The organism is Aliiroseovarius sp. PTFE2010 (assembly GCF_049943335.1).
In the GTDB taxonomy this organism is placed as follows: Bacteria; Pseudomonadota; Alphaproteobacteria; order Rhodobacterales; family Rhodobacteraceae; genus JBNFVY01.
The window spans coordinates 1-57,671 of sequence record NZ_JBNFVY010000005.1 but is presented as its reverse complement, the minus strand read 5'-3'; the positions used below and the strand labels follow the sequence as shown (position 1 = coordinate 57,671).

General features: G+C 58.7%; 49 protein-coding genes and 1 tRNA gene (1 of these 50 running past the window's edge). 15 read left to right on the top strand and 35 right to left on the bottom strand.

Annotated elements, in window-relative coordinates; genetic code table 11:
- On the top strand, positions 1-235 hold the end of the coding sequence (locus ACP2AV_RS09885) for a Y-family DNA polymerase (RefSeq protein WP_426372534.1). Its footprint begins 1,436 nt before the window's first position; 235 of the gene's 1,671 nt are visible here — the last part of the coding sequence; its start codon lies off the left edge, out of view; its stop codon occupies positions 233-235.
- 244 nt (positions 236-479) lie between these two features.
- Positions 480-824: a DUF2794 domain-containing protein gene (locus ACP2AV_RS09880; protein WP_426372533.1), complete on the top strand. Its 345-nt coding sequence runs from the start codon at positions 480-482 to the stop codon at positions 822-824.
- On the opposite strand, the gene ACP2AV_RS09875 is transcribed toward ACP2AV_RS09880, so the two are convergent.
- From ACP2AV_RS09875 to ACP2AV_RS09865, 3 genes are all read right to left on the bottom strand, one after another.
- Positions 821-1,645 carry an NlpC/P60 family protein gene (locus ACP2AV_RS09875; protein WP_426372532.1) on the bottom strand — a complete coding sequence of 275 codons (825 nt, stop codon included), beginning with the start codon at positions 1,643-1,645 and terminating at the stop codon, positions 821-823. The two genes, ACP2AV_RS09880 and ACP2AV_RS09875, sit on opposite strands and share 4 nt — an antisense overlap.
- Positions 1,642-3,024 carry a leucyl aminopeptidase family protein gene (locus tag ACP2AV_RS09870; RefSeq protein WP_426372531.1) on the bottom strand — a complete coding sequence of 461 codons (1,383 nt, stop codon included), beginning with the start codon at positions 3,022-3,024 and terminating at the stop codon, positions 1,642-1,644. Before ACP2AV_RS09870 ends, ACP2AV_RS09875 begins: the two co-directional genes overlap by 4 nt.
- A 72-nt stretch (positions 3,025-3,096) precedes the next feature.
- Positions 3,097-3,471 (bottom strand): hypothetical protein, encoded by a 375-nt coding sequence (locus ACP2AV_RS09865; RefSeq protein ID WP_426372530.1) that lies wholly within the window; start codon positions 3,469-3,471, stop codon positions 3,097-3,099.
- Between the two features lie 163 nt (positions 3,472-3,634).
- Here ACP2AV_RS09865 and ACP2AV_RS09860 point away from each other — a divergent pair, with 163 nt between their 5' ends.
- Positions 3,635-4,285, top strand: a complete 651-nt coding sequence (locus tag ACP2AV_RS09860; protein ID WP_426372529.1) for a carbonic anhydrase — start codon at positions 3,635-3,637, stop codon at positions 4,283-4,285.
- Here the strand turns inward: ACP2AV_RS09860 and ACP2AV_RS09855 are convergent, their stop codons facing one another.
- The 10 genes from ACP2AV_RS09855 to ACP2AV_RS09810 all read right to left on the bottom strand — a co-directional run bounded on the left by ACP2AV_RS09855 (position 4,286) and on the right by ACP2AV_RS09810 (position 15,520).
- On the bottom strand, positions 4,286-4,510 hold the full coding sequence (locus ACP2AV_RS09855) for a hypothetical protein (protein WP_426372528.1): 225 nt from the start codon (positions 4,508-4,510) through the stop codon (positions 4,286-4,288).
- Between the two features lie 511 nt (positions 4,511-5,021).
- Positions 5,022-6,644 (bottom strand): DUF4139 domain-containing protein, encoded by a 1,623-nt coding sequence (locus tag ACP2AV_RS09850; RefSeq protein ID WP_426372527.1) that lies wholly within the window; start codon positions 6,642-6,644, stop codon positions 5,022-5,024.
- Between the two features lie 117 nt (positions 6,645-6,761).
- Positions 6,762-7,784 carry an aspartate-semialdehyde dehydrogenase gene (locus tag ACP2AV_RS09845; RefSeq protein ID WP_426372526.1) on the bottom strand — a complete coding sequence of 341 codons (1,023 nt, stop codon included), beginning with the start codon at positions 7,782-7,784 and terminating at the stop codon, positions 6,762-6,764.
- A 100-nt stretch (positions 7,785-7,884) separates the two neighbouring features.
- A complete protein-coding gene (locus ACP2AV_RS09840; protein ID WP_426372525.1) occupies positions 7,885-8,415 on the bottom strand; it encodes a glycosyltransferase family 29 protein in 531 nt (176 codons plus the stop codon).
- Positions 8,416-8,515: 100 nt separating this feature from the next.
- A complete protein-coding gene (locus tag ACP2AV_RS09835; protein ID WP_426372524.1) occupies positions 8,516-9,685 on the bottom strand; it encodes an MFS transporter in 1,170 nt (389 codons plus the stop codon).
- Positions 9,686-9,740: 55 nt separating this feature from the next.
- On the bottom strand, positions 9,741-9,968 hold the full coding sequence (locus ACP2AV_RS09830) for a formate dehydrogenase subunit delta (protein WP_426372523.1): 228 nt from the start codon (positions 9,966-9,968) through the stop codon (positions 9,741-9,743).
- Positions 9,965-10,699 carry a formate dehydrogenase accessory sulfurtransferase FdhD gene (gene fdhD / locus ACP2AV_RS09825; protein WP_426372522.1) on the bottom strand — a complete coding sequence of 245 codons (735 nt, stop codon included), beginning with the start codon at positions 10,697-10,699 and terminating at the stop codon, positions 9,965-9,967. The genes ACP2AV_RS09830 and fdhD overlap by 4 nt, the downstream gene beginning before the upstream one ends.
- Entirely contained in the window at positions 10,696-13,560 is a 2,865-nt protein-coding gene (gene fdhF / locus ACP2AV_RS09820) for a formate dehydrogenase subunit alpha (RefSeq protein ID WP_426372521.1), read from the bottom strand. Before fdhF ends, fdhD begins: the two co-directional genes overlap by 4 nt.
- On the bottom strand, positions 13,557-15,068 hold the full coding sequence (locus ACP2AV_RS09815) for a formate dehydrogenase beta subunit (protein ID WP_426372520.1): 1,512 nt from the start codon (positions 15,066-15,068) through the stop codon (positions 13,557-13,559). The genes fdhF and ACP2AV_RS09815 overlap by 4 nt, the downstream gene beginning before the upstream one ends.
- Positions 15,065-15,520 carry an NAD(P)H-dependent oxidoreductase subunit E gene (locus ACP2AV_RS09810; protein ID WP_426372519.1) on the bottom strand — a complete coding sequence of 152 codons (456 nt, stop codon included), beginning with the start codon at positions 15,518-15,520 and terminating at the stop codon, positions 15,065-15,067. Before ACP2AV_RS09810 ends, ACP2AV_RS09815 begins: the two co-directional genes overlap by 4 nt.
- Positions 15,521-16,018: 498 nt before the next feature.
- Here ACP2AV_RS09810 and ACP2AV_RS09805 point away from each other — a divergent pair, with 498 nt between their 5' ends.
- Entirely contained in the window at positions 16,019-16,951 is a 933-nt protein-coding gene (locus ACP2AV_RS09805; RefSeq protein ID WP_426372635.1) for a DMT family transporter, read from the top strand.
- Between the two features lie 58 nt (positions 16,952-17,009).
- A tRNA-Pro gene (locus tag ACP2AV_RS09800) sits at positions 17,010-17,086 on the top strand.
- A gap of 215 nt (positions 17,087-17,301) precedes the next feature.
- Here the strand turns inward: ACP2AV_RS09800 and ACP2AV_RS09795 are convergent.
- The 6 genes from ACP2AV_RS09795 to ACP2AV_RS09770 all read right to left on the bottom strand — a co-directional run bounded on the left by ACP2AV_RS09795 (position 17,302) and on the right by ACP2AV_RS09770 (position 27,677).
- Positions 17,302-18,414 (bottom strand): ABC transporter permease, encoded by a 1,113-nt coding sequence (locus tag ACP2AV_RS09795; RefSeq protein WP_426372518.1) that lies wholly within the window; start codon positions 18,412-18,414, stop codon positions 17,302-17,304.
- Positions 18,415-18,417: 3 nt separating this feature from the next.
- Positions 18,418-21,159 carry a ribosome-associated ATPase/putative transporter RbbA gene (gene rbbA / locus ACP2AV_RS09790; protein ID WP_426372517.1) on the bottom strand — a complete coding sequence of 914 codons (2,742 nt, stop codon included), beginning with the start codon at positions 21,157-21,159 and terminating at the stop codon, positions 18,418-18,420.
- On the bottom strand, positions 21,156-22,184 hold the full coding sequence (locus ACP2AV_RS09785; RefSeq protein ID WP_426372516.1) for an HlyD family secretion protein: 1,029 nt from the start codon (positions 22,182-22,184) through the stop codon (positions 21,156-21,158). Before ACP2AV_RS09785 ends, rbbA begins: the two co-directional genes overlap by 4 nt.
- A gap of 389 nt (positions 22,185-22,573) precedes the next feature.
- A complete protein-coding gene (locus ACP2AV_RS09780; protein WP_426372515.1) occupies positions 22,574-24,109 on the bottom strand; it encodes a hypothetical protein in 1,536 nt (511 codons plus the stop codon).
- Positions 24,106-25,713 carry a glycosyltransferase gene (locus tag ACP2AV_RS09775; RefSeq protein WP_426372514.1) on the bottom strand — a complete coding sequence of 536 codons (1,608 nt, stop codon included), beginning with the start codon at positions 25,711-25,713 and terminating at the stop codon, positions 24,106-24,108. The genes ACP2AV_RS09780 and ACP2AV_RS09775 overlap by 4 nt, the downstream gene beginning before the upstream one ends.
- A 176-nt stretch (positions 25,714-25,889) precedes the next feature.
- Positions 25,890-27,677 carry a gamma-glutamyltransferase family protein gene (locus ACP2AV_RS09770; RefSeq protein ID WP_426372513.1) on the bottom strand — a complete coding sequence of 596 codons (1,788 nt, stop codon included), beginning with the start codon at positions 27,675-27,677 and terminating at the stop codon, positions 25,890-25,892.
- Positions 27,678-27,830: 153 nt separating this feature from the next.
- Between ACP2AV_RS09770 and ACP2AV_RS09765 the strand changes: the two genes are divergently transcribed.
- Positions 27,831-28,991: a hypothetical protein gene (locus ACP2AV_RS09765; RefSeq protein ID WP_426372512.1), complete on the top strand. Its 1,161-nt coding sequence runs from the start codon at positions 27,831-27,833 to the stop codon at positions 28,989-28,991.
- A 12-nt stretch (positions 28,992-29,003) separates the two neighbouring features.
- Here ACP2AV_RS09765 and ACP2AV_RS09760 read toward each other — a convergent pair whose 3' ends face one another.
- From ACP2AV_RS09760 to ACP2AV_RS09745, 4 genes are read right to left on the bottom strand one after another with little or no spacing between them, the layout of a single operon-like run.
- Positions 29,004-29,795 (bottom strand): 3-deoxy-manno-octulosonate cytidylyltransferase, encoded by a 792-nt coding sequence (locus ACP2AV_RS09760; RefSeq protein WP_426372511.1) that lies wholly within the window; start codon positions 29,793-29,795, stop codon positions 29,004-29,006.
- Positions 29,792-30,793, bottom strand: coding sequence for a KpsF/GutQ family sugar-phosphate isomerase (locus ACP2AV_RS09755; RefSeq protein ID WP_426372510.1), 1,002 nt, complete (start codon positions 30,791-30,793; stop codon positions 29,792-29,794). Before ACP2AV_RS09755 ends, ACP2AV_RS09760 begins: the two co-directional genes overlap by 4 nt.
- 3 nt (positions 30,794-30,796) lie before the next feature.
- A complete protein-coding gene (locus ACP2AV_RS09750) occupies positions 30,797-31,915 on the bottom strand; it encodes a polysaccharide biosynthesis/export family protein (protein WP_426372509.1) in 1,119 nt (372 codons plus the stop codon).
- Between the two features lie 35 nt (positions 31,916-31,950).
- Positions 31,951-33,102 carry a hypothetical protein gene (locus tag ACP2AV_RS09745; RefSeq protein ID WP_426372508.1) on the bottom strand — a complete coding sequence of 384 codons (1,152 nt, stop codon included), beginning with the start codon at positions 33,100-33,102 and terminating at the stop codon, positions 31,951-31,953.
- A 621-nt stretch (positions 33,103-33,723) separates the two neighbouring features.
- Between ACP2AV_RS09745 and ACP2AV_RS09740 the strand changes: the two genes are divergently transcribed.
- The 8 genes from ACP2AV_RS09740 (at position 33,724) to ACP2AV_RS09705 (ending at position 42,739) form a co-directional block, all read left to right on the top strand.
- On the top strand, positions 33,724-34,995 hold the full coding sequence (locus ACP2AV_RS09740) for a hypothetical protein (protein WP_426372507.1): 1,272 nt from the start codon (positions 33,724-33,726) through the stop codon (positions 34,993-34,995).
- A complete protein-coding gene (locus ACP2AV_RS09735) occupies positions 34,992-35,780 on the top strand; it encodes an ABC transporter permease (protein ID WP_426372506.1) in 789 nt (262 codons plus the stop codon). Before ACP2AV_RS09740 ends, ACP2AV_RS09735 begins: the two co-directional genes overlap by 4 nt.
- A gap of 3 nt (positions 35,781-35,783) precedes the next feature.
- On the top strand, positions 35,784-36,440 hold the full coding sequence (locus ACP2AV_RS09730; protein WP_426372505.1) for an ABC transporter ATP-binding protein: 657 nt from the start codon (positions 35,784-35,786) through the stop codon (positions 36,438-36,440).
- A gap of 646 nt (positions 36,441-37,086) precedes the next feature.
- Positions 37,087-38,832 (top strand): hypothetical protein, encoded by a 1,746-nt coding sequence (locus ACP2AV_RS09725; protein ID WP_426372504.1) that lies wholly within the window; start codon positions 37,087-37,089, stop codon positions 38,830-38,832.
- A gap of 19 nt (positions 38,833-38,851) precedes the next feature.
- Entirely contained in the window at positions 38,852-39,172 is a 321-nt protein-coding gene (locus ACP2AV_RS09720; RefSeq protein ID WP_426372503.1) for a hypothetical protein, read from the top strand.
- A gap of 200 nt (positions 39,173-39,372) precedes the next feature.
- Positions 39,373-40,251, top strand: coding sequence for a hypothetical protein (locus ACP2AV_RS09715; protein ID WP_426372502.1), 879 nt, complete (start codon positions 39,373-39,375; stop codon positions 40,249-40,251).
- A complete protein-coding gene (locus ACP2AV_RS09710; RefSeq protein WP_426372501.1) occupies positions 40,248-42,317 on the top strand; it encodes a glycosyltransferase in 2,070 nt (689 codons plus the stop codon). Before ACP2AV_RS09715 ends, ACP2AV_RS09710 begins: the two co-directional genes overlap by 4 nt.
- On the top strand, positions 42,314-42,739 hold the full coding sequence (locus tag ACP2AV_RS09705) for a hypothetical protein (protein ID WP_426372500.1): 426 nt from the start codon (positions 42,314-42,316) through the stop codon (positions 42,737-42,739). Before ACP2AV_RS09710 ends, ACP2AV_RS09705 begins: the two co-directional genes overlap by 4 nt.
- 15 nt (positions 42,740-42,754) lie before the next feature.
- Here ACP2AV_RS09705 and ACP2AV_RS09700 read toward each other — a convergent pair whose 3' ends face one another.
- From ACP2AV_RS09700 to ACP2AV_RS09675, 6 genes are read right to left on the bottom strand one after another with little or no spacing between them, the layout of a single operon-like run.
- Positions 42,755-43,129 (bottom strand): Na+/H+ antiporter subunit G, encoded by a 375-nt coding sequence (locus ACP2AV_RS09700; protein WP_426372499.1) that lies wholly within the window; start codon positions 43,127-43,129, stop codon positions 42,755-42,757.
- A gap of 19 nt (positions 43,130-43,148) precedes the next feature.
- On the bottom strand, positions 43,149-43,418 hold the full coding sequence (locus ACP2AV_RS09695) for a K+/H+ antiporter subunit F (protein WP_426372498.1): 270 nt from the start codon (positions 43,416-43,418) through the stop codon (positions 43,149-43,151).
- The gene (locus ACP2AV_RS09690) at positions 43,415-43,906 is read right to left on the bottom strand and encodes a Na+/H+ antiporter subunit E (RefSeq protein ID WP_426372497.1); all 492 of its coding nucleotides are present in this window, start codon (positions 43,904-43,906) and stop codon (positions 43,415-43,417) included. The genes ACP2AV_RS09695 and ACP2AV_RS09690 overlap by 4 nt, the downstream gene beginning before the upstream one ends.
- A 1-nt stretch (position 43,907) precedes the next feature.
- Positions 43,908-45,455, bottom strand: coding sequence for a monovalent cation/H+ antiporter subunit D (locus tag ACP2AV_RS09685; RefSeq protein ID WP_426372496.1), 1,548 nt, complete (start codon positions 45,453-45,455; stop codon positions 43,908-43,910).
- Positions 45,452-45,820 (bottom strand): Na+/H+ antiporter subunit C, encoded by a 369-nt coding sequence (locus tag ACP2AV_RS09680; RefSeq protein WP_426372495.1) that lies wholly within the window; start codon positions 45,818-45,820, stop codon positions 45,452-45,454. Before ACP2AV_RS09680 ends, ACP2AV_RS09685 begins: the two co-directional genes overlap by 4 nt.
- Positions 45,821-48,685, bottom strand: coding sequence for a monovalent cation/H+ antiporter subunit A (locus ACP2AV_RS09675; protein WP_426372494.1), 2,865 nt, complete (start codon positions 48,683-48,685; stop codon positions 45,821-45,823).
- 428 nt (positions 48,686-49,113) lie between these two features.
- Here ACP2AV_RS09675 and ACP2AV_RS09670 point away from each other — a divergent pair, with 428 nt between their 5' ends.
- On the top strand, positions 49,114-52,959 hold the full coding sequence (locus ACP2AV_RS09670; protein ID WP_426372493.1) for a hypothetical protein: 3,846 nt from the start codon (positions 49,114-49,116) through the stop codon (positions 52,957-52,959).
- Positions 52,960-53,253: 294 nt separating this feature from the next.
- On the opposite strand, the gene dctP is transcribed toward ACP2AV_RS09670, so the two are convergent.
- From dctP to ACP2AV_RS09640, 6 genes are all read right to left on the bottom strand, one after another.
- Positions 53,254-54,345, bottom strand: coding sequence for a TRAP transporter substrate-binding protein DctP (dctP, locus tag ACP2AV_RS09665; protein ID WP_426372492.1), 1,092 nt, complete (start codon positions 54,343-54,345; stop codon positions 53,254-53,256).
- Positions 54,346-54,362: 17 nt separating this feature from the next.
- A complete protein-coding gene (locus ACP2AV_RS09660; RefSeq protein WP_426372634.1) occupies positions 54,363-55,658 on the bottom strand; it encodes a TRAP transporter large permease in 1,296 nt (431 codons plus the stop codon).
- Between the two features lie 16 nt (positions 55,659-55,674).
- A complete protein-coding gene (locus ACP2AV_RS09655) occupies positions 55,675-56,178 on the bottom strand; it encodes a TRAP transporter small permease subunit (RefSeq protein WP_426372491.1) in 504 nt (167 codons plus the stop codon).
- A gap of 204 nt (positions 56,179-56,382) precedes the next feature.
- Positions 56,383-56,541 carry an integrase core domain-containing protein gene (locus ACP2AV_RS09650; protein ID WP_426372490.1) on the bottom strand — a complete coding sequence of 53 codons (159 nt, stop codon included), beginning with the start codon at positions 56,539-56,541 and terminating at the stop codon, positions 56,383-56,385.
- Between the two features lie 115 nt (positions 56,542-56,656).
- Positions 56,657-57,343 carry an OmpW/AlkL family protein gene (locus ACP2AV_RS09645; RefSeq protein ID WP_426372489.1) on the bottom strand — a complete coding sequence of 229 codons (687 nt, stop codon included), beginning with the start codon at positions 57,341-57,343 and terminating at the stop codon, positions 56,657-56,659.
- A gap of 91 nt (positions 57,344-57,434) precedes the next feature.
- Positions 57,435-57,671 (bottom strand): AMP-binding enzyme (locus tag ACP2AV_RS09640; protein WP_426372488.1); only part of this gene is annotated, 237 nt, incomplete at its 5' end.

Below are 57,671 nucleotides of genomic sequence, written 5' to 3'. Positions count from 1 at the left end.
CGCGACACCCCGCCCACCGATCCGGTTCCGATGGCGGGGGCGGCGACTTTGCACAGTCGAATGTTCCGGACCCGAACGGATCGCACCCGAATGGTGGCTGGACGATCCGAACTGGCGCACCGGCGTGCGCGATTATTGGCAGCTGACCTGCGCCGAAGGCGAACGTCTGTGGCTGTTCTATGCCCATGGGGGAACGATGTCGGCGGGCTGGTTCTGTCACGGATCGTTTTGCTGACCCAAAAAGGAAGAAGACCCGGATGCCGAAGCATCCGAGCCTTGCAAAACCAGTCCCCGGCGTCACGAACTGGGTGGGGGCTGTAAAGACCGCAACACCGGGGGCAGCGCTTTCGTTCGCTGTAGGAACGTTATCGCCGTCAATCGGGGCGGTATGAGGGAGCGATTGGGAAACCGTGCCGGTCATTTCAAGGCAATTTCGCGGCAGGCTTGATTTCGCGCGACGAAGGACGCAAGCTTTTTCCATGACAATCCAGACACCCACCCCGTTCCCCGGTCAATCTGTCCACGAACGCGTGGCTTTCGACCGGCGCGAACTGGGGCAGATCATGGGGCTCTATGGTCGCATGGTTGCCGCTGGCGAATGGCGCGACTATGGCATGTCCTTTCTCAAGGACGCCGCCATATTTTCAGTATTCCGCCGCACCGCCGAGCATCCCATTTACCGCATTGAAAAACGTCCCAAGCTGCGGAAAATGCAAGGGCAATACTGCGTCATCGGCATGGATGGGCAGATCCTGAAACGCGGCCACGATCTGGCAACCGTCCTGCGGGTGTTAGAGCGCAAGCTGATCCGCGCCATCGACTAGATGCGCCGCCGCGCCGTCACGGCCCCGCCGCCTTGCGCCGCGATCCGGTGGATCGCATCATCGATCCCCTCATAGGCCACGGCCATATCATTGGCGTTGGCATGGATCAGGCGTCTCTCGTCGACACAGAGCGCCACATGCCCTTTCCAGAACACCAGATCGCCGCGCTGAAGCGGCGTCTCTGTGGCAATCTCTTCTCCTATTTTCTCTTGCATGTCACTGTCGCCGGGACACGCCTTACCGCATGCCCAAAGCGCCGCCTGCACCAACCCCGAGCAATCGATCCCCCCCATGCTGTTGCCGCCCCACAGATACGGCGTGCCCAGATATAGCGCAGCGACGGCCACCGGATCTTTCATCACCTCGCTGCGCGGGGCAATTTGGTGCCCCGGGATAAACCCACCTTCGCGCGTGCGGACGAACCGGCCCTCAGTGGCAACAACCTTGACTTGCGCACCAAAGCTGAGGGATAGACGCGCGTCGGCTTTTTCAGACGGCGCGGCATAGAGCAAACAGGACCGCGCAATCACGCGATGACTGGGGGCGTCATCAGCCCCGAGATCCCCCCGCCGCACGTAACCGACATACCCATCCCGTGGCGCGATCCCAAAAGCCCATCCATCCCGGGTTTCCAGAACGTCAAACCTTCGCCCCATCAGCATTTGCCTGTCGCGCGCACCGCCCGGTGCGCCGCACAAATCGGTCACCGGCACCGTGACCCGGTGCGGCTCAGGACGCACGTAACGTTCGGCGCAAACGCGGTCCTCCCACCCGGCGGGTGCGACGCGACCATTGCAAGGGGTCAGGCGCCGATCGCTCACAGATTCAGCAGGCCGGGCAAGGCATCGAACAGCGCGCGTGCACCCTGCCCGGTTCCGCCCTTGCTGCGGCCAGGTTTGGCCGTGGGGTTCCAGCCGTAGATGTCGAAATGCATAAAGCGCGGCGTGTCCGTCACAAAGCGCCGCAAGAACAGCGCGGCGGTAATTGCGCCACCAAAGCCACCCTTGGGCGCGTTGTCCAGATCGGCGATCCCCGGTTCGATCATTGTCTCATAGGGGTCATGAAATGGCAGGCGCCAGGTTGGATCGGCAACGCGGGCCGCTGCGGCCTCGACGGTCTGCGCGTCTTCGTCCCGCTGCGAGAAATAGGCCGCAAGGTCGGGACCGACCGCCACGCGCGCCGCGCCAGTGAGTGTCGCCATCGAAATCACCAGGTCCGGCTTGTCTTCATCGGCAAGCGCCAAGGCATCGGCCAACACCAGGCGTCCTTCAGCGTCCGTATTGTTGATTTCGACAGTCAGGCCCTTGCGCGACGTCAGGATGTCCTGGGGGCGAAACGCATTGCCAGAGACCGAATTTTCCACCGCCGGGATCAGCACGCGAAGACGCATCGGCAGATCCATCGCCATGATCATATACGCTAGGCCCAAAACGGTGGCAGCACCACCCATGTCCTTTTTCATCAGCCCCATCGACGCGCCGGGTTTGAGGTTCAGCCCACCCGTATCAAAGCACACACCCTTGCCGACCAATGTCAGGCACGGACCAGCGTTGCCCCACGTCATATCGATCAAACGCGGCGCGCGGGGAGAGGCGCGCCCCACCGCATGAATCATCGGGAAATTCTTCTCCAACAATGCTTCGCCCGAGATGACCGAGACTGCGGCATCGAATGTCTCGGCCAGATCCTTCGCGGCCGCCTCAAGTTCGTCTGGGCCCATATCCGACGCTGGCGTGTTGATCAGGTCCCGCGTCAAATACTCGCCCGTTGCGATCACTTCGATCCGTGCGGCATCTACCCCGTCGGGCGCGATCAGTTGTGCTTTCGGACCAGTCGATTTCGCATACTTGTCAAAATTATAGCCGGCCAAAAGCCAGCCAAGGGCGGCCTGATGCAATTCATCGCCCGTCAAGTCGCATTTCAAAGACCATGTCCCTGCTGGCAAGGCCCCGCGCGCCGCAGCAAGACCGAACCGACCACGCAATCGCGCTTGGTGATCACCCAAACCGCAGATGGCGCCTTGAATGCCGGACCCTCCGGGCAATACCAGCACCTTGCCAATATCTGGCTGAAAACCGTTGGCTTCGATCCACTCACGCGTTGCCGCATCTTGCCCGGTCATCCAGCGGTCAAATTCTTCCTTCGTCACCGCGAAGAGCGGGCGCGCCGTATCATCAGGTTCAGCAAAGGTAAGGGTCATTACAAGCTCCGGCCGAGGAAATTTCCGTCAGCCTAAGCCGTTTGTCAGCGCCCGCAACCGGAATTCACTGCCTCAAATCGTGGCATCCTGCAAATCCCAAACGGCCATGAGCGACCCTTCTCCGATCCTGATCAAACGGCTCACGCATGCCCCGAGTGCCGCGGCATCGCCCTTGTCCGACAGCGCAACTACATCCGCAGCGACCCGCGCGAATGTCTCCATCCCGATCTGTTCGGAAATCGCAATCATTGAACGGGCCGCCCGCTGCATTTCCACAAGTTCCCCGCGCTTGAACAATCGTTCAACGCGCGCCAATCGCGCTGCAAGCTCTTCCATTGCGCGCGCAACGACACCCTCGGCCCCGGAGGGACCCAGTTGCATATACAAATGTTCTAGCCGGTCATGGTCCAGCCGAACTTTTTCTTCGATACGCAGTTTCACCACCATAGCATTGTACCCCAAAATTCTGCCCCCACAGAAAACTCACACTCAATATCGCGCACTTAGTTCAAGAAAAGATTTAACGTCCAGCCAATTGTCTCTCGAAATTCACGAAAATCCTCACTACAACGTCATGGATTTGTTTCCCGAAAACACAAAGGATAGCCGGATGAACTACGCAAAACCTCTGCCGACTTACCTGGCCAAACGGTATGAAGGTTGGAAAGCCACAACCTATTCCGAAAACAAGGCCTGGTATCGCCGTTTGGCTGACGAAGGGCAGCGCCCGCGCGCTATGGTCATTTCGTGCTGCGACTCACGTGTTCACGTCACATCGATTTTCGGGGCCGACCAAGGCGAATTCTTTATTCACCGCAACATCGCGAACCTGGTTCCAACCTATGAACCCGATGGCGATCATCACGGCACCTCGGCCACGGTTGAATACGCAGTCACCGCTCTGAAAGTCGCGCATCTCATTGTGCTGGGCCATTCAAGTTGCGGCGGCGTGCTGGGTTGCCACGACATGTGCAGCGGCAAGGCACCTGCGCTGGAAGAAAAGACGTCGTTCGTGGGGCGGTGGATGGATATCCTCAGACCAGGATACGACAAGGTTGCCGAAATCGAAGACCCTGCGGCCCGCTTGCGCGCCTTGGAACACCAGGCCGTTTTGACGTCGCTGGACAATCTCATGACTTTCCCTTTTGTGCGCGAGGCCGTCGAGCGTGAAACGTTGTCACTGCATGGCCTGTGGACGGACATCGGCGAGGGCGGACTGTATCAATACATCCCCGCAACACAGGAATTCGAGGCGATCTGATCAGGCCGCGTGAGGCGTCTGGATCTGGCGTGTAGACACGAAACGCGGGGCCGAACGGTGCGCCCGGCGACGGGTGTCATCCGTGACGATCTGACGTGCGGCTTCGGAACCGTCTTCAAGACCGGGCACCGGGCCGAACACGTTGGTGACGGATGCGGTGCGCAAGGCATACATACGCAGGGCACGGGTACGGTTGGCGCGGGCTTTTTCGATCATGTTGGTCATTTGTTAGCTCCTTTTTGATAGTCAGGTGTTCAGGCGAAACAATTTCCATGGCAGCGGGCGCATTTCCCACTTTGGATCGCGCTTGGAAAGAACAGTTGGCACATTTCCCGGCGGGATAGGCCCTCTCTGGTCTTTGCCTTGGCACTTCGTCTTGCCGAAGTCTTGACCGGCTTTACCGGCTGCGCTTCGGCAAGAAGCGTGTCGAAATTGAACGAAACTCTGAACATCGAATTTCCTTGCTCTCTCGTTGCTCCCACCAACAATTGAGCACGAGTGCTCAAGGGCGTCTCGGGTGTTAACGAGAGAGTTTTAATCAATATTCCGAACGTTACGAGCCGGCCATATTTGGCCGTCGCAATTTCAAGAACTTAGCGGAAATAGGGAATGAATTAGGCGCGGAGTTACAATTTTCTTAAAGCGTTTTCAGCAGGTTACGGAAATGTCAAACGCACATTGCTGCCACATTGTCGGCACCGCATTGCCTTCAGTGCCCCAGGTTTGCCGCGAATCCTCAACGCAGAATGTACCCCTCGGGCCATTTGATTCTATGTGACAGGGTGACATTCCATGTTTGGTCTGGCGCAACCTGATTCCGCCAGGCCAGAACCCCGCGTTTTCCATCAACATCCTCTTCAGTCGGGGTCGGGTCAGCGCTCCATGTGATCTGCAAGTCTTCCTGTTCGGAATAGGGAACACGGTCCATCAGACGGACATCCCACGCACGGTCGGTGATATTTTCGACCCGCAGCACGACCTGTTCGGTGGTTTCATTGGCGCGTGTTATGATCCCGCTGTCGCCTTCCAGCCGGTCCCGGATAATCCGCTTGAGACGCAAACCGCGGATTTCGCCCAAACCGATTTCCTTGCTGGCATTTGGCACAAGCATCGGAAGCTGCCCGCCACCCGCCAAGAGACCATCGCGATAGAAGGTCGCCTGACCGGGCAACAGAACCTCGTCGGTGATGTTCTTGACCTTGGCCCGCAGAAAAGCGGTCTCATATTCTTGTGGCACAGCAATCGCATAGAGATCGGCCAGATCGAAAGACAACATGTCCAGCTCGACCTGTGTGACTTGGCCGCCAAGCTCGGACGACGCGACGTCCATCTTGGCAGCGGGCGCATACCGCACATCCATCCCAAGATACTGGGTTGCAACATGATCGCGACGCTCGGCCTGAACGGCCGCTTTCAGGCCCGATGCAAGACTGTCCATTTCCATGCGGGGCTGCGCCGGTTGCGGCGTTGGTTTTGCAATGCGCCGGGGCAGCGGCGCAGGTTCGCGCGCATCCAGAACGTCAGAAGGTGTGAGGGTCGAGAAACTGAGATCGACGTCGGTCCAATCTTGCCCCGTCTGCTGGGTCAGGCCAATGCGCCGCTTGATTTCGAGCATCGGGGTGTCGCCGGTGGTCACGCGCACCTCGTAATTCGGAGACCAAGATGCGTCAGCAGCGTGGGTTATCTCCAGCGTGCTCTCGAGCGCCGCATCGGCCGAGACGTTCAGGATGACCGACTGGAATACACCGGCTTTGGGCATGACTTCCTCGAGCGCTTCGCGCGCGCGGGCCAGATCACGTTCGGCCGCCGAGAAACGAAACGCGAGCGCCTCAAGCTTTTGCTGCGCCGCAATACGCGTCTTCATTCCGTCGGTGACCAGCCCCCCGACGACGCCGGCCAAATCATAGATGGCTTGGCGATCGGGCGTTGCGCCTTCCCCCTGCGAAAGACCCTTTGCAAATTCTATGCGGGCCTTGGCGGCCTCGATCGCCGCCTGCGCTTCTGCACGTTCGAGTTCAATTGCATGCAACGCAGACTGGGCTTCGGTGAAGACAGCTTGCGCTTGCTGGATTTCCGGGCGCTCGTAGAAGGTGGCCGATGCCAGAGACGCATCTACCACCTGCGTCGAAGACACAACCGCACCACCCCCGAGCGAAATTTGCATGGTCGCCGGATCGAACGGAGGCAAGTCTGTCACGATCAACCGATGCTGGCCCTTTGGCACGGAAACCTGGGCAATCCGGGTCACCAAGGCCCCGCGGGGATAGACCTCGGCCGACGCAACCGGGGCTTGGACCGAAAAATCCTCGGCAATGGCTGCAATCGGGAAAAACAAAATCGGAATAAGCGAATAGCGCAAGGCCCGGCCTCCTACAAATGAACGTAGACCAACTTTGCCTACCGTTAACCAAAAAACAAGGGCGCCCGAAAGCGCCCTTGTGCAAACATTCGTGTGTCATTGCGGCCGAAAGCCTGTTCAGCCCTTTTTCAGCACCCGGCGCCCCAAAAGCTCGGCAATCTGCACCGCATTCAGGGCCGCGCCTTTGCGCAGGTTGTCGCTGACGCACCACAGGTTGATCCCGTTGTCGATGGTACTGTCCTGACGGATGCGGCTGATAAAGGTCGCGAAATCCCCGACGCATTCGACCGGGGTGACATAGCCGCCGTCTTCGCGCTTATCAACGACCAGAACGCCAGGGGCCGTGCGCAGAATTTCGCGCGCTTCTTCTTCGTCCAGGTGGTCTTCGAATTCGATGTTGATCGCTTCGGAATGGCCAACGAACACGGGCACACGCACGCAGGTTGCCGTGACCTTGATCGCCGGATCGACGATTTTCTTCGTCTCAGCGACCATTTTCCATTCTTCTTTGGTCGAACCGTCTTCCAAGAAGACGTCGATGTGCGGGATCACGTTGAACGCGATCTGCTTGGTGAACTTCTTGGCCGGTTTGTCGTCTGTGGGATTGTACATCGACTTGGTCTGATCCCACAGCTCGTCGATACCTTCTTTTCCGGCACCCGACACCGACTGGTAGGTGTTGACAACAACGCGCTTGATCCGCGCGCGATCGTGTAGCGGTTTCAGCGCCACAACCATCTGCGCGGTCGAACAGTTGGGGTTCGCGATGATGTTCTTTTTTGCATACCCTTCGATGGCGTCCGGGTTCACCTCGGGCACGATCAGCGGGATGTCCGGATCATAGCGATAGAGCGATGAGTTATCGATCACCACGCAGCCGGCCTTGGCCGCTTTTGGGGCGTATTCCTTGGTCGCGGTCGACCCGACAGCAAACAGGGCCATGTCCCAGCCAGTGAAGTCAAAAGCATCAAGGTCCTGGGTGGTCAGTGTCTTGTCGCCAAAGCTGACTTCTGTGCCCAGCGACTTCCGGCTGGCAAGTACCGCGATTTCATCAACCGGAAACTCACGTTCAGCGAGGATGTTCAGCATTTCGCGACCCACGTTGCCCGTGGCGCCGACGACGACGACTTTATAGCCCATTTTCCTGCTCCTTAACTCCTGCACATCAGGTGTCTTGCGGTTCAGCGCTGGCACATAATCCAATGCGCACGCCGGTTAAAGGGAATTCGTGTGATTGGGCCTATTCCATCCGGTGATGCGTCACGCGCGGATCGGCATCAATCAGCGCCATGACCCAGGCTTCTTCCGCCCCGAAGTCGTGTGGAACCTTTGCCGCGTCGCGGTGTCCCGACAAAGACCGCGATGACATGAAATCGAACCCGAACAGGTCGAGCTGCGCCACCTGGGTTTCCGCAAGCCAATCGATCAGCAGGGCACCTGTCGTCGGACGAGACCGCAATCGTTTTTCCAGCGCGTCATGGCGGGCCTTGGGAAACAGCGTGAAGGCTGGACCCCGCGCCATCCAGCGTTTCAGGCGCTTTCGTTTGTGGGACATCCACAGCAGGCGCGACGGCGCAATCCGTGCGAACTGGGACCGCTTCAGCGATGTGGCCAGGGCAAGCCAATCGGTACGGGTCCCGTGGCTTTGGGCAGAAGGCATCGGGGCGCGATTGATGCGGATGACGATGTCAGCGCGATCAATCGCGGCGCCATGATCCGTGCCAACCAGGGCCCGCGCGTTGCCGACCAGCGCGACGCTACGGCCCTTCAAGCTGTGCGCAAGTACATCCAATGGCGTCGCGCCCCGCCCAAGGACGTGATCGTCGCCACGCCTGGCAGCAAGGCAGAAGCGCAGGGGGCCTGCCGGGGTTTCAGTGCGTTGTGTCACGGCTGAACAGATACGCCACAAGACCCAAAATCACCACCACAAGGAAAGTGGCAAAAACGATCTGGTATTGGACCGGGGCGGTCGTTCCGATTTCAAACGTGCGCGCTGTGACGATCTGCATCACACCTGCTCCGCCGATACCGAACAGGTTCAACAGGGTAACCCCCCGCCCAGTCAAATGCGGCGGGAAATAGCTGCGCCCATGTGCCACGATCAACGGAAATGACGACCCAAAGAACCCGATCGCCGCAATCAATGCGATTGCCATGGCAGGGGACATACCGGGCCACAAAACCAGCCCCGCAAGGCATAGCGCCCCCAAACCATTGCCTGCAAAGATCGCCCATTTGCGCGTGCCAAGCACGCGGTCCAAGGGGCCATAGACAAAGCTGCCAATAATCATCGCGATGCCCATGATCAGCGTCGCGCGGCCAATGCCCACCGCATCAAGGCCATGCACATCCGCAAAGTAAGGTCCGGCCCAAAGCCCGCGAATACCCGCAGCAGGGGCATAGTTCACGAACATGATCGCCAGGATCGGCCAGATGACCGGCATCTTTAAAATATCCAGAAGCGATCCGCCGTCGTCATGGGGCTCAACGCGCGGCGGATCACGCAAAACCAACGCCAGGAATGCCGCCACAACGATCGTCGCAACCGCCAGAGCCACCATAGCCCCCCGCCACCCGACGGTCTCGGCCGCCCAGGCAAGCGGGCTCGAGGCCAGAATATTTCCCAAGGACCCCGTGCCCAGTATCGCGCCCGCAAGCGTTCCGAAAATGGCCGGCGGGTACATGCGCGCAAAAATATAGTAAGAGGCCATCAGTACAGGCGAGCAGCCGATTCCGATCAGCGCCATCGCGCCGTTGATCGCCAAGGGACCTTGCGCCACACTGAACAAGAACGCTCCGCCACCGCCGCCCAAGGCCAGCAGCACCGAAGCCGTGATGCGCGGTCCAATCCGGTCCAGCGCCCAGCCGACCGGGATCTGCATCGCTGCGAATGTCAGGAACCAAATTCCCGATGCCTGCCCAAGGACATCCGCAGCCACGCCAATATCGGTCTGCAGCTGGGGGGCCAGGACAGCCAGAAATGCCCGGTAAAACTGGCTGAGCACATAGGCCAGCACAAGCGTCGCGATCCCCAATTTCACAGTGTCAGTCCCTTCCCTTGCAGGGCCGCAACCTTTTGCCAGCGCGCTCGGCTTGTCAATCGTCGGATGGGTCGCTGGTGGCGCGCAGCAACGCCAGTGCTTCGCGCGCCAGCGGGTGCAATGCGTCCGGATCGGCCTGTCCGACGCGCGCCAGCTTTGTCCGCATCGGCGGGGCCCAGAAATCTTTCAAATGGTCCGCGACAGACCCGGCATGACCGTCCATTTGCGTGGCATGAAACCGGGCGATCTGATTGGCCATACGGATCAGCTTTTCATCGTTCATTCCGGCACCTCACCGGGCGCCGAAAACACCAGATCGTCCTGCGGGGTCAGGGTGCACAACGTCATGCCGACCCGGCGCGCCAGGTCAACTGCCGCGCGTGTGGGACGTGATACGCTGCACAGCGCGGGCACCCCCGCACGCGCGCATTTCTGCAGCAAATCCAGCGAAACACGCGACGTGAGCAAAACGCCCCCCGCTGAAACATCCATGCCGCCCACCGCGCCGATCACCTTGTCCAGCGCGTTGTGGCGACCTACGTCTTCGCGCATCAGGACAATCCCCGCGGTGTTGAAGAAAGCTGCGGCATGCATGGCGCGTGGTTCGGCCCGGTGTGCCTGGAGTCGGTCCAGTTCGGCCAGGGCCGCACGGGCAGCCGCGCGGATACCGGCAGCAGCGGCGGGCACGCACGGCGGGCTGGACATCGCCGCATCCAGACTTTCGATCCCGCACAGCCCGCACCCCACTGGCCCGACCAGTGCGCGGCGCCTGGCGTTGAGGGCTTTGGCACGGTTTTCAGGTATGCGCCCGCGCACTTCGATCCCGTTGGGGTGATCGATCACCTCAATATCCGTCACGTCGCGCGCCGCGCCGACGACACCTTCGCTGACCGCGAAACCGCGGAGAAAGTCCATATGGTCGTCGGGTGACGCCATCATCACAGCCGCGGTTGATCCGTTGAATACCAACGCAACCGCTACCTCGTGCGGCAAGGTAATATCGTCGCCCGTCATTTTGCACCCTCGATGCGGCGTGAGCGCGCAGCGCGCTCTGCATAGCGGTCCTGCCAGCCGGTCGGCCCGTTCGACGCGCTGACCTGCACCGCCGTGACCTTGTATTCCGGGCAGTTCGTTGCCCAGTCAGAATGGTCGGTTGTCACCACGTTCGCCTGCGTCGCAGGGTGATGGAAGGTTGTGTAGACAACGCCGGGGCTGACCTTGTCTGTGATCGTCAGCCGCAATGATGTTTCGCCCGACCGGCTGGCCAGACAGACCCAGTCGCCGTCACGAAGTCCGCGATTTTCGGCGTCCGAGGGGTGCATTTCCAACACATCTTCGTCGTGCCAGCGGCTGTTTTCCGTGCGCCGGGTCTGTGCGCCGACGTTATATTGCGACAAAATCCGCCCCGTCGTCAGCAGCAGTGGAAAGCGTGGGCCAGTGCGCTCATCTGTCGGGATATATTCAGTCACGATGAACCGCCCCTTACCGCGCACGAAGCCATCGACATGCATGATGGGCGTGCCGTCGGGCGCGCTATCGTTGCAGGGCCATTGCACGCTGCCTTTTTCTTCGAGCAATTCGTAGGTCACATTGGCGAAACCCGGCGTGGTCGCGGCAATCTCGGCCATGATCTGGGCCGGATGGGTATAGCCCCAATCCGCGCCCATTGCGTTCGCCAGCAACTGCGTGACCTGCCAATCCTCATAGCCGTTTTTGGGCGCCATGACCCGGCGCACCCGGTTGATGCGACGTTCGGCATTGGTAAACGTGCCGTCTTTTTCCAAAAAGCTGCTGCCCGGCAGAAATACATGTGCGTAGTTGGCGGTTTCGTTCAGGAACAGATCGTGCACGATCACGCAATCCATCGCCGCCAATCCGGCGGCGACGTGCCGCGTGTCGGGGTCGGATTGCAGAATGTCTTCACCCTGCACATAGAGCCCCTTGAAATCACCCGCGACGGCTGCGTCCAGCATGTTGGGAATGCGCAGCCCTGGTTCGGCGTCGATCTGAGTCCCCCAGAGGGTTTCGAAAATCTTGCGCACCTCGGGATTTTTGACGTGTCGGTAGCCAGGCAGCTCATGGGGAAACGACCCCATATCGCACGCGCCTTGGACGTTGTTTTGACCGCGCAGAGGGTTCACACCCACGCCCGGCCGCCCGATATTGCCGGTCAGCATCGCAAGGTTGGCGATCGCCATCACGGTGGTTGATCCTTGGCTGTGCTCGGTCACGCCCAGCCCATAGTAAATCGCGCCATTGCGTGCTTTGGCATAGGCACGCGCGGCCGCGCGCAGGTCAGCGGCAGGCACTTGGGTGAGCATCGCAGTTGCTTCGGGCGCGTGGCGCGGATCGGCGATGAAAGCGGCATATTCCTGAAATTCGTTCCAGTCGCAGCGGTCCTTGATGAAAGTTTCGTCTATCAATCCTTCTGTAACAATCACATGCGCCATGGCCGACAGGACCGCGACATTAGTGCCGGGCGTAAGCGGCAGATGATGGCCCGCGCCCATGTGAGGCGTCTTGAGCAAATCTATCCGCCGCGGGTCAACGACAATCAATTCAGCACCTTGTCTAAGCCGCTTTCGTAGCAAGGATGCAAAAACAGGATGCCCATCTGTCGGGTTTGCGCCGATTACAATCACGCAGTCGGACGCTTTGACGCTGTCAAAGTCTTGCGTCCCGGCGCTGGTCCCGAAGGTCTGGCCCAACCCATACCCCGTGGGCGAATGGCACACGCGCGCGCAGGTATCGGTGTTGTTAGTACCAAACACCGCGCGCGCCAGTTTTTGCACAAGGTAGGTTTCCTCGTTCGTGCACCGGGACGACGTGATGACGCCGAGCGCATTGCGCCCATGGCTTGACCGGATCGCTTGCAAGCGGTTGGCGGCAAATGCCAAGGCTTCGTCCCAGCTGACCTCGCGCCATGGCTCGTCGATGCTGTTTCGGATCATCGGGTTCAGGATTCTGTCAGCGTGGCTTGCATACCCATAGGCGAACCGGCCTTTGACACAGCTATGTCCCCGGTTTGCCTTACCGTGCTTGTAAGGCACCATCCGGACAAGCTGGTCGCCGTTCAATTCGGCCTTGAAACTGCAACCGACACCGCAATAGGCGCAGGTGGTGATGACAGAACGGGTCGGCGTCCCCAATTCGGCGACAGATTTTTCCTGCAACGTGGCCGTGGGGCAAGCTTGCACGCAGGCGCCGCACGACACGCAGTCGCTGGTCATGAAATCGGGGGCGGCGACCGAGACCCGGCTGTCAAAGCCGCGCCCTTCAATGGTCAGCGCAAAGGTACCCTGCACCTCTTCGCAGGCACGCACACAACGCGAACATACGATGCACTTGGCTGGGTCGTAAGAAAAATAGGGGTTGCTGTCATCCTTTGGGATATACAGCGGATTTTCTGCCCCGGCGCTACGGGTATCAAAATGGTTTTCGCCTGCTGCGTAGCGCACATCGCGCAGACCAACGACGCCGGCCATATCTTGCAATTCGCAATCCCCGTTCGCTGCACAGGTCAGACAATCGAGCGGGTGGTCACTGATATAGAGCTCCATCACCCCTTTGCGGATGCGCTGAACCGGAGCGCTCTGGGTCCGGACGACCATCCCTTCGGCCACGGGCGTGGTGCAGGACGCCGGCGTGCCGCGCATTCCCTCGATTTCGACGACACACAGCCGACACGAGCCGAACGCCTCGACACTATCCGTCGCGCACAGCTTGGGCACGGCGATGCCTGCCAGCTTGGCCGCGCGCATGACGCTGGTGCCTTCGGGGACGGTGACACTTTGCCCATCAATGGTCAGCGCGACGGGCGGGCCCGTCCTGGCGGGGGTGCCATGGTCAGCATCTGGGATGACGAAATCCTTCATTCCGCGGCCTCCTGCGAATTGGGGAAATCTTCGGGGAAGTGATCCAACGCGCTGAGCACCGGGTAGGGGGTGAAACCGCCCAGTGCGCAGAGCGATCCGAATTTCATCGTGTTGCAAAGGTCTTCCAGAATTGCGCGTGCGTCCCCATCGCCCGCGGCTATCCGGTCTAGGGTTTCCACGCCGCGCACTGCGCCCACGCGGCACGGGGTGCACTTGCCGCAGCTTTCCTTGGCGCAGAATTTCATCGCAAAACGGGCCTGGGCCAACATGTCGACGCTGTCATCAAACACCACGACCCCGGCATGGCCGATCAAACCACCCTGCCCGTCGAATTCTTCGTATCCAAAAGGCGTGTCGAATTTTTCACGCGGGAAATAGGCGCCAAGCGGCCCGCCGACCTGAACGGCGCGAACCGGTCGCCCGCTGGCCGTGCCGCCAGCAATATCGTCAACCAACTCGCCAAGGCTCATGCCAAAGTCGGCTTCGAACAAACCGCCCCGCGCTACGTTCCCGCCGATCTGGATCGGGATCGTCCCGCGCGACCGGCCCAGCCCGAAATCTGCATAGGCCGCGGCCCCTTTGGCCATGATCCACGGCACCGAGGCCAAGGAAATCACGTTGTTCACGACAGTCGGCTTGCCAAAAGCGCCCTGCAACGCCGGCAACGGGGGCTTGGCGCGGACCACGGCGCGCTTGCCCTCAAGCGAATTGAGCAATGCCGTTTCTTCACCGCAGACATAGGCCCCGGCGCCTACACGCAGATCGATGTCGAATTCAGGGCCATCGCCCAACACCGACGGGCCAAGAAGCCCGTCGCGCCGCGCGATATCAATTGCCTCGCGCATTACGGCAATGGCGTCAGGATATTCCGAGCGCAGATAGATGAACCCCTTGGTCGCACCGACGGCGACACCCGCGATCGCCATGCCTTCGATCAGGCAGAACGGATCGCCTTCCATCAACATGCGATCGGCAAAAGTGCCGCTATCGCCCTCGTCCGCGTTGCAGACAATGTATTTCTGATCGGCGTCTGCTTGGGCGACGGTTTTCCACTTGAGGCCGGTCGGAAACCCTGCCCCGCCACGACCACGCAGCCCGCTTTCGGTGATCGCCGCGACAATTGCATCGGGATCGGACAATGCCGCCCGAAGCCCGACCAACCCGCCATGTTCGCGATAGTCTTGCAGCGACAGTGGGTCCGTCACGCCGCAGCGCGCAAAGGTCAGCCGCGATTGCCGCGCGAAGAACGGGATCTTTTCCACCGCGCCAAGCGCTTTGGGATGCGCGTCTGGCGCGGCGATCAGTGCTGGCACTTCGTCCCGGGAAATCGGACCGAACGCCACGCGACCTGTCTCGGTTTCGATCTCGACAAGCGGTTCCAGCCACACCATGCCGCGCGATCCATTGCGCACAACGGTCGCATCAGGCGCGCACAGCGCCACCGCTTCGGCCACCTCATCCGCCCCGAGCGCGCGGGCAGCAGCATCGCGGGGAACGAAAATCTTCATGCCCCGCACTCCACCAGAATGTCGTTCAGGCGCTGCGCGTCCAATCGTCCAACCGGCTGGCCATCAACCAACACCGCTGGTCCACATGCGCAAAGGCCAAGACAGAACACCTCTTCCACTTGCACCTTCCCATTGGCGGCCGTTTCACCCGGCTTGATCCGGGCACCATCAACCAGCGCTTGGGCGCCACGGGCTTGGCAGGCTTCGGCCCGGCAAATCTTGACGATATGATCCGCAGGCGGGGCGTTACGAAAGCCGTGGTAAAACGATACGACGCCGTGGACTTCGGCGCGGGTGACACCCAATGCGTCCGCGATCTGTTGCAGTGCCTCGGGCGGGACATATCCCATGGTGTCCTGGATCCTGTGCAACACGGGCAGCAAGGGGCCGTCGGTCCCGCTGAATTCGTCAATTGCGTGACGAACCGTTTCAATCCATATCTGGCGTGTCATTCCGTTGGCATCCCTGAGCTCAGTCTTTCTTGTCGTGTGGCCGAATTGCTGTCCAAATCAATCACAAATCGCCGCCGTTTGTTAGCTTTACCCTAACTGGCATCCGTCGGGCAGTCCGTTGATGGCAGGCAAGGTTGATCAGAGTTCTGCACGGCATTGCAAAGTACCCGCGCGCTGCGCGGACCATGCTTGCGGGCAGGATCGGGTTCGTTCACGCGATACCACGGATAATTCTCAACAGCGCGTTCGGCAATACGGCGACACGGTCGTGGTCGATGGGCTGAAACGCGGCCCTGCCCAAACCTGCACGACACGACTGGAATGATCTTTTCGGGCCGGGCCTGGGGGCACATCAATCCTGGGTCGACATGGAACGTCGGCTATTGGTTTGCCTGAACACCGATCCTGCATAGCAATCGAAAAATGTTTGTGCCCCCTTTCCAATCCACCCCAGAGCGCTACCGTGGGCCCAAGACCACCCAAACCAACGGTGCCTTCATGTCCGTCAAATCCATCCTACTGGCGCTATTGGCGTTTGCGATCTTTGCCACTCACGACGTGTTCATCAAACTGTTGGGCGGGTCGTTTTCGCCGTTTCAGGTGGTTTTTTTCTCGACGCTGTTTTCGTTTCCTCTCGTCGCATTGTTGCTGATGCGCGATCCGAAATCCGGCACACTGCGTCCTGTGAATGTTGGCTGGATTGCAGCACGCACACTGTCGTCTGTCGTCACTGCGCTGAGCGCATTCTACGCCTTCTCCGTGCTGCCCTTGGCGCAAACCTACGCACTGCTGTTTGCGGCGCCACTGCTTATCACCCTATTGTCCATTCCCGTTCTGGGCGAGCCGGTAGGCTGGCGCCGCATGGTGGCAGTTGTTGTGGGCCTGTGCGGGGTGTTGATCGTTTTGCGCCCTGGCGCCACGGAATTCACTCTCGGCCATGCGGCGGCCTTGCTCTCTGCGGTGGGCAATTCGGTGTCATCCGTCATTTTGCGGCGGATTGGACGGGACGAGCGGCCTGTGGTCTTGATGGTTTATCCCATGGTGGCGATCTTTGTTCTCATGGGGGCGATGTTGCCAACCGTGTACCGCCCAATGGAAATTGAACACTTGGGCATGATTGCGATCGTATCTCTATTCGGCTTTGTGGCCGGGCTGTTGTTGATCGCGGCCTATAACGCGGGCGAAGCGGCGATTGTTGCACCGATGCAGTACAGCCAGATCATATGGGCGTCATTCTTTGGCGTAGTTATCTTTGACGACAGCATCGATGTCCCCACACTTGTCGGAGCGGCCGTCATCATCGTCTCGGGGCTCTATATCGTCTTTCGCGAAAGCCGTGGTGGCGCATCGCGTACCACGCCTGTCCTCCGGACACGCTCGCGCGGCATTTCCCCCGGCACGCCCCGCATTTCTGCATTCTTGAAACGCTGAGCGGGCGCGAATCCTCTTGCCAAGGTGCAGCCCAGTCTTTAAATCGCGGCCCTACGGTCGGAGTGTAGCTCAGCCTGGTAGAGCACTGCCTTCGGGAGGCAGGGGTCGGAGGTTCGAATCCTCTCACTCCGACCAATATTTTCAGATTTTAGACGCATGTTGATCTGGCGCATGACTGCAAGTTCGCGTTGCGGTTCTAGCTGCTGAAGACACAGCCTGGCGCGCAAGCACTACCTTGCGTTGGCCAATGCCGGTCATGCGGCCGGCAAGCGTTTTGCTGGGCGGGCAACGGTTGGTCTGGGGTCAGGGCCGTTCCACAAAGGTTAGCCAGTATCACCCACCGCCCCATGTCAACGCAACAAGTCGCGAAATCTGCGCAAGGCGAATGCGAATAACGCGGCCCCAATCACCACAAGAGCCACGAGTTCCGGCCAGACGACCGCCAGCCCCGCGCCGCGGAACAGAACCGCTTGCGCCAGTGCGATGAAATGCGTGTTGGGCGCCGCCAGCATGACGTACTGCACCGCCTCGGGCATCGATTCCCGCGGGGTCATGCCCCCGGACAAGATTTCCAGCGGTAGCAGCACCATCATAAGCAGCATGGCGAACTGCGGCATTGACCCCGAAATCGTGGCCAAAAGGATCCCCATCGATGTCGTGGCGAAAAGGTGCAGGGCCGCGCCCAAAAGAAACAGCGGCACCGATCCTTCAATCGGTACGCCCAGAGCCCCTTGAACCATAAACGTAAGCGAAAGCGCGGCCGCCACCAGCACCACGCCCCCCATGCTGATCACCTTGCTTGTCATGATTTCTGCCGCTGTCACCGGCATGACCAGCAGATGTTCGATCGTGCCATGCTCGCGTTCGCGGATCAAAGCGGCGCCGGAAAGAATGATCGACAGCATGGTGACGGAACTGATGATCGAGGTCAGCGCACCAAACCAGCTCGGATCAAGAGACGGGTTGAAGCGCGCACGGACCTCAAGTTCGACGGGCGACTCTGTAGGCGACATATCCCGTGCCAGCCAGCCACTGGTTTCCTGACTTACAATAGCCTGAATATAGCCGGCACCGGTGAACGCCTGACTTATCCGTGTGGCATCAACGTTCAGCTGTAGTTCGGGCCCGTCCCCCGCCAAAAGGTCGCGCTGAAACGCGGGCGGTATCACAAGCGAAAACGTGTCCATTCCCGCATCCATTCGTTCATCCACTTCGGTGATGTCGATCTGGGTGGGAGGACCGAAATAAGGCGGCTGGAAGGCGTCAGCGACACGCCGCGAGAGCGGCGAAGCATCTTCATCCACGATCGCGATAGAAGCGCGGTTCAACGCCTCGGGCAGCGACGTCGCGCTTGCATAAATGTCCAGTGAAAAAGCATAAAGAACGAGCACCAACAAAAGCGGGTCGCGCAGCAGCCCGCGCAATTCTTTCGTTGCCAGGTGGAAGACGTGCTTGGCCCGCATCTGTTACCTTTCCTGCTTGCGCACGAAAGCTGCGCCCAGCAACACAAGCACGGGCACAAGCGCCAACATCGGCAGAAACGATCCGATCAAATCATCGAAACTCAACGCTTTGCTAAAAGCCCCGCGGGAAATGGTCACGAAATGGCTGGTGGGGAAAACCTCGCCGATGACCCGGCCCGTGCCCTCAAGCGCAGAAACGGGATCAATGATCCCGCCGTACTGCACAGCCGGGATCAGGGTGGCGAGCGCGGTAAAAAACAGCGCTGTCACTTGGCTGCGCGTAAAGGCCGAGATCAAAAGGCCAAGTCCCGTGGCAAGCGTGACGTAGATCACCGCACCAGAGGTGAGCGCAAGAAGGCTACCTGTCATCTGAACCCTGAAAACGAACAGAGCCAGTGCCAGCAGCAGGAAAAAGTTGATAACCCCCAACACGATGTAAGGCAGTTGCTTGCCCAGCAAAAACTCTAACCTTCGCGCCGGAGTGACGTAAAGATTGATGATCGAACCGGTTTCCTTTTCCTTCGACACGGAAAGCACCGCCAGCATGGCCGGGATCAGCATCAGCAACAGCGGGATGACCGCCGGCACGATGGCGGCCAGGCTTTCGACATCAGGGTTGTAGCGATAGCGGACCTCAAGCGAGAAATTACCCGCCACCGCGTCGTCGCCAAAGGCTTGGCGCATTTGTTCGGTCAGCCAGTGCACGTGCATCCCCTGAATATATCCGGACACCGTATTTGCCCGCATCGGCATGGCGCCGTCGAACCATGCACCAATAGTGACGGGGCGACCGCGTTCCAGACTGGCGGCAAAACGCGGCGGAATTTCCAAAGCCAAACTGATCTCACCCGCGCGCATCCGCCGATCAAGATCGGCCTGGCTGACGAGCGGGGGTTGTTCTTCAAAATAGAGCGATCCGGACAGATCGTTGACGTAGGATTGGCTGGCAACGGTCTGATCCAGGTCCAGCACCGCGAATTTGAGATTGTTGACATCCATCGAAATGCCGTAGCCCAGCACGATCATCAGAATGACACTACCGATACTAGCCAACGTCAGGCGGATTGGATCGCGGCGCAGTTCCAGCGCCTCGCGCCAGGAAAAGCTCAGCAGCCGAGCAAGGCTGAAACGCCCGGACCGCCGTTTTTTCGTGGTCTTCACATCCGCGCCAAGGCGTCCGTGCGGGCGCTGCGCTGGCCTGCCGCTTTCGCGCGCCGCGCGTTCCAGATGTTGGACAAAGGCGTCGTCGAGCGTCTCGGCGCCGGCGTTTTCCTGGATCGCCTGGGGGCTGTCGCTGACAAGCACACGGCCTTCGTGCATCAGCGATATCCGATCACAGCGCGTGGCTTCGGACATGTAGTGAGTTGAAATAAAGATCGTCACGCCATCTTTTCGCGACAAGTCGACAAGAGCCTGCCAGAATATGTCGCGCGCCACGGGGTCAACGCCCGAGGTCGGCTCATCAAGGATCAGGATTTCCGGGCGATGGATCAGCGCCACGGCCAGCGATAGCCTCTGGCGAATACCCAGCGGCAGGCGCAACGGCAATTTGTCGAGCACATCTTCGAGATCGAACCGTTGTGCAAGCTCTGCAATCCTGTGCGGGATTTCGGACGGCGTCATGTCGAACAGCCGCGCGTGCAGATCAAGGTTTTGCCGCACAGTCAGCTCGGAATAAAGTGAGAACGACTGCGTCATGTACCCGATGCGCTTGCGTGTGGCCATATCGTGGGCCTCGACCTTGCGCCCGGAAATGCTGGTGGTGCCTTCACTCGGCTCCAACAGCCCAGTCAGTGCCTTCATGGTCGTGGTTTTGCCGCATCCGTTTGAGCCCAAAAAACCGAAAATTTCGCCTTTTCTGATGCGAAAACTCACATTCTTGACCGCCGCGAAGTCGCCGAACCGAACGGTGAGGTTATCGGCCTCAATCTGGTAGCCGTCGGTGTTGTCAGTGTCGCGCGGCGGGACGACCAGATCGCGGTGCCCCGCGCGCTTTTTCTTGGGAAGCAGCGCGATGAAAGCTTCGTCTAGGTCGGCGGCGCCCGTGCGCTGCAGGATTTCTGTGGGGCTGCCGGTCGCCAGAACCTTGCCTGCATCCATTGCTACCAAGTGGTCGAAACGCGCGGCTTCTTCCATGTAGGCACTCGATACAAGCAGGCTCATCCCCGGGCGCGCAGAACGAATGCGATCGATCAGGGTCCAGAATTCCCGCCGCGAAAGCGGATCGACACCTGTGGTCGGCTCGTCGAGGATCAAGAGGTCAGGATCGTGGATCAGTGCACAGCAAAGGCCCAGTTTTTGTTTCATGCCGCCGGACAGTTTTGCCGCCGCACGGTCCGCAAATGGGGCAAGATCGGTGGCTTCCAACAATTCGGCGATGCGTCGATCGCGCTCGTCCCGGCTTTCTCCGAAGAGGCTTCCGAAAAAATCCAGGTTCTCGCGCACCGACAGCGTCGGATAGAGGTTGCGCCCAAGCCCCTGAGGCATGAACGCGATGCGCGGAGCGACCTTGGCACGATGGCGTGCACGGGCCATGTCGCGCCCCAACACTTCGAGCTGTCCCGCTTGCAGCCGCCGCGCCCCGGCGATGAGCCCCAAAAGGCTGGACTTTCCCACACCATCGGGTCCGATCAGACCGACAATACACCCCGCCGGCAGATCAATCGAAACGTTATCCAGCGCCCGGACTTTTCCGTATTGCAGGGACAGCCCCTCTGCCCGCACCACAAGCCCGGAGGCCGTCATTCCAGCACCCTGCCCTCGGCGGCATCGGGCCATGGCGCGTTGGCATCCAGCCGAACCCATGCGACGCCCGGCAGGCCGGTCTTGATGTAGTTGAGATACTTGGCCAGAAGATCAGGCGATATCTTGGCGCGGACCCTGAACATCAGCTTTTCGCGCTCGACTTCGGTTTCGACTGTCTTTGGAGTGAACTGCGCCACGCTCGATACGAACGAAACCGTGGCGGGGATCACGATATCAGGTGCTGCGTCCATGATCAGGCGCACCTCTGTCCCAATTCCTGTGCGCCCCGCTGCGGCGGTCTGAAGAAAGAACGTCATGTAAACATCGTTGAGGTCGACCATGTTGATGACCCGACCTCCGGCGCCCACGACTTCGCCTGCCTGCGCGACGATGTATTGAACCCGTCCCTCGCGGGGGGCTTTCAACGTGCTGTCCTCGATCTGCACGTCGATCGCCTCGATCGCCGCAGTCGCCGCGGCCACAGCAGCTTCGGCCCCAACGACCGAGGCTTTCGCCGAAGCAACCCCCGCCGCCGACGCGGCGATTGCCGCCTCGGCCGAGGCGACCGCCGCCGTGGCACCAAACGCGTTCGAGCGGTCGATTTCGAGCTGCCGCTGAGACGCGACACTGCTCTGCGCCAGCGTCTCGGAGCGTGCAAGCTGGCTCTTGGCGACCTCTTCGGCCGACTTACGTTGGGATAGAACAGCGTCGGCGGCGCGCAATTCGGCCTGTCGCTGTTCGACCAAAAGGCGCGCATTCTCGACCGCGATTTCTGCACGGCGCAGCTCAGCCTCGGCTTGGTGGCGGCTGGCCTTGAGCTGACGTGTATCGAATTCAACCAGCGCCTGGCCGGCTTCGACGAGCTCACCTTCCTTGACTAGAACCTTTTCGATCCGCCCGGGAAGCTTGGCCGCGACGTCAATCTCGACAGCTTCAACCCGGCCATTCCCATGCGCGAACCCCTCTGGGATCGTGTCATTGCCGTTGCTCTGCCAGAAAAAGAAACCGATAACGGCGGCCGCCACCAATACTATCGCTAAGGTCAGGGATCTGGTGTTCGTCACATTGTGCTCGATTGCTGTTAGGGTCGGACGTTGCGAATTCGTCGTAGGTAGCTGAACTCATTTAAAAACCCGCTCGGGATTTTGTAAACCCGTCGATTGGCTCTGCGGGTGTGGCCAAACGCGCAGTACCACCGCGCGCCGTGAATTGACATGCGCCGTCGCGTCGCCGGTGCAATTCGTTGCCGTTTCGATCAGCAGATCACCGAAAGCGCAAGCCGGTGGACATGCGCGGCAAGGGGAATTGTCGTCAGCGACGCGATCGGCCTTATCAAGCCCGATCTGCCAAATGACACTGAGCTGAAAATGTATGTCGCGGGCCCGGCGCGTGCCTTCGCGCGGTTCCGACAGCTTTAGCGGAGCGTCTCTTGATGGGGATACCCGTATTCATCAAGCACGGCGAGATAGTCCCTATCCGCCTCTGAAACACTTTCGTTCGACGCAACAACCAAGATCGTCTCGGACTTGGGCCGATCGGACCGGTCGTGCGAAATACTGACATCAAGTCCAGGATAAATCCTGGCAAGGTCTTCCTTGATTGTTTTCGGCGTCGCCTTTTCGTGAACGCGATACGTTCGCAGCAGGGTTTCGTCGTAGCTCAGACGTGATTCCACGTGCAGGGGCGTGCGCTCTTGGGATTGGAATGACTGTAATTTCCTGGTCATCAAATCCAGGGGGGTATCCTGTTTGGCTTGCGCGCCGGCCTGTCCAAAGGCAGACAGCGCAACGCCGTTCCGATCCCCAAAATCGTCGGCGTATGCCACCGTGTGATAGTCAAACAGAAGTGACAGATAATCGCGCACGTCCTGTTCATTTGGGCCCCAGGCAATTCGCTTGGCAACCGGACTGGCCGGATCGAGCAAGGCCCCATCGACATCCTTGATCACGAAGGGTTCATCGCAATAAATCCCATTCCCGCGGCAAATCACAACCGCACCTCGGCACGCCGCACTCAGACCGACCGTGCTGTTCACTGTCATCACGATGCGGGCACGATCCAGCATGTCTTCAAGCGGGGTGACGACATCGCGTGTCAGATTAGGATCATACGGGATGTTCAGGGTTGGTTCGATTTCTTCAGGGTGATCACGAACGACGACACGCCAACCTTCGCCAAGCGCGTTTCGCATTTCCAGCGCGTCAAGAACAAGCTGGCGCATCGTCTTGACCACCGGCGAATAGAGCAAGATATTACTGTCGCCCTGCACTTGCAGAGGGACAAAAATCACCTTTTCCCGTTGCGCCGGGTCGGGCTGAAAGTTCTGTAGCGCCTGGTCGACCTCTGCCTTGCGACGCGACACGGCGCGGGCGATCGCTTGCGCGTCATGTTTGCGGGTCAAACCGTCGGCGATCGACGACGCGCCATTCGTGCCAACCTGATCAAAAAACAGCGAACCGGACAGATACCCCCGTTCGAGGAACCCTGCGTTCATACTGCGCGCCATTGCAAAGAGCCGCAATGCATTGGCCACGGCCCCCGTCACGCCGTTCCAGGTGATGATCCAGTCAATTGAATGATCGCGCACAAGGCGACTAACCGCGACCCCGGCCCTGCGAAGCATGTAGCGTTGCTTGTTCAATTCGCTATTCGCGCCGCCAGACGACGAGAAGGCGAAAGGATAGATTGGCGTGAACGCGTCATCGAAAAATTCGTCGGGCAGTGTTGTGCGATTGATGTCAGACGATGTTACGCTCTGCTGGTAAGGACCCAGCCCCACACATTCGAAACCTCGCGCAAGAAAGAACGACCCGGCACCAGGCGTGTAGGGCATGATGACGGGAACCATGCCCCGCGCCCGAAGCGTCTCGGCCAGCGGAAGGATCCGGTACATGTTTTCCATCACATCGCCGCATTGGATCAGGACACGGTCCCCGGTTCGATACTTCATTGCTCTGCGCTGGCCTCTTTTTCGAGAATGCACCCAAGATCAATACGCCGGAACATGTTCAGGGCCTTTGCCTGGCGTGCGCGGCGCACATCCGCGTCTGCAGACGGGTCGGCTTCAATGGCCCGTAACAGGTCGATCAAATGGTCACTGTTTTCTACGGTAGGCAGGTCAAGGTCGCTCAGAGGTTCGGCGCCGGCCGCATTCGTGAAGACCTGCTTGCCCGCCACGATCGCTTCAATGTTCTTGAAATTGAGCCCCCCCTTGACCAAAACCGGAGACAACAGGGCATCCACCCCCTCATAAAAGTCTGACAGGTTATCGACGAAACCCAAAAGTTCGACCTGTTCTTCCATAAGCGCAAGCGTCATCACCTGTTTTTGCGAACAAACACTTCCGGCAATGCGAAAAGTGCTTTTAGGGCTGTAGGCGTGAATTCGCGGCCACCACTCGGTCAACACAAATTCCAGCGCCTGCACATTCGCGTCCATGCCCGTCCCTATGAACCCGAAGGTGATGGGCGACTTCATGTCCAGTGGATGAACTGGCCTTTCGAACGTGACAAAAGACGGCCGCGCCAGATGGACTTGCGCGCCGCGTACCGCGTCTTTCAAGATACCATAGTCACGGTCGGAAATCGCCAGAACGTGGTCCGCCCTCTGCAAGAGTTCAAGTTCGTATGCCCTGAGGTACTTTTTCGAAAAGAAACGCTCGTCGAGCCAATGTTTCTTGGCGGCATCTCGATAGAACTGCACGTCGTGCGTGTCGCAGACAATCGATCCGAACTTGCTGGAAATCTCTTTAGACACCTGGCCCATCATCCAGGCGTAATTGACCCAGAGCAGATCATAATTGCGGTTTTCGACCTTGGTGTCGATGGACTGGCGAAGCCAGAAAGACGAACGAGTCTGGGTGGTTTCGGCAAGCGTCGGTTTTTGGGACGTCTTTTGCTTCAAAAGCTTTGCCGCGCGGTCCAGCAAATCTCGGCGCCGCTTGACGTCGCCCTTGAGCTTGCCTTTCTGCGGTTTGTAACCTTCCACATCCCGCGCAATCAGCCGCAACGCCGCCTCGGCGCTTGCTTGAAGCTGCATGGGCCGGCGCGGAAATACCACATCAATATCGTATCCCGCCTCGGCCAAACCCATAAGCGAATCAAACATCCGCTGGTGTGATCCCATTGACAGCGGGTAAATTGAGCCCGGCGAGACGAACAACACGTTCCGATCACCGCATTCGGGACGTTGATAGTGTTTGACACATCCGTCGCCATCCACTGCCATTGTCGCTCGCAGGTTTGTGTTGAACAGGTACCGAACCAATTGCTGCGGCAGTGGCCGGGTGTCGATATTCTCGCTCCACAGATAGGCATTCACTGCGTAGTCATTGGATATGATCGTCTCGGGTGGAAGTTCCTGCGCGTCGGCGCAATGGTCCGCATGGGACAGAACCATGATGCGACCGTCCCGCACCTGGCGCAGACGTTCCACCATGGCGATCGTGTCAGACGCACCATCGACATCCACGAGAAGGGTCAGATGGCATTTTTCGGTTTCCAGATGGCTTGAGGGCAAACGGCCTTCGCCGAAGTCGTACAAACGTGAATACATGTAGCGTGTGGTACTTTCGATTAGCCTACTGTTGTGGACGACTTAATGCCTATTCCCTGCCGAGAACAACGCCGTTCGTCCTGCGTTCATAAATCGGCAAGCAAACCGCCGAATTCGGTTCGGGAAATTATTACATTGCCCCCCACGGAACACAACCTGGAGACGATTGGGGCGGGTTATCTGCCGACTGCATATGCCTGCATGAGCCTTGGTGTTGCCGCGGCTTTCAATATTCCGTCCAGACCTTGCGCAACGGCCGTCAGCCGACCCACAGACCAAGGTTGACTGACTTCAACGCTATGGCCCCTTTCGCGCAAATCTTGAATGGTACTTTCAGAAAAACCCGGTTCGATCATCAAATGTCCCAAGCGCACCCCGTGCGGGTAAAAACTGGCTTGCAGATGGCCGGTATGGAACAACGGCAGATCAATTGCTTCTTGCATGTTGCGATCACCATGCATGAGCCGAAGCAGAAAGATCAATTGCCATTGGTCCTGTTGATCGCCCCCAGGTGTACCAAATGCGATCTTCCGCCCGTCGGGTGCGCGGGCCATGGACGGGGACAAAGTGGTGCGCGGTCTGCGCCCTGGGGCCAGCCCACTTGGGATCGTCGGATCAAGCCAGAACATCTGGGCCCTTGTATTCAACGGTGCGCCAAGCCCGGGAATGACGGGATTTGATTGCAGCCAGCCGCCCGATGGGGTTGCGCAAACCATATTGCCCCACTGGTCGACGACATCCAGATGCACGGTGTCACCTTCGGCATTGGACAGATGCGCCATTGTCGGCTCGCCGCCACCATATCCTGTGTGCTTGGGGAGCTGGGCGTTGGCACGTTTTTCGAATGCTTGGATCTGCATTTCAAAGCCTGGCACCCCGCCAGAACGCAGATCATGCGAAGCGCCGCGCGTGATCAGACCCGCGCGCCTGGATGCGTAGGGGTGCGACAACAATTGCGCCAGCGGTATGTCGCTATGATCGGGGTCGCCGTAATAGGCTTCACGGTCGGCGAAAGCCAGTTTCAAAGCCTCAACCACAAGATGAACAAAATCGGGACTGCCTTGCGGGCAGTTTTCAATTCCGGCGCTGTCGAGCACGCGCAACGCCTGAAGCAGGCTGGGCCCCTGCGACCAGGGCCCCGGCTTCCATATTTTCCATCCCGAGACTTCGACCGAAACGGGCACTTCATAGCTGGCTTGCCAATGGGCCATGTCCTGACCATCCAGAACACCTTTGCGCCGCACCCCGGTACCATCCATCACGCAGGACTTTGACAGGTAGGTGTCGATCTTTTCTGCAACAAAGCCGGAATATACGGCGCGACGCGCGGCTTCTATCCGGGCGCCGCGGTCCGGGGCGCCCGCCGCTTCGTTGACGATGCGTTGCAGCGTATCTGCCAATTGCGGGTTGCAAAACAGGCCGCCCGGCGACGGGGCTTCGCCGTTTGGCAACCACACGTCGGCAGAACTGGGCCATTCGCTTTTGAACATTGCCGCATTTGCTGAGATGGAATTGCACACGTTTGCAAGCAATGGATGCCCCTTGGCCGCATAGAAAATCGCGGGGGCCATGACCTCGGCAAGTTCCAGCCGCCCATGATCGCGCAAAAGGGTCATCCAGGCACCGAAGGCACCCGGGATCACCGTAGACAGCAACCCCGCGCCGGGGATCATCTCAAGCCCCTCAGAGCGGTAGTGTTCGACGGTGGCACGCCGGGGCGCGGGGCCCTGACCGCAAAGGACAACAGGCGCGTCATCCCCACAGGGCCAGACCAGCAGGGGCATATCGCCCAGCAGACCATTCAAGTGCGGCTCAACCACGCACAGAACAAGCCCGGCCGTCACGGCTGCATCGGCGGCTGTTCCCCCCGCCTCGAGTGCTTTCATCCCCGCGGCCGATGCCAGCCAATGGGTCGATGCGACCATGCCGAAGGTGCCTGAAAGTTCCGGGCGGGTCGTGAACATGGCGTGTCTCCGATCTGGACAAGGCACCCCAATGTGGCGCGCGGCGCGGCCATTGGCAATTCGACAACGCGAGTTGACCTTCGACCGAAAGTCGGGGCATCACCTGTCAACCCAAGCGGCCGCGCAGGAAACGCGCAGGAAATCGGAATTTGCATGAACGCTAAACTTCGAAAACTCGCCCGAGAACCCAAAGCGTTTTTTCGCGATGCGTTGATCAAGCGTTTTCCGGCATTGCGCCTGCGCCCCCGTATCCGCGCAGCGCGCAAGTCGGGCAAACCCACGGCCATTCTTTTGGGGTTTTCCGATTGGAAGATGTGGATGAATGACGTTCTGCCCGACTATCATGTGGTGTTCATAGGGCACAGTCCGGTCATCGACCCCCGACTGATCGACAAGATTCCCAATTTTCCACGCCCGCATGTTTTTGGTTGGAGCTACAAGTTCCCTCAGCGCGCACGCGATGTGTGTACCGACGCTGGTATTCCACTGACGCTGATCGAAGATGGCTTTGTACGCTCGGTTGGGCTGGGCACCCAAAAATCGCGCCCAATGTCCCTGGTCTTTGATACCCGCGCGATGCATTTTGACAGGGGGAAGGTTTCTGACCTGGACGACCTGTTGAATACCTATGATTTCGCAGCAGATGCAGACGTCATGGCTGCGGCGGATGCGGTCATGAGCGCGCTTCAGTCCGGGCTGACGAAATACATACTTGATCACAATTCGCGTTCGGTCGTGGATACCTTGGGGCTTGATCCGGACAGGCGGCGGATCCTTGTGCTGGGGCAGGTCGAAGACGATCTGTCGATCAAATACGGGATCGACGGGTTCATGTCGGGAAACGATCTTGTGCGGAAGGTGGCCGCCGAAAACCCCGAAGCAACGATACTCTATCGCCCGCACCCGGAATCAATCGCCGTTAGCAAACCGCATTATTCCGACCCGGTCGATGTGAATGATATCTGCCATGTTCTTGGATCCGAGTGGGCTCTCAAGGACTGCTTCGACGCCGCGCACGAGGCGCATGTGATCACCTCGCTTGCGGGGCTGGAAGCAAAGGTCGCCGGGTTGGATGTCCATGTGTACGGGATGCCATTTTATTCAGGCTGGGGATTTACAATCGACCACGGTATTTCCGACATTCCTGACAAGCGCCGCCGCTCTCTTACCCTGCGCGAGGTCATCGCCGGAGCCTACGTTCTATACCCCCGCTATTATCATCCACTGACCAGCGACCCGATCGATGTCTGGGAGGCTCTGCGGATAACGCAACAGATGCGTCTCAACCTTGCTGAAACGACAAAACCGGCCTGAACGGTCCGTAGATCAAGTCAGCACACGCTCAATGCGCGCGACATCCTCAGGATTGTTCAGCTCCCAAAAGACGCGTCCCTTGCCATCGACTTCAACGCACAGAACCTTGCGTCCATTTTCAAGAAATCGCAGCTGTTCAAGACCTTCAAGATCCTCGAGCGGACCTTTCTGCCAGCCCGAATAAGCCTTGAGCACCGAAGGGCGATAGGCATACACACCGACATGATGGAAAACCGGCATCTGGGACCATGTTTCCATCTTGTCCGGATCAACATACGGCAGCACTTCTTTCGAAAAATACAATGCTTGCATGTCAGGGCGGAACACTGACGTCGTTCCGCCAACACGTCCTGCCTTTCGGTCTTCCATGAAGTTCTGCAACGTTTCACGGTCGCACCGCAGCACGGGCGTAGCCAGATCCATGTCGGGGCGGGCCTGCATACCCGCAACCAGATCTTCGACAAACCATGCCGGCGTCAACGGGGCGTCGCCTTGCAGGTTCACGACAAGGTCCGGCTCTTGGTCAAGCGCGCGCAGGGCTTCGGCGCAGCGCTCGGTTCCGTTTTCGCACCCCGGCGAGGTCATTATAACCTTGCCACCAAATGCTTCGACATGATCGGCGATCCGCTTGTCATCGGTTGCGACAAAGACGTCTTCGATGCCCTGCACGTCCATGGCGGCGTCCCAACTACGCCGAACCAGTGAGCGCGCTTCACCCGACTTGTCGCGCAGTTCAGCAAGGGGTTTGCCCGGATACCGGGTCGAGGCGTAGCGCGCCGGGATAATAATGACCGTTTTGCTCATTTGGCCAAGCCTGACGTACAGTGGTGGATGTGGACAAGACCGTAGCCGCCTTCGGCGTCATCGCGGACGACCATGACCGAAATTTCAAGGCGCCCCATCACGTCCAGCGCATCAGACACCAGCATCGACTTGTCGATGGACACAGGGTCAGCCGTCGCGACATCCGCGGCCGAGGCATGTATCAGATTTGGAAGGTTCCGCCGCATGTCTCCGTCGGTGATGATCCCGATCAATTCGTCGCCATCCATCACCATAGCCGCGCCAAGCGCCTTTTGGGTGATCGTGATAACGACTTCAGACATGGGTGTATCGGGCGCGACGATAGGTAGATCGTCGCCTTTACGCATCACATCTTCCACCCGCAACAGACGGGTGCCCAGCTTGCCGCCGGGATGATAGCGCCGAAAATCTTCTGGCATGACGTTCATCAGATGGCTCACGCCCACAGCAAGGGCATCGCCAATTGCCAGGCTCAGCGTCGAAGTTGTCGTCGGCGCCAGGCCGTTGCGACACGCTTCGCGAAACTTGCCATAAGCAATGGGGATGTCCGCGAACTGTCCCAGCGTGCTGTCAGCACTTGAGGTCATTGCGATCACCGGGTTCCCGTGCGCCCGGCAATAATGAAGCAAATCCGAAAGCTCGCTGGTTTCGCCTGAATTCGAAAGGCAGAGAATCACGCTGTCATCGTGAATGATGCCCAAGTCACCATGGCTGGCTTCTGCGGCATGCAAAAACGCAGCACGCTTCCCAAGCGAGCGAAAGGTTGAGGCGATTTTATGCGCGATGTGGCCACTTTTCCCGATGCCGGCCACAATCAACGGGCCGGTCGAGGCGTGAATCAGTCGGATCGCACTGATCAAAGCGGGGTCGCGGTTGGCCGCGAATCTCAGCATGGCGTCCGCTTCGTTTTGGACAACGCCGAATGCAACCTCTTCGAGGCTTTCCGGATCGGCGGCGTCAACGGTGTCGTGTGGCGACTGTATGATTGGACGGGGCATGGTTCAGTCTCTCAGGTTGTTTGCTGCGTTCGAACTCGCAAGAACCGGCGACAGCAATGTGATGACGAATTTCCGTAGTTCACTGGCTTGGGCATTGGCGACGTACAGAATATCGCCATCATCGATTTCAAAAATCTTAGCCAGAAAAAATGCGTCTGCCCGGCTCATATCCAGTCTGTAAATGACGGGCAGCTTGTCGCCGACCAGCTTGGCGCGCTGCTCTGGGGTCAAAGCGCCAAACTGCGCCTTGTCCTCAAACCGGAACAAGAAGATCGATGCCGGGTCAGCCTGAGAATCGCGCAAGCCGCCGGCATTTGCGATCGCCCCGGCAAGGGTTACACGAGGTTTGGCGAGCCGCTGCTCTCCGCTTTTGGTCACGGCACCAAAAGCCGAAAAATATCGGGGGGCGAATTCAAGATGGACGGTATCGCCTGGCAAAATTGCGACATTATTTGCGGCGACGTCGAACGCGCTATCCAAACGAATGGTCTCACGGCGCGATCCGCGCACCAAGGTAACACGGGTCTCCCACGCGGGTTGAGATTGCCCCCCCGCCAAAGCGATCACATCAAGCAGTGACGCGCTTTGGGTGGGCAGTTCGATCCGACCCGGTCGATTCACGTCCCCCAACACCGAAACGCTCAGCGCATCACTTTGCAGGCGCGACACTTGTATTTCCGGCTCAAGTGCTTTTCCGCTAACGGCCTCTAACAGATCTGCACGCAGATCTTCCAAGGATTTGCCGCGCGCAGTGACTTGCCCGGCATAGGGCACCCGTACCGTGCCGTCACTGGCAACTGTCACCAGGATTTCCGTGTCACGTTGTTCGGCTGTCGAAAACAGGCCTTCTTCGCCTGCTTCCCAAATCCTGATTGAAAGTCCATCGCCCTCGGCAATGACATCGCGATTGGTCCGGATGGTCCGTGACCGCGTCGTGGCGGAAAAGCGCTCAGGCGTCCGGGCGCCATGCCTTTTTGCGCTTTCCGCAGTGAGCGTTACCAACTCGTATTCCATTGCGACATCGATGGTTTCCGAGGGCTTTTGATCCCCGACGATCGCCTGAGTGGACGGCCCATGCGCTGGCAATGACGCGCACCCGCCAAGCGCGATCACAGCAGTCACCAAAAACGTGCGCGGCGCCCACGAAAAAAAGGATTCTACTTGCATTCCGCCTCAATCTTATCGGCGATCGCGTTGGCCGCGACCTCAACACCCGACTTTGCATAGTAATCGCCGGGAAGCAGGCACGTCGCAACGAGCCAATTCAAATAGGCGTTTCGCAGAGTCTTTTCGGCAACAAAATTCGAACGCCAGAATGCGTCAAAATCCGGTTTCCCATTGGCGCATGTCGCAATGCGCGGATTCGCATAGACTGCCCGCCCCACAGCCATCAGTGGTTTGCCATGCGCAATTGCCGACAGGCCTGACGTGCTGTTGATGGTGATCAATCCGGCTGAGTTTCGGACCAACTGTCCCAGCGACCCCACATGCACCAGGTGCACACGATCCGCGACACCCATTTGCGCAGAGATTTCGGGGATCATGGTAAGACTGCGATCATGTCCGCGTGCTAACGGATGTGCCTTGAACACCAAGTGTAAATCCTCTGGGCCGGTGGATGCCAACGACGCGATCGTGTTGCGTACAAGCCGCTCGGCAGTCCAGCCAAAGGCTGCCTCGCCAAGGCTCAAGTCGTTGGGAACCTGAAGCGCTACAACCATGTATTTCACACGCGCCGTTTCCAGATGGTCGATGAATCGTTGATCCGCTCTCTCGAACGCCAGCTTGCGCGCAAGGTTCAATAGCCAAAGACGAACCTCTCGGAACGGGCGGATCTGACGATGCGAAATGGAACGTTCCTGGTTGCTACCGAAGGCACTCAACAATCCGTAGTAGCAAAACGACTTGAACAGAAGATCATGGAATCCCTGAAAGTCTGTTTGTTCAGGCGGGTGGCAAGATGAGGGAAACTCATCAGGGACCTTGCCTGCAACAGGCGAACCAGCATTGTTCCCGCCCCATTCGGCCGTCACATATCCGGGGCGAATGTACCCCTCTTCGAGGCACAAGACCGGAATGCCATGCGCCAGTGCGACCGCTCGCGCAACCGTATGTATCGGGCGACAGGCCCCAAAAAGAAGGACCAAGTCGGTGTCGAGTTCAGCGAACGTGCGTTCAAGCTCTTCGCGCCAGTCATCCAAAGTACCAGCAAAGTCCCTGCGCCCCGCATGGCGGTCAAACATCCGGTCGGGCGCATTGAACGCGAACCGTGTGACGTTGTGGCCACGCGCCCCCAGGGTTTTTCGCAACTGAGAGAAAAACCCCCCTACGGGGCCCTGAAGCAAGAGGACGTTCAACGGCCGGTGAAGGCCGGAAGGGCCCACCTGCGGTATTTCCGAGCGCGCGCTTACTTGCTCGTCGACAATCGGGTTCATTGCCCAATTCGGACTATTATTCATCACGCTTCGACTTTCGATACGAGCGACCTTCTGCCAACTCACCCTCGCAACCGCACTACTAGCGCAATAGTTGCACCGGGTCCAATCGCCTCTCGCGACAACCGGCGATCACCTGCCTGAATGAACCCATTGTGGTAACCTACTCTTGCAAGTTGAAATAATTGCACCTGTCAGGCAGCACAGAGCCGACTGTTCGCGCAACGAATACTCTCGGTTTTTTAACGTAGAATGAAGAAAAAACCTTCAACACAGCAGCAGAACTTACTTGAGGCGGTGGTTGACCCACCGAGAATTGTAGCAGTTGGCGGTTTGGCCTATAAAAAACACCTGATCTTCTGCAGGTTGCGCAGACAACACGTGCAAGGATAGTAATCTCGGGGCATCCGAATACCCAACTGCAACACGCGCAAGCGCGCAATAAACTCAATAAAATGGCTATGGTCCCAAAGATCATGACCGAGAGGCAAGACAATGGCGAAGCCAAAAAAAGACGCCCCGAAGCCGGGTGCTAACATTCGGAAGCCAGGTGCTAACACCCCGAAGCCAGGTGCTAACATCCGGAAGCCGGGTGCTAAAAAGCCAAAAGGCGAGGTCGTAGAACTCACAGCAGGCCCTGCGGGGACCAAGCGTCTTCGGCCACAACAGAAGAGACGCCTACTGCTCGCATTGTCATTTGGGCTCTGCGTGCTTGCCCCGATTATCGCGGCGATCTTCTATTATTTTGCCATCGCCTCGGACCGGTACGCGTCGTCAGCCGGTTTTTCTGTTCGCGGTGTCGACGCTGGTATGGGGCTGGATGGCATTGGCGCGCTGACCGGGCTGGCCAGTACCGGTTCGACCACATCGGATTCCTACATCGTCCTTGAATATCTGCAGAGCCGCAAGTTGGTCGAAGACTTGGATGCGAAGTTGGATCTGCGCGGCACGTACAGCGACCCTGAAAATGATTTCTTGATGCGCCTTAAACCCGACGCAACCATCGAGGAATTTGTAAAGTACTGGCAAAAGGTCATTTCGACGAGCTTCGATTCAACCTCGGGGATCATAAATTTCGAAGTTCAGTCCTTTTCGCCTGAACACGCCGAAGCTGTTGCCACCGAAATCCTTCGGATGAGTCAAAGTTTGGTCAACGATCTATCCTCGCAGGCACGACAAGATGCGTTGCGCTTCGCAGAAGCGGAAGTCACGCGCCAGGAAGAACGACTGCGTTCTGCCCTGGCCGCGCTCAGCACGTTCCGACAACAAGAGCAATCGGTGAATCCGGCCGCAACCGCAGCGCTCGACATTGAGCTTTTGGGGGCGCTTGAAGCGCGACTCGTCGATTTGAACGCGCGGATCGCTGCGATCGAAAACCTACTTGATGAAAATGCCCCATCTCTCGTCGCACTGCACAGACAAAAAGATGCGCTTCTTGAACAGATTGCCGCCAGACGCGCCCAAATCTCGGGAACGATCGATATCCCCAACGGCACATCGGACCAGTTGACCACATTTGAAACGTTAGAGGTCGAACGCCGTTTTGCCGAAGAGAGTTACGCGTCCGCGCTCAACTCTTTGGAACAGGCGCGCCGTGATGCGGACCGCAAGCAACGCTATCTCGCGATCCACCTACAACCCAGCATCCCCCAAGACGCAGCCTATCCCGAACGCATCAAGGACACCGCAATCGTCAGCTTTGTCTTCTTTGCCTTCTGGAGCATCGCAACCTTGCTCACGTATTCGGTTCGGGATCACCTGTCATGACACGGCATACTTCGGTTGGTGAATTGCTGATCCTGCAGGTGCGGGTGATTGCCAGCTTGGTGATCCGCGAAACACGCGCGACCTTTGGAACATCCAACTTCGGTTATCTGTGGGCAATCATCACGCCAACAGCAAGTGTCGGCGTTCTTGTGTTCGTCTTCACCCTGGTCGGGCGGCAAGCGCCTTTTGGCTCGAGCCTCGCATTGTTCTTCGGAACGGGCATCATGGCGTTGCAATACTTTAGCGAACTGTCCCACAAATTGAATTCGGTGTTCAATGCGAACCGGGCGCTGCTGACCTATCCTGTCATTCGGGAACTGGACACATTGATTGCACGGGCGCTGCTCATCGCGGCGACGTACCTGGCCATTATGGTCCTTTTCTTTGGGGCGTTGATATCACTTGGGTTGGCACCGTGGCCATCCCATCCCGAAGCTCTCATTCTGGCCTTCATCACAACGTGGTTGCTGGGGTTTGGGATGGGTCTGATGAATGCTGTCGTGTCGTCGATGTGGGACACCTGGACTCAGGTCGAGCGCGTGTTGACCCGCCCATTGTTCTTCGTTTCTGCGATTTTCTATGTTCCCAGTCAGCTTCCCCCCGAAGCGATCGCCGTTCTGAAATGGAACCCGGTCCTGCATCTTGTCGAATGGATGCGCGAAGGCTTCTACCCGCGGTATAACAGCATGGTTCTGGACAAATCATATGTTCTTATGGTGGCGACGCTTCTCATACTTCTGGGCCTTGCCGGCGAACGCCTCTTTCGAAAAAAGCGGACGAATTGACCCATGCTTTCTGTTCAGAACGTTTCAAAATCCTATGAGCTGAAAGGGGTTCGCAAGAACATCCTGCAAGACCTCAGCTTTGATTTTCCCGATGGGAAAAACTGCGCGATCATGGGGCGCAACGGGGCTGGCAAGTCGACCTTTATGCGCCTGCTTGCCGGGACAGAACCGCCCGATAGCGGGCGAATTTACCGATCCGCCCGTGTGTCGTGGCCGCTGGGATTTGCCGGAGGCTTCAACGGCTCGATGACCGGAATCGAAAACGTTCGTTTCGTCGCGCGTATTTACGGCCAGGATACCGAAGCGGTGATCCAGTACGTGAAAGACTTCTCTGAACTCGGGCCATCGTTGAAACTACCGATCAAGACCTACTCAAGCGGGATGAAAGCGCGCCTGGCATTCGGCCTTAGTATGGCGATCGACTTCGAAATGTACCTGATCGACGAAATCACCGCTGTAGGCGACGAGCAGTTCAAGAAAAAGAGCCAGGCTGTCTTTAACGAAAAATTGGGCAAGAGCCAGATCATCATGATTTCGCATTCGGCAAATACCATTCGCGACTACTGCGATTGCGGTATTCTTCTCGAACACGGTCGAATTCGTTACTTCAGCCATGTCGACGACCTTCTGAAGGAATACCGCCGTGTCGTGACGGCCTAGCGAAACCGGGCCAGTCGCAATAGCGCAGAGACCGGCCTGAACGCCATCAGCGGCCACGTAGGCGCGCCACCCCGACGGCTCGGCAGACGACAGAACCCAACGCCGATGAACAGCGCCCCGCACCCTCCGGTAGCAGTTCCCAAGGCGGGCCCCACCCGAACGCATGATCAGGCCTGTCATCAGCATTCGAAATCTCATCGCTGTCGCGCAAGGCACCGGATGCGCAGCGCGATGCCGGCGGGCCCACGGTGCGTGTCGATAGACATGTCTGGCCGACGACATCCCAAGTCAAATGACGCTTCGGTGTCGCTGACCAGACGAATTGATCAATAGAATCAGCCCCCCAAAAGGCCGCGATCGATCTGCCTTACGGCTCGCCGCTGGCGCATACAGGGCCGCTTTCAGCCCCCTCGGGCCGGATCGCCAATCAAACCCCACTTTTTCGGGGGCGCAGGCCCCGTCCACGGCGTTGATATTTGCTCTTTCGGCCCAGATTGGATACAATTGTAGTGTTGTTTCTCGCGTATCCCTTCGACTATGTTGGGGGACGAATTGATCGTTTCAATTTGCGCTGAATATGGGCACATCTTTGCCCTTAAGTGCGTTGATAGTTATTTTATTTCCCACTCATAGGGGTGTGGGCGTCATGGGCGAATTCGCTGATGCGGGGGCATCGCAGCCGGACACAAGCACCACTGCGGATGACCACGCCAAAGTACTGGACAGAATGAACTCTGAGGCGTGGGAAAAGCGTCTCGAAGAAGCACGTCTGAAGCGCGCCAAGATTCTTGAGCAAAAAAAGGCGACCGCCAAACCCGAATTCGCGCGCGCGGCCCCGCCCGACTTCGCAAAACCCGACACGCTGATCGTTCCGTTCGAGCCGCGCAAACAGGCGCAGCCCACGGCAGATTTGCAAGCGGACAACAACGACGCAGCCGACGCGGCGGCTCCTGGAACCGCAGTAGCGCCGCTGGATGAGCGCATCGAAAAGCTGGAAGCTGCCTTGGCCGCCGTGGCCGCTCAACCCGGCAAGCAGACCAAACCGCCCGCCCGAAAGACGCGTTCCCTATGGGTGCTGGCGGGCGTTTTTCTTGGCGGCGCGACTGCGGGGATCATCGCGATGCAAGTCCCCGACCTCGTTGGGCGGCTAAGCGGTTCAGCGTCAGATGCCCCATCGATGAACGTACAATCGTCGCAGATCCCCACTGAGGCACCCGCACCCGGACCGCGTTTGCTGACCGGCGTTGACGCGATGAACACGCCGCCGCCATGGGCCGGCGCCCCGTTGCCTAAGGTCATGACGATGCCCGACGGGGCACAAAATTCTGCGCAGTCTTTTCCGGCGCGCGGCACACCGATGGCCTTGCGGCTACGCACACCTGACCACGCGGCGTCTGTTGCGGTGTCCGACCGTTCGGCGGCGATGCCTGAGGCGATGACCGTGTCCGGTTTACCCGTTCTGGACCGCGCCGTCGAACTTGACCGCGCGACTGGTCCACAGCTGCCGCGTCCCCCCACGTCTGCCCCAACGCCAGTTGCCCCGCCTCTCATGTTGGCCACAGATGCGCAAACAGACACGTCGCTGGCCGCATTGCAGAAACCTGCACACCTTGCCGCGCCGGTCACAGTCCGGGGTGCGCAACGTCCGCCCGCCGCGGCGAACTTTCCCAGCGGGGTGAATTGGGCCTCATTCGATCCTGTTCCTGATGATCGGACGCCGGCGGCGCGCTTTACGCTGGCATCAGCGCAAATTGCCCCGCCCCAAATTCCAGAGCGCGCGGGTGCACCCCGCCCGTTGGTGCCCGCTGCCTTAAACGCCCCCATGTCCTCGCCCTTGGAGGCGTCATTGCAATTGCGCCGTCCTGAAACTGGCGCCGTGCGCCAGACTGTCGGGCCGATCGAACCATTGGCCTTGACGTCGGACCAAAATGCCCGGCCCTTCGTCGATGAAACCGCGCCGGTTTACGACCGCCGCGGCGTTGGTGAAGGCGTGGTGGTCAATGTATTCGCCCCGGCGACAATCAAAAGCGACGCCTTGTCAGCGCAACTTGACCAGCTTCAGAAAGACGGCTTCGCGACCGAAGACGTCACCCGGGTCAATTTCAAGGTCAGCCGCTCCAACGTGCGCTACTATCACGCCGAAGATGCCGAAAAGGCGGCTGATCTGGCAAAAACCATGGGCGCCGAGGCGCGTGATTTTTCCTCTTCGCGCAACAATCCTCCGCAAGGCTATATCGAGCTTTACCTACAGGGCGACAGAAGCGCGGCTCAACGCCCGGTGCGCACCGCCAAGAAAGTGCGCAATCCCACCGCAGAAGAACTGCAGGCACGCCGCGCCGCACAGTTGAAGCGCCAGTTGATCAACAAGCTCAACCGGCTCAATACGCAATGACCGACGGAACCCGAACCACATGATCCTGAACAAACGACTCGTTGCCATTGTTACCGGCTTCTTGCTGATCGCAGGGCGGGCATCGCCCGGTATGGGCGCGCCATCGTGGGACCAGTTGACCACTATCGACGCTTATCTCAGTCAGAACGACACGCGCGGTCTTTTGCAGTTCCTCGCGGTACATCCCGAATTGATGCAGGGCGAAGATGAATTGGCAGCCGAACTACGATCCTTCGCCGCCGAAATGGGCCGGACCGATGTGTCGCGGTTCAATGCCCAGACCTCAACCATTGATGCAACCAACTCGGCTGCCAGTATGTTCGGGGGCGGGATCTACTGACACACATAACGGCGCATTCTGATCAGGGCACGTTCCCGCCGCGACTGGCCTATGTGTTGGATCCCCGCTTTGGTGGGGGAACTTCTGCTGCAATTGCCGCAGAACTTCCCATTGCGGCCGGTTTGGGTCGGGTGCAAATCCACGCGCGCCGCTCGGCCATGTTTGGCGACCAACAGCGGGTTCACCCAGGACTTTCAGACGTGATCGACACGCTTGGCCTGCCGATCATATGGGATGCGCCGGTTATTTCCGCCGATACGGTCATTTTGCACAACCCGGCGTTTTTGAAACACCAATCTGATTTTGGTGGCCGCATCGTGGCGCGGGACTTGATCGTCGTAACCCACGAAAATGTCCTGCGGCCGGGTGGCGCTGCAGGGTTCGACATAACCGGATGTCTTGACCAGATCGATCGGGCAAGCCTTGCGCTTCACAAGCGCCTTGCACCGGTATCTGCGCATAATCGACAAGGGGTTGTGGAATGGCTGGCGCAGAACCGAGGCCCGTGGGACGTGGTAGAGCATGACTGGTTCAACATTTTCGACGGTGAATTTTCGGCCCCATCACCGGCCCCTTCAGACCGCCGCGGTCGCCTGTCGCGACCCGGGTTCGAGAAATTCCCGGCCATTGAAATTTTGGATAAGTGTTTTCCGCCCCATGCGCAGGCCAACGTCATCCTCGGGGCTGACATGCTGATCAACACCCAGGCGGCGCGGCCGCATTGGACACTTCTGCCTTTCGGTACGACCGCCGTGGACGGGTTTTTCGACATGATTGATTTCATGGTTTATTTCACGGCACCAACGTGGCGCGAAAGTTTCGGCCGCGTGATCGCCGAAGGCATCGCGGCTGGCAAAGTGGTGCTGACGGACCCGCAGACGGCGGCACCGTTCGGCGATGGCGTAGTGGCCTGTGCACCCGATCAGGTGGACGATCTGATTGCCGGTTTCGTGGCCGCGCCGAAATCCTACGCAAGACAGGTTGCACGCGGGCAGGACTGCCTGTCCCGTTACTCAGCCGCGAATTTCAAGGCGCAGTTCGCCAAAATAATTTTGACCAAGGAGCGCGCCGTTTCATGATCCTGATCGAGGCAGGCACCCCGTCCCTTCGCGCATTTGACGCCCAGTTGATTTTCGCCTGGCAGCTTGCTGCGCGGGGCCATGATCCCGTGATCGACGCCAGCGTCATAGAGGATGCTCTTGATCGCGGTCGAACCTATGAAGCGGCCCCCTTCCTGCGCGAAACCGACGACATTTCCCCCTCGGCCGTCATGCTTGTCGGCGCCGATGAAATTGCGGATTCGACCCTGCAGCGCATCCGGGGCTTGACGTTGGATCCTGCGGCCGCGTTCGTTGCGATAGGTCGGTTCGACACCCCGCAGGATCTCATCGGGGCGCGCGCAAAGATCGCCTATGCGCTTGGGCGCGACCCTGTGGTCATTGATCTGAACGATCTGCAACCGCGCCAGCTTTTGAGCAACGCGATCGCTCCTTTGTTGGCCCCTCTTTCCAAGAAACAGCGCAGCCCCCGCGCACGTCCGTCTGTCACGATCGTGCTGGGACCGGACGCGCTGGACGAGCCCGCAGCAATGGCTGAATTGTCCGGTCTGTCCCACAGCCCTGCATACAGTTTGAAGGTCATTGTGTCCGCCGGCCAGAAAAAGCGGATCAAAGCGTCGCGGTTCCATGACCTGCCGGTAATTACCTTTACCGAACTATCCCCCGTAACCTTGGCCGAGCGCACGGATGTCTTTGTCGTGTATGGCCGGGGCATACCCGGTGATCGCATGGCCGCGCTCGCAGTCTGTCTCATGGCCCAGGGCGGCACCGTCGTAGACTGCACCCAGGACGCCGCGTTTCTAGAGCGCGGCGCGCCAGCCGTTCGCGGGCCCGAAATGCAGGCCGCGCTGGACATGTTCCTGACGGGAACGATCCTGCCGAATTTGCCGGAAATCGGGGAAACCGCACTGCGCTCACCTTGGGTTCAGGTCGCCGACCTGTCGCGGATCGAACAGGCGGCGGGGCTGGAACCTGCCCGCCCGCAGGAAGAGCCCCAACGCCAAGCCCGCGCAATTTTCATGCCAACAAACGGCGTCGGCTTGGGGCACGCTCAGCGCTGCGCGGTCATTGCCGACCAGATGCAACACCGCGACGATACCGGCTTTGCAGCGTTTCCCAGTTGTGTGCCCCTGATCCTGGGGCGCGGTTATGACTGTATGCCGCTGATCCAGCGCTCTGGCGATCATGCACAGCCCTTTGCGAATGACGTGGCCAACTATCTACGGCTGTCACACCTGCTTGGCCCCAAGGACCGACTGGTCTTTGATGGGGGGTATGTCTTTGACTCGGTTGCCAGGACCGTTACCGAAAACGGGCTGGGCGCAACCTGGATTCGGCGCGGCCTCTGGCCTGGCGGCAGGGCGGCGAATGACATGCTGGACCGAGAACGGATTTTCGATCAGGTCATTGTTCCTGGTGAAGCGTTTGCCGAACTGAACGACGTCTATTCCATCGCGCCCAGCGTGCGCAACGTCGGCCCCATTGTGCGCCCCGCACCGACGCCTGACGGCGGGCGCGATGGGCTGCGTGCCCGCTTGGCTGAACGCTTCGACATCCGCTTTGACCGGCTTGTGGTGTCGATGCTGGGCGGGGGCGTGGCGGCCGATCGTACCGCGCAACTGCAAGCGATATCAGCAATGATCGCCACGCGAAAAGACACATTGCACCTGATCGTGGTCTGGCCCGGCGCAACGGTCGCTGCCGCGCTCTATGCTTGGCCCAACACAAGGATCGTCCAATCGTTCGAAGCTTTGGCCTTGGCCATGGCCGCGGACCTGATGATTTCGGCGGCAGGGTACAATTCAATTCACGAGATCCTTTACCACCACATTCCGGCAATCCTGATTCCGCAGACAGCGCCATTCATGGATGATCAGGCGCGGCGCGCCGAGGCACTGGCGAAGCGAGATTTGTGCGGCTTGGTCGACGGCACCGAGTTGATGCAGCTCGGCACCTGGATTTCGCGACTATTGGATCAGGACTGCAGCGCGCAATTGCGCAAGAACCTGCAGGCTCTGGACCTGCCCGAAACCGGAAATACAAACGCCGCGAAGCTGATCGCGGAAAAAACCTGGGGGGCTGCATGATGGCACATAGCTGGACCGCGATCCTGAGCCGGTTGACACGCCACGCCCCGGTCGCCGTGGATGACCTGATCCGCAGTGATCCGCAGCGGGGAATGACCCTGTTTCCCCTGGACGTGCCAATCACGTCAGAGCGCGCATTTCCGCAAGCCGACGCGCTGACCTCACATATCGGGATCCGTGTGACACAGCCACCAGCCGATCCTGCAACGACGGCCATGCGCCTGATCTCGGCCGCATCCGAAAAATCGGTTGTCCCGATCATTCTGACACCTCTGGACAGCTGCGGGCTGGAAAGGTTCGGTCTAAGGGTCGAACGCCTGCCCAGCGATCCAGCCCAAGCGGCCCGCGCCGAGGCTCAGTTGGTCAAATTCTGGAATCTTGCTCTGGTGATAGACGGTCGCGATGTCGAAGCTTTGGCCTGACCTTGTGTCCTTCGCTCAGTTTTCGTCGCGCATCACCGGCGGGTCATCATAAATCGCCCAGCCATAGGCGGTGTCAGGCGTTGGCAGGTCAGATTTCGACAGGTTCCGCGCGATATAGACCTTGGCGATAAAGTTCGCGGTGATCGGCGCAGTCATGAAAAGGAACAAGGTGATCAGCAATTCGTGGAACGACAGGTGCCCGTTGGCGAAGAACGCGTAGCCCATCGACGCGATCAGCGCACAGCCGATGCCCAGAGTGGTTGCCTTGGTAGGGCCGTGAAGCCGCTGCATCGTACTGCGCAACTTGATCAGCCCGAACGATCCGACCAAGCCGAACACCCCGCTGAAAACGATGAACGCCGAAACCAGTATTTCCGCAATATCAGACATGGGTCAGATCACTCTCAGATCACTCGATGATATCGCCGCGCAATACAAAGCGGCAGTAGGCGACGGTTGAAACAAACCCCACCATGGCAACCAGCATGGAGGCTTCGAAATACACGGCGGTACCTTCGGCGATGCCATAAAGAACCAGAAGTGCGATGACGTTGATGACCATTGTGTCCAAGGCCAGAATACGATCAGCGGGGTTCGGGCCGAACACCACGCGCCACAGGCAAAACAGCAGACCAAGCCCGAAACAGGCAAATGCGAAATAAAGTGCGGCGGCAATCATTCGAAAACCTCTCTGAGCGGCTGCTCGTAGCGGCGTTTGATGTTGGTGACTTCAGCGTCCGGGTCGTCGGTGTGCAGGCAGTGGACCAGGATGGCACTGCCATCCGCAGTCAGCATGGCCGACACCGTGCCAGGCGTCATGGTGATGGTCCCGGCCAAAACCGAAATTGCTTCGGGCGAGGTTAACTCAAGCGGCACGATGATCCAGTGCGACCGGAAATCGTCATTGCGCTTGAACAGGATCATCAGGGCGACCTTGACGTTGGCAACGACAATATCCATCAACACGATCAGCACATAGCGGATCGCCACGACCGGGCGGCGCAGCGTTGGGCGATCGGGCCAGTAGGGCCCTGTCATCATGGGAACCACAACCCCAAGAAAGCCGCCCAGCACGAGATTGCCCAAGGTGAACTTGTTCACCAGGCCCAGCCAAACGATCGTCAGCATGATGCTGAGCAGCGGGTGCGGCACGAGACGCTGGATCATGTCAACTTCCTCCCGTGTCGCCCAAGACCGCGTCGACGTAGCCTGACCGGTCAAACAATTGCGCGCTGGCCCCATCCAGGTAAGTGGTCATCGGCCCTGCAAACACAGTCAACAACGCGAGCACGGCAATGACCCCAAAGGTTGGGGCCAGTTCGGCCACGCGGGCCGGGTTCGGCTCTGGCTGTGCCGCGTCATCGTCGGGCGCTTGTTCACCAACCGCTTCGACCGTCAGTGCCGTAGATTTCCAGAATAGTGTACTACCCGCGCGGGCAAACCCAACAATGTTGATGAGTGAGCCAACCAATATTGCGCCCCAGACCCAGCCGATGGTGGCCGGATCGCGCATGGCGTCCATGACAAGCAGCTTGCCCAGAAACCCGCTGAGCGGCGGCATGCCCACCATCGCAATTGCACCCGCAAAGAACAGTGATGCAAACAAGCCGTTGTGAACCGTAGGGGCGCGCGCGTGTAACACGTCTGATTTGCGCCGCGTGACGACCAGGTCGGCGATCAGGAACAGCGCCGCGGCTGCGAAAGTGGAATGCACCAGGTAATACAATGCGGCCGTGGTTGCGCCCGGGGAAAACGCCGATATTGCAACCATCAGCGTCCCCATGGACCCGACGACGGAAAAGGCGATCAACGTCATGAGGCGGCGCGCCCCCAGCACACCGATAGCCCCGACCACGATCGTTACAATGGCCCCGACAAACAGCCACTGCGCGGCCAGGTCTTCTGTCGATGCACTCCCCGGTCCGAAAATCAGCGTGTGAACGCGCAGGATCGAATATGCGCCAACCTTGGTCATGATCGCGAACAAGGCCGCAACCGGCGCAGGGGCGTTCGCATAGGTCCCCGGCAGCCAGAACTGGACCGGGAAAAGCGCAGCCTTGAGCGCGAACACCACCATCAAGAGCACCGCCGCAACGCGGACCAGCGCAGCCTCGTCCGCCGGTACTTGTTGCAGGCGCAGGGCCAGATCGGCGATGTTCAATGTGCCGGTGGAGGCATAAAGAACCCCAAGCGCAAACAGGAACAGCGTCGAACCGGCAAGGTTGATCGCCACATATTGCAGCCCCGCCCGCAAACGCTCGCGCCCACCTGAGTGGATCATCAAACCGTACGAGGCGATGAGCAACACTTCGAAGAACACGAACAGGTTGAAGATGTCGCCGGTCAGGAAAGCACCGTTGATGCCCATCAGCTGAAACTGGAAAAGAGCATGGAAATGCCAGCCGCGCGCATCCCATTTCGTTGCAATTGCGTGCAGCAAAACGAAAAGTGCCAACACCGAAGTGATCAGCACCATAAGCGCCGAAAGACGGTCCAACACCAGGACAATGCCAAAGGGCGCAGGCCAGTCACCCAGATAATAGACCTGTGGAGTTGCTGAAGCCGAAATAAAAAGGCCAACCGCGATGGCCACCAGAAATGCACTGCCAGCCACCGAAGCGACCCGCGAAAGCACCATGTCGTGACGCATCACGAAACCGATGATCGGCGCCAAGAGTGCAGGCAGGATGATCGGGGCGATAATCCAGTGGTTCATGTCCCTTTGTCCCCGTCCGTCTCAGGTTCAACCGGATCATCGACCAGCCCGTCAATCCCGTCATCATCGGTTTCCAGGAAAGATCCCAGCGCGACCATGACCAAGACCGCCGTCATACCAAAGGAAATAACAATCGCGGTCAGCACCAAGGCTTGTGGCAACGGGTCAGTATAGGTTGCCTCGCCATAGGGCGACAGGATCGGCGGCTGGTTCGTAGCCAGACGACCCGACGCGAAAAGGAAAATGTTCACCGCATAGGACAATAGCGCCAGCCCCAAAATCACGGCAAAGGCCCGCATCCGCAGGATCAGGTAAATTCCAGCCGCCGTCAGCGCGGCGATGGAAGAGGCGACGATAACTTCCACTTACGCCTCCGCTTCGTTGGCTTGGACATTGGCAGACGGATCGTAATCCATTGGCTCGACGTTGACCGTATCGCCCGCGTATCGCGCGATCCGCGACAAGCTGTAAAGCATCAACATCACAGCGCCTAGCACGGCCAAGAACACGCCGGCATCAAAGATCATCGCAGTCGCCAGTTCGAATTCTTCGATCGGCGGAATTTCAAAATAATCGTACCCGCTGGTCAGGAACGGTTTGCCGCCCAACCACGCACCTGCCCCTGTCAAACCGGCAATCAAGACCCCGAGACCGATCATCGCATGATATTCGATGCGCTGACGCCGCTGCGTCCATGCGAAACCGGATGCCATATACTGCATGAGCAACGCGATCGATACCACCAGACCGGCGACAAAACCGCCGCCGGGCTGATTGTGCCCGCGCAAAAAGATGTAGGCCCCGACCAGGATGGCAACCGGCATCATGACCCGGGTGGAAACCACCATCATCAAGGGGTGGCGATCCCGGGAAACATTCTTGGAGAAATCCATGTTGCGCAGTTTGCGGGCGGCAGGCCCGTTCAGTAGCGCTTCCATGAGCGCAAAGATCACCAGACCCGCGATGCCAAGAACAATAATTTCGCCATAGGTGTCATATCCGCGGAAGTCGACAAGGATCACGTTGACTACGTTGGTACCGCCCCCGCCCTTGTACGCATTGGCCAGATGGTAGCTGGAAATCGTGTCCACATCGCGTAGCAGGAACATATAGGCCAGCGCGCCGATCCCGCCGCCCGCCGCAATGGCGATCACACCGTCACGGACCCGCCGCACGATGCCGCTTTCGGGCGGTGAGCTTTTCGGCATGTAATGCAGCGCCAGCAGCAGCAGCATGATCGTCACAGTTTCGACCGATATTTGCGTCAGGGCCAGATCCGGTGCGGACAAGTAAACAAATCCGACCGAGATCATCAGACCAATGATGCTGATGACGATCAGTGCCAGGAACCGTTGGCGGTGCAATAGGACAACCGACAAAGCGGCAACCAACAGCAAAACCCACCCAACAAAGACCAGCGGCGGCACCGGCATCAGCGTGCGCGTTGGCAACGGCAGACCGCTGCTCGACCAGGCAAGATAGGCGATGACGGTCGTCGAAGACACGAAAATTGCCAAGTAGCGTGTCATCGACCCGTCGTGGGTGGATTCAGTGATCCGGCGCGATAGCGCGACAGTCCATGCAAGCACCCTGTCGAACATGGCCTTGGCGTCGGGCCGTGGCACAGCGTTCCACGCCCGGTTCAACGGCGCGTGAAGCAACAAGAGGATGAACCCGCCCACGATCGCCGCGCCCGACATGGCCAGTGCGGGCGTGACCCCATGCCAAAGCTTGAGATGAAAATCGGGGAGATCGCCGCCGATGACCGCAGCGGCTGCTGTGCGAACCAGAGGTTCGGCCAGATGGGGCAGAACGCCGATGAGGACGACCAAAACCACAAGCAGGGCTGGGGCCGCCCACATACCGACCGGCGGATCGTGTGGCGTGTGCGGATAATCATCACGCACGGGGCCAAAAAAGACATGCCAAATGAACCGAAACGAATAGGCAACTGACAACAGCGCGCCGATGGTCGCAAGGACGGGCACAGCATAAGGACTGCCCGCCCAATAGGTGTGCGAGGCTTCTTCCAGCATCATCTCTTTGGACAGAAAGCCGTTGAACAGCGGGATGCCTGCCATCGACAGGGCTGCCACCGTTCCGATCACGAAAGTGATCGGCATCAATGTGCGCAACCCACCCAAGCGCTTGATGTCACGCGTGTGCGCCTCGTGGTCGACAATACCAGCGGTCATGAACAGCGCCGCTTTGAATGTCAGGTGGTTTATGATGTGGAACACAGCCGCCACCGCGGCCATCTTGGTTCCAAACCCCAAAAGCATCGTCAGCAGACCCAGGTGACTGACCGTGGAATAGGCCAAGAGCGCCTTGAGATCGTCCTTGAACAAGGCGATCAGGGCCCCCAAAACCATGGTCAACAACCCCACAGATGTCACGATGTAGAACCATTGTTCGGTCCCGGCCAACGCGGGCCACATGCGCGCCATCAGAAACACGCCCGCTTTCACCATCGTCGCCGAATGCAGATAGGCCGACACTGGGGTCGGCGCGGCCATCGCGTGTGGCAACCAGAAGTGAAACGGGAATTGCGCCGATTTCGTGAAGGCCCCTAGAAGAATTAAAATCAACGCGGGCAGGTACCAATCTGATGATCGGATCAAATCGCCCGCTGCCAGAATATCCGTCAGATTGTAGCTGCCAACGATATTGCCCAGGATCAGCATGCCCGCGATCATCGCCAAGCCGCCTGCGCCGGTTACGGTCAGGGCCATGCGCGCGCCCTGTCGCCCTTCGGGCAAATGCCGCCAATACCCGATCAGCAGGAACGACGACAGGCTGGTCAACTCCCAGAAGATCAGCAGCAGCAGGATGTTGTCTGACAGCACGATCCCCAGCATCGCCCCCTGAAAGAGCAACAAAAAGGTATAGAACTGGCCCATAGGGTCTTCGCCGGACAAGTAGAACCGCGCATAGAGCGTGATCAACAGCCCGACGCCTAGGATCATCGACGCGAACAACAACCCCAGACCATCAAGGAAAAACGCGGCCGACAGACCAAGCTGCGGAAGCCATACCGCATTTGCCGTCACGATCTGACCGGAAAACACCGCTGGCGCGTGCAGCAATAGCATCGTCAGCGCAAGGATCGTCGGAACAGCCGCGAAAACAGCACAGGCATTGCGCCCTGCCCGGATCATAAGCCCGGGAAACAAAGCCCCAAGAAACGGCAGCAAGGCGATGAGGATGAGCGAACTGTCTTCTATTGCCACGCTTCTTTTTCCTGTGTCTCGTTTGATCGCAAACGGCGACTAACCTGTACGATCCGACTTCTATTTGGGCCGCCGGCCACCCGTGTCAATCGCGGGCAATCGTCAAACCGATATTCGGCCGCAGAAATCGGTTCTTCGCCTTTGGTAATTCCGTGCGAAAACCTCATCAGCAGTTTGAATGCGTATGTTTTTTTCGTCCCCAAATACTCGGCCCTGCTCGGGAAAAGAGTGTAGCGACAAGGCCAAGACATGCAAGAGCGTGTCGCTAGTCGCGGTCAGTCGGTTGGACAGGCGAATATGCCTCAAAAACGCCGCCCGAATCCCGTTTTCCAAACGTTCAGAAGGTTCCAAAGCGCTCGACGCTGGCCAAGCGTCTCAGAATCCGGTTTCTTGGCCGCGTGGTGTCAGGATTGGAAAAGGGGCCTGCCTTGGTTTTTGAATGGCTGTCGTTGGTGGCGCAAGATTTCGCGGCGCTCACCCCGACAGAACAAGCCACTTTCGCCATCGGGGGGTTGACCTTTGCCTTCGCGGCCGTTGCGGGGGGATGGAAAACGATCAAGGTGCTGCGCCGATCGGATGACGCCCCGCCCATTACGCAGGACGATCTGGAACTGACTCGCATCCTCAAGCTGATCGAAACAAAGAAGCTTTCGGGCGAAGATGCTGTCGCCCTTGGTCAGGCGTTCTTGCGTGACACCATCGCAGACGACGGGCTGACTGACGCGGGCCAAGGCATCGCGCCAGCTTCGGAAGGTCTGCGCCCCCTGGTCGAAGAAGACGAAGACCGGCGCGCGTTTTCCAAACTGGTGCAAGAGCTTGCGATGTCCGACGAAATGGCAGATCGCGAGGTGATCCTGAAATACGCGCGGGGGGATCGTCAATCGGCATTGGCAACGCTTGCCGCCCAGGCCGAAGCGGCGGGGGCCGAAGGCGCCGACAAGTGGCACGAGGTCGCGGTATTTGCGACGCCTTTCGACCACGACCGTGCGATCGGGGCACTAAAAAAGGCGACCACCTTGAAACCTGACGACGCGGCCAGCCATTGCCGCCTGTCGCGGCTATTGTTGTCCGACGATGATATAGACGGCGCGATTGCCGCCGCGGACGCGGCGATGACATGCGCCAAGGACAAAGCGACGAAGGCGCGCGCCATGATGCGCAAAGGGCTGGCGACAGCGCAAGGGGGTGACGTCAGATCCGCAAGCCAATTGATCGACACCGCGCTGGACACCGCGCGCGCTGCGGCGGCTGCGGACGCGTCGAACGAAGACACCGTCCGTGCATTGGCCAACACCTACGAGGCACAGAGCATCGTCAGGGCAGACATGGGGTCCCCGATTGAAGCGGCGGCTGCGTTGGACCGCGCATCATCGCTCTATGAAGAATTGCTGAAATTCTCACCGGACGACGAAGACCTGATGTTGGAGCGGCTTCGCGCGCGGCTGAGACACGGGTACTTGCTGCGGGTTTCTGACGATCCCGAAGGGGCGTGCGATATCTATTCCCGCCTGCTGCCGGAATATGATGACGCGCTGGCGAAACGCCCGGACAACCGGCTGATCGCCCAAGACAAGGTCGCCGCAATCCTGGATTGGGCCTTCGCCCTAGACGCGTTGAGCGACGAAAGCCGCGCGATCGCCAAGTTGGACCAGATCGAAAGCCTGATCAACACGCTGCTGCCCGTGGCTGTTCGCCCGGATGAACTGCGCAGCCACCGGATTTGGTCGGGGATCTTGCGTGCAAGGATCCTGACACGCCAGGGGCATGTCGCCGAGGCAATCGAATTGCAGGACAAGGTGCTGTCAGACGCGCGCCAGGCCGCCGACACCGGCCGTTCAAGTGCGATACGCAATCTGTCAATCGCATTAGAGGGCGTCGGGTCGCTTCGCGCCGAACTGGGCAACGCGATGGGGGCCGAAAACAGCCTGCATGAAGCCTGCGATTTGGTTGCCAAACGCGCATCTGAGGATCCAGGCAACGTATCCAAGCAGGAAGACGCGATCCTGATACAGTGGAAATTGGCTGCTTTCGCCAAAGACCAGATGAATGTCGGGCGGTATTTCGACCTGGTTCGCGACACCCATGAGACCGTCCAGAACCTGGCGTCGTCATTCCCAGGAAAGACGCACCTACGGGTTTTGCTCGCACACTCGCACCGGTTGATGGCAGACGCCTACGTTCAACGCAATGAAGATAGCGATCACGCAGCCGCGTTGGAACAGTCGGAACAAGGATGCCGCCTATACCGCGATCTGGCGCAATTAAATCCGAACGACTTCAAGACCGTGCATGGAGAACTGGATTCCGATCGCATCCATGCGGCTTTTCTTGTGAGCGAGGGACGTCTTTCAGAGGGTTTGGCGCTGGCAGAGTCAGCGCTGCGCAAATGCGACGCAATGGCGACCACGAACGAAAAAGCTGCGCGCTTGGCTGTCGCGAAATCCAGGTGCCACGTCACAATTGCCGGTGCCTATCGCGAAATGAATGAATACGAAAAGGCCGTTCTGCAGCACCAAAAGGCGGTTGGGATTTTGCATAAGCACTTCGCGCATGGCGACAAGATCCGCTCGCGACGCCACAACTACATGGACGCGCTGCTAGATTACGGCGATTTGCTGGTGTCGGCAGAAAAATCAGACCTTGCGGAACAACAATACCTCAAGGCGTTGGATTTGGTCGACCGTTCGGCGAACGCCCCCGACCGCCGGGAAGAGCGGTACGAGCTTGTGCTGAAATCGAAACTACAGTTCGTGTCCCGATCGATGGGCAATCTTGACACGTCGCGTCGCTACCAGGCCGACGCTCTGGCCTTGGCCGAGGAGCAAGCAGAATACCCCGAAGACGTCGTCGCCCAACAAAACCTCGCCAGAGCCTATGTTGGAGAGGCCGCCGAAGCCATACGTGACCATGACTTGGTCACCGCAAAAGTCTGGATCGGCCGGGCCAAGTCTGTCGCCGCGCGCGTGGTCGACAACCCCGAAGCCGCCATTTCTGTCGAGCTTGGAATTCGCGAACAGCAGCTTATCCTTGCAGCTCAGAGCGACGATCACACAGCCTGTAAAGAGCACATCGATCGACTGGTTGAGCTCAAGCAGATGCAGCTTGATCGCCGCTGGACCCGGGACAACCAACTGGCTCTCTACGACCTGCTGCTTCGGCAAGCGGCGCAGCACTATCGGTTCGGCAAACCGGATCATCTTTTGCCTGACCTCGTGGAAAAGCTGCAACAGGCTGACGGGGACCAAGGCGGCAAACAATTGTCGCGCGCGCGGCTAGCGACCCTTTGGTTCCGCCTTGGACATATCTACAGCCCGCGGCATCTACATCGAGAAGCCGCTATGGCGTTCGCCAAATCCATCGACCTGCGTGAAGGATCGGACAATGCCTCGCAGCTCTATTCGCTGGCATCGACCCATGTGGATCACGCGAAATCCCTTGAATCGATGGGGAATATTCAAAGCGCGATCCAAGAAACAGAGAACGCTGAAGCGCTGCTGCCCGCAGTTCGGTCCGCCGTTGACGATCCTTGCTTTGCGCTCGAATTAGAGGCCGGCGTGGCCCAGTCCTGGGCCGCGATCGCACTCTTTCAGGGCAACGCCACCGCCGCCCGGTCCGCCCTGGAAAGGGCATTACTGGCCATCAAGTCATCGGCAGATCTAAGGCCGAACAATCCCAACCCGCCCCTACATGAATTTGCAATTCGTCTGTCGGAACTCGACGCGGCCGATATCGATGGTGATCCCGACACGCGCAGGTCAGTCTTGCAAGACATCCGACAGGCCGGGGACAAGGCTTTGGAACTTTCAGAGAAAAAGACCTACATCGCCGCGTGCGTCGACAACTACCTGGCGGTGCAGCAGATCATTTTGTCCACCGATACCGGCGGGGCAAACGATGCCCTGGATCACGCAGTTGCCATTGAAGAACCGTTGTGCCGCGCTGCGGAAGAACCCACCAGCCATTTTCTTCCGCAAGTTAAATCCATGTTCTATATCGCCGCCTCGGAAGCGGCGCTGGTTGCGAAGGATGTGGATCGTACACGGCACTTTACTGAACAGGCAGTCAACGAATGTGGATTGCTGGCCGGCTGTGCCCCTGACGACTGGGTCTATGCCTGCCAACACCTACGATCCCTGCACGTCAAAGCCCGCGCGACCAATGATAACGATGACTTCACAGCTGTCAGAACGCGGCTGACTGAACTTGAGGAACGGGGCATGTTGCCAAAACACCATCCTTGGTTGACTCGCCTTTTGGCCGATGACCGGGTCTGATGCAAAAACGCCGTGACCGCAGGAAACTCAAAGACATCGTCTAAAGCAGAGAGGTTGGCGCATCTGCACAGCTCGATTTTTGGTGCGGGCTGAACCGGCATTCATGCCGTCCTGTTCTGATCCGCCGGGCGCCAGTCTGTGGTGTCCCGAGCGTCTGAGGCGATGTGGCAGTTTTGGGTTGATCGCCCAAAATTTACGGGCATGCACGGATCTGCGTCTGACAATTCCATATGACACAGAAATGCGACAGGCCCGCATCTCTGCGGGCCTGTGCGGGATCATTGCAAGGTCAAATCAATCCACGCAGGCGCGGATTTTTTCGATGTCCGGGCCGTTGGGTGTGCGGCCCAGGTTGAAGGGGGCAGATGCGTCACGCCATTTGGCGTAGTCAGCAAGATACTCAAGCTGGCTCAGGTAAACCTTGGCGGAATCGGGATTCTCGCACGCGGTTTGCTCGATCACTTCGTTGGCCATTTCCTGAACCTTGGCCAGCGTTTCGTCATCATAACGGGTGATTTCGATGCCCGCGTCCTTGAACTGCTGGTAGGCTTCGGTCGCGCGCTTCTCGGTGAAGGAAAGCGACCAGACCAGGTTGGCCTGAGCGGCGATTTTCAGCGCGTCCTGCGTCTCTTCGGACAGTGCATCCCAGGACGCCTTGTTGATCATCACACCAAAGGCAGACGCGGATTGGTGCCAACCGGGGGTCGCCCAGTGGGTTGTCACCTGGTGGAACCCACCCGAGAAATCGACGTTCGGCGTTGAAAATTCCGCGCCATCAATCACGCCGCGTTCCAGCGACTGATAGATTTCGCCGCCGGCCATCGACACTTGGCTGCCGCCCAGGTTTTCAAGCAGACGCCCTTGCTCAAGCCCAGAAAGACGCAGGCGCATGCCTTGGAGGTCTTCAAGCGTTTCGATTTTCTTGTTGGTCCGGAAGCCGGATTCGTTGTTGGTCACGCCATAGGGCAGATAGACCATGCCAAACTTGCCGTAGATTTCGTTGTAAAGATCGGCGCCGCCCCATTGTTCGATCCAGTTGACGTAATCAACAGCGTTGAAAAGGCTGGCTGTAGTAGCCAACGGCGAGAAAGCCGAATTGCGACCGGCCCAATATCCCGGCCAGTCAGCACCAGCCTGAATCGTGCCGGATTCAACTGCACCAAAAACTTCGCCTGCCGGAACGAGCGCGCCTCCTTCGAAGAATTCGATATTCAGATCATCGCCCGTCAGCTTGTTGGCCAGCTCGACAAAGTGCTTGTCGATTTCGATCAGCTCAAGGGACGTGGGCCATGTCGTTGTCATGGTCCAGCTTTCCTGTGCCGCCGCTTGCGTTGTCAGACCGGCCGCAAGTGCCGCAGCAGCAAAAACAGTAGTTCTAATAGACATCGAAAATCCTCCTTGGTTTAGTTATTGTAAAGAGTGTCGGGTAGCCAGGTGACCAATTGCGGGAACAGCGCCACGGCCAGACACATCATCAGGATCAAACCGATGAACGGCAACACCCCGACGATTATGTGTGTCGTTTTCACTGAACCTGGCGCAATGGCGCGCAGGTAGAACAGCGCATACCCAAATGGCGGGGTCAGGAAGGATGTTTGCAGCACAACCGACATCAGAACCACGAACCAAAGCAAGTCAATGTTCATTTCCTGCACGATCGGCAGAAAGATCGGGAACGACAGCAGAACAATCCCGGTCCAATCCAGGAAGGCCCCAAGGATAAAGACGATGAAGAGCATCATGGTGACGAGCAACCACGGCTCCATTTCCAGCGCGCGGATGATTTCCTGCGTGGCGCGCAGGCCACCGGTGATATTGAACACGCCGGTGAACGCCGTCGCGCCTATGACAATGAAAAGGATCATCGCCGAGGTGCGGCCGGTTTCCAGCATTGCGCCATAAAAACTGGGCCATGTGAATTTGCGGCGCAAGATCACGATTCCCAAGGCCAGCGCAGCACCGATCGCCGACGCTTCAGTCGCCGTGGCGATCCCGGCCAGCAAAGAGCCAAGGATGCCGAGGATCAGCACCAGAGGCGGCACCGCCTCGATGGCCAGCATACGCGCAAGTTCGGATTTGCTGATTTTTTCGTCAGGCTCAACTGCCGGGGCCATGTCAGGGCGCACGATCGCGACGATCACAACCCAGACCGCGTAAAGCAGCCCCAGCAAAACGCCGGGCACCATGGCCCCGGCAAAAAGTTCGCCGACCGACAGGGGCGAGTAGCTTGCCATCAGGATCAACATGATCGACGGCGGGATGAGAATGCCCAGACAGCCAGACGCCGCGATCACGCCCGTGGTCAGTGTCGGGCTATAGCCATATTGCAGCATCGGGCGCAGGGCCATCACGCCCATGACCGTGATCGAGGCGCCGATAATGCCTGTCGTTGCCGCAAGCAAGATGGAGATAAACACCACCGCCAGCGCCAGACCGCCCCGCACGTTCGACATCATCAGACGCAGAGATTCGAACATTTTGTCGGTCACGCCGCTGTCTGACAGAAACCTTGCCATCAGGATAAACAGAGGGATGGCGATCAGGGTAAAGTTGTCTAATACGTCGCCGAAAATACGGTTGATGACGATGCCGAGCACCATCGGCTTGCCCGCGATGAGCGTCCCCAATACGGCCGTGCCCCCCAAGACAAAGGCCAACGGGTGCCCCATGAACAGGCCCAGCAACAAAAGGCCGAACATGGCAAGTGCGATATACTCAGGCGTCACTGCGCAAGTCCTCTTGATAGTTGAATACCAGCTTCAATACTTCCGAGATGCCCTGCAACATCAGCAATGCTGCAGCGACAGCCATCGCTATTTTCAGTGGATAGACCGGCAGTTGCACAGACCCGTAGGTCGTTTCGCCTTGCACATAAGAACGCATGGCGAATTCATAAGACCGTGTCAGGAAAACCCAGGAAAACGGGAAGAAAAAGATCAAATAGCCCAGAATCTCGACGATGCGGCGGGCCGTGGGCCCCAAGGCCTCGGTGACCAGATCGACGCGGACATGTGCCTGGTGGCGAAGGGCGTAACCGCCCAAGAGCACGAAATAGAACCCGTACATCATTTTTGTGACATCAAAGGCCCAGCGGGTCGGCGCGTTCATCACATAGCGCATGAAAACATCGTAAATGATGATTGCCGCAAACACGACTGCCACCACCGAAACGATGCGTCCCACCAGCTCATTCAAGCTGTCAATATACCGAAAAAACATGACGCTATCCCCTCGTTGAGACCCGGTATTGGCGAAGCAGCATACTATCGGCGAATTCAGAGGACACAAGTGGACGCTGAACTACCCTCCATTTACTGGACAGTATCTGGCGTCATTTTGGCTATTCTTTATACTTTCTGATCCGTTTTCCGAGAGGTGAGAGTCACTCACCGAAAGGGGGGGCTTGAGGTCGCTGCCAATAGATCACAAGGGCGGGTTTGCCGCCAAGGCGGTATGCGGGCGTTTGTGATTGAAGAACTCAATCCACGTTCTGATGTCTGCTTTGGCTTCTGCGACAGCCACCCCCCGGTGTTGGCAAGCAGATCGTTTACCTGTTCCGCACCCACCTCCGGCGTCTTGCATTTTCCACCTGCGACAACGACAGAGGCGCCTTCAAGCAAAGCGCGCTTCCATTGATGGATCATCGTTGTGCCGATGCCCAGTCGCGTTTCGCCGCAGTTTTTCTATGGGCAATGCCCTAGAAACGGTAGGCAAAACCTATATTCAGGATTGTTGGGTCTACCGAGACACTGCCTTTGACCGGTGCCCCACCGAGTGTCCCCGAGAGATCTGTTTTGAATGGGGTGTAGCGGATATCTGCATTGGCCAACCAATTCTCGCTCACTTGATAGCGCATTCCAACTTGTAGCGCCGGCGCCCAGGCATCGTTCAGATCAAGATCCGCCACGGCATTCCCTTGTTCTTCCAGAAACAGGATTCGACCTAAGCCGGCACCAACATACGGGCTGAAAGATGATTTGGTCGCAAAGTGATATTGTAGCGACAAGATCGCGGGGCCGTATTTTGTTTCTCCGACGGGCGTTCCTGCCAAGCTACCTGCCCCTGTTAGATTTGCACTTGCTGGCAAACCGCCAAAAAAGTTGATCGCGACAGAAGAGCCCAGAAAATAAGAAACATCGAAACTGAGTGTCGTGTCATCTGAGATATCAACACCCGCTCCCGGTATCGGCGCGCCACCTGCGCTAATTGAATCCAGTGACTCTTCGGTAAACGCCTTTGCTGCGTTCACGCCGACCAGCCAGTCGCCTTTGGTATAAAGCGATTCCGCAACTGCGGTGTGGGGCGATGCAAAGCAGCCAACCACCATGATTCCCATGACGTGCGCAGCACAAGGCACTTTCGACACCAGATCAGTGTGTTTCATGTCTTCCTCCTTTTGATTGATTTTCTGCGCTTCACGCGCAGCGACGCGCAGGCGGAAACTGCGATCTGCAATTCCGCCTGCCCTTTTTTGGCTACGCCAACAGCACGTTCCCGTATTCTTCGCGCAACTTGTTTTTGAGGACTTTGCCAGTTGCGTTTCGGGGCAATTCTTCGACAAAGATGACCTTGTCGGGCATTTGCCATTTAGCGACCTTGTCGGCGAAGAAGTTGATCACTTCCTGCTCTGATACATCTGCCGTTGGGGCCTTTACCGCCACGAGAACCGGGCGTTCGTCCCACTTTTCGTGTTTTGCGGCAATGGCGGCGGC

What these genes read in the sequence shown, in the direction of transcription:
- ACP2AV_RS09880 (WP_426372533.1), top strand. Translation starts at nt 480, where the DNA reads ATGACAATCCAGACACCCACCCCGTTCCCCGGTCAATCTGTCCACGAA.
- ACP2AV_RS09870 (WP_426372531.1), bottom strand. Translation starts at nt 3,024, where the DNA reads ATGACCCTTACCTTTGCTGAACCTGATGATACGGCGCGCCCGCTCTTC.
- ACP2AV_RS09865 (WP_426372530.1), bottom strand. Translation starts at nt 3,471, where the DNA reads ATGGTGGTGAAACTGCGTATCGAAGAAAAAGTTCGGCTGGACCATGAC.
- ACP2AV_RS09860 (WP_426372529.1), top strand. Translation starts at nt 3,635, where the DNA reads ATGAACTACGCAAAACCTCTGCCGACTTACCTGGCCAAACGGTATGAA.
- ACP2AV_RS09855 (WP_426372528.1), bottom strand. Translation starts at nt 4,510, where the DNA reads ATGACCAACATGATCGAAAAAGCCCGCGCCAACCGTACCCGTGCCCTG.
- ACP2AV_RS09845 (WP_426372526.1), bottom strand. Translation starts at nt 7,784, where the DNA reads ATGGGCTATAAAGTCGTCGTCGTCGGCGCCACGGGCAACGTGGGTCGC.
- ACP2AV_RS09830 (WP_426372523.1), bottom strand. Translation starts at nt 9,968, where the DNA reads ATGAACGATGAAAAGCTGATCCGTATGGCCAATCAGATCGCCCGGTTT.
- fdhD (WP_426372522.1), bottom strand. Translation starts at nt 10,699, where the DNA reads ATGACGGGCGACGATATTACCTTGCCGCACGAGGTAGCGGTTGCGTTG.
- fdhF (WP_426372521.1), bottom strand. Translation starts at nt 13,560, where the DNA reads ATGAAGGATTTCGTCATCCCAGATGCTGACCATGGCACCCCCGCCAGG.
- ACP2AV_RS09815 (WP_426372520.1), bottom strand. Translation starts at nt 15,068, where the DNA reads ATGAAGATTTTCGTTCCCCGCGATGCTGCTGCCCGCGCGCTCGGGGCG.
- ACP2AV_RS09810 (WP_426372519.1), bottom strand. Translation starts at nt 15,520, where the DNA reads ATGACACGCCAGATATGGATTGAAACGGTTCGTCACGCAATTGACGAA.
- ACP2AV_RS09805 (WP_426372635.1), top strand. Translation starts at nt 16,019, where the DNA reads ATGTCCGTCAAATCCATCCTACTGGCGCTATTGGCGTTTGCGATCTTT.
- ACP2AV_RS09795 (WP_426372518.1), bottom strand. Translation starts at nt 18,414, where the DNA reads ATGCGGGCCAAGCACGTCTTCCACCTGGCAACGAAAGAATTGCGCGGG.
- rbbA (WP_426372517.1), bottom strand. Translation starts at nt 21,159, where the DNA reads ATGACGGCCTCCGGGCTTGTGGTGCGGGCAGAGGGGCTGTCCCTGCAA.
- ACP2AV_RS09780 (WP_426372515.1), bottom strand. Translation starts at nt 24,109, where the DNA reads ATGAAGTATCGAACCGGGGACCGTGTCCTGATCCAATGCGGCGATGTG.
- ACP2AV_RS09775 (WP_426372514.1), bottom strand. Translation starts at nt 25,713, where the DNA reads ATGTATTCACGTTTGTACGACTTCGGCGAAGGCCGTTTGCCCTCAAGC.
- ACP2AV_RS09770 (WP_426372513.1), bottom strand. Translation starts at nt 27,677, where the DNA reads ATGTTCACGACCCGCCCGGAACTTTCAGGCACCTTCGGCATGGTCGCA.
- ACP2AV_RS09765 (WP_426372512.1), top strand. Translation starts at nt 27,831, where the DNA reads ATGAACGCTAAACTTCGAAAACTCGCCCGAGAACCCAAAGCGTTTTTT.
- ACP2AV_RS09760 (WP_426372511.1), bottom strand. Translation starts at nt 29,795, where the DNA reads ATGAGCAAAACGGTCATTATTATCCCGGCGCGCTACGCCTCGACCCGG.
- ACP2AV_RS09755 (WP_426372510.1), bottom strand. Translation starts at nt 30,793, where the DNA reads ATGCCCCGTCCAATCATACAGTCGCCACACGACACCGTTGACGCCGCC.
- ACP2AV_RS09740 (WP_426372507.1), top strand. Translation starts at nt 33,724, where the DNA reads ATGGCGAAGCCAAAAAAAGACGCCCCGAAGCCGGGTGCTAACATTCGG.
- ACP2AV_RS09735 (WP_426372506.1), top strand. Translation starts at nt 34,992, where the DNA reads ATGACACGGCATACTTCGGTTGGTGAATTGCTGATCCTGCAGGTGCGG.
- ACP2AV_RS09730 (WP_426372505.1), top strand. Translation starts at nt 35,784, where the DNA reads ATGCTTTCTGTTCAGAACGTTTCAAAATCCTATGAGCTGAAAGGGGTT.
- ACP2AV_RS09725 (WP_426372504.1), top strand. Translation starts at nt 37,087, where the DNA reads ATGGGCGAATTCGCTGATGCGGGGGCATCGCAGCCGGACACAAGCACC.
- ACP2AV_RS09720 (WP_426372503.1), top strand. Translation starts at nt 38,852, where the DNA reads ATGATCCTGAACAAACGACTCGTTGCCATTGTTACCGGCTTCTTGCTG.
- ACP2AV_RS09710 (WP_426372501.1), top strand. Translation starts at nt 40,248, where the DNA reads ATGATCCTGATCGAGGCAGGCACCCCGTCCCTTCGCGCATTTGACGCC.
- ACP2AV_RS09705 (WP_426372500.1), top strand. Translation starts at nt 42,314, where the DNA reads ATGATGGCACATAGCTGGACCGCGATCCTGAGCCGGTTGACACGCCAC.
- ACP2AV_RS09700 (WP_426372499.1), bottom strand. Translation starts at nt 43,129, where the DNA reads ATGTCTGATATTGCGGAAATACTGGTTTCGGCGTTCATCGTTTTCAGC.
- ACP2AV_RS09695 (WP_426372498.1), bottom strand. Translation starts at nt 43,418, where the DNA reads ATGATTGCCGCCGCACTTTATTTCGCATTTGCCTGTTTCGGGCTTGGT.
- ACP2AV_RS09690 (WP_426372497.1), bottom strand. Translation starts at nt 43,906, where the DNA reads ATGATCCAGCGTCTCGTGCCGCACCCGCTGCTCAGCATCATGCTGACG.
- ACP2AV_RS09685 (WP_426372496.1), bottom strand. Translation starts at nt 45,455, where the DNA reads ATGAACCACTGGATTATCGCCCCGATCATCCTGCCTGCACTCTTGGCG.
- dctP (WP_426372492.1), bottom strand. Translation starts at nt 54,345, where the DNA reads ATGTCTATTAGAACTACTGTTTTTGCTGCTGCGGCACTTGCGGCCGGT.
- ACP2AV_RS09660 (WP_426372634.1), bottom strand. Translation starts at nt 55,658, where the DNA reads ATGTTCGGCCTTTTGTTGCTGGGCCTGTTCATGGGGCACCCGTTGGCC.
- ACP2AV_RS09655 (WP_426372491.1), bottom strand. Translation starts at nt 56,178, where the DNA reads ATGTTTTTTCGGTATATTGACAGCTTGAATGAGCTGGTGGGACGCATC.
- ACP2AV_RS09650 (WP_426372490.1), bottom strand. Translation starts at nt 56,541, where the DNA reads ATGCAAGACGCCGGAGGTGGGTGCGGAACAGGTAAACGATCTGCTTGC.
- ACP2AV_RS09645 (WP_426372489.1), bottom strand. Translation starts at nt 57,343, where the DNA reads ATGAAACACACTGATCTGGTGTCGAAAGTGCCTTGTGCTGCGCACGTC.